The following is a 56,660-nucleotide window of genomic DNA, read 5'->3' as shown; positions in this document are numbered from 1 at the left end:
GCCACCCCGATCCCGAGCGCCACCACGACCGCCACCGACAGGTACCGCATGCGCGCGGCCACCGCGACCGCCACGACCTCCATCACCAGCAGCGGGAGACCGTACGGGTCCAGCCGCACGTACGGGGCGAGGAGCACCCCCGTCAGGCCCGCCGTGAACGCACCGAACGCCCAGCCCGCCGCGGCGACCCGGTCCGCGTCGATCCCGCCGAGCACGGCGAGCCGGCGGTTGTCGACGACCGCCCGCAGCTCGGTGCCGAACCGGGTCCAGCGCGTCACCGCCGCCACCGCGGCCGCGACCGCGCAGGCCACCGCGAGCTGCCCCCACGGGTCGGCCGCGATCAGCGTCGGCGCGTCGTCCCTGGCACCCGTGCCCCACAGCAGGGCCGCCGCCCCGACCAGGAGGACGAAGACGCCGACGGACGCCACCAGCGTCATCGCGGGATCGCCGCCGGACCTGGTCAGAGGTCTGAACACCCCGCGTTCCAGGGCGAGTCCGAGCGCCGGTGCCACGATCACGAGGACCAGCGCCGCGCCCGCCCACAGCGGCCACCCCCAGACCACCACCGCCTGCCGCAGCAGACAGGCGCAGAACATCGCGATCGCCCCGTGCGCGAAGTTCAGGACGCCCGTCGCGCGGTAGGTGACGATCAGGCCGGTCCCGGTGAGCGCGGCAGCCGCGCCCACGGAGAGGCCGGCCAGCGTGAGGTCGTACGTGAGTGAGGACACGCCTCAACTCCCGGCGGGCGGATCGCAGATGGGGCAGGGGCCGAGGTCGCCGTCGGCGACGGCGCGCGCGTCGGCGGGCACGGCCTCGGGCTTGCCCTCGACGAGCGGGCAGTCGGAGCGGTGCCACAGCGTGCCGCCCGGCACCATCAGCAGCGTTCCGCCGGAGGCGAGCGGGCTGAGCGGGGCGAGCGGAAGGGTGCCGTCGGGCGGCGGGTCGACCGCCACGAGCAGCTCGTACAGCTGCTCCACGCGGGACGTCGCGAGCGTGCTCCTGCCGTACGTGAGGAGGACCGCACCGGTGATGATCAGCGCCGAGCCCGGCACCGTGCAGGAGGCCAGGTAGGGGAGTTGGCGCTCGGCGAAGCGCTCGCCCGACATCCCGTACCAGCCGACCACGCACAGCACCGCGCCGGCGGCGAGAGCGGCGAGGCCCGCCCACAGGACGGGATGCACGGTTCGAAGCCGGGCAGTGCGCATCGGTGGCTCCCCACGTCGTCGCGTCGTGTGTCTGCCTGTTGCCGGCGGCGTCTGGTCTTGTTCGCCGATCGATTGCACTATGCCTTCTGGAAGCCGACCCTGAAAGCTCCGGGCGCCAGGCAGCCCGGACCGACACCCGGTGGTGACCAGATGGTTCTCGGGAGCAGGATCAGGACGGGCCGTGGACGGGGCGCGGCGTTCGCGCTCGCCACGGCCCTGGTGATCGGACCCGCCACGGCGGCGTGCAGCGACGACAGCGGTGGCGACGAGAGCGCCCCGCCCACCCCCACCTCGCGGGAACCCTCCGCCGAGCCGCCGAGCCCGACCGCGCCCCCGGACCGGGCGGCGGCCGAGAAGGAGATCAAGGCGAACTGGAAGAAGTTCTTCGACCCGGCCGTCCCGGCGAAGGACAAGGAGGCCGTCCTGGAGAACGGCGCCGAGATGCGGCCCGTCCTCAAGAGCTTCAACGGGGACAAGCGCGGCGGCCAGGTCCAGGCGGAGGTCGACACGGTCACGTTCACCTCGCCGACCGGCGCGGACGTGACGTACTCGCTGGCCCTCAAGGGCGCCACGGTGCTGCCCGGGGCCAAGGGCACCTCGGTGGAGCAGGACGGCGTCTGGAAGGTGTCCGTCAAGACCCTGTGCGCGCTGGTGCAGTTGAGCGGCAATGCGTCGCCGGGCCCGGGCTGCTGAGGCACTGGCGGCGGGGCTCGCGCTGCTGGCCGTCACGGCCTGCGGCTCACGGCTGCCGGAGAGCGCCTTCGACGACCGCGGAGCGTCGCGCACGCCGGCGGCCGCCCGGGAACCGGTCCGCGTCGGGATCATCACCAGCGCGACCAGCCCGGTCGGCGGCGCCACCTTCACCGACACCCGGGACGGCGCACAGGCGTACTTCCGGAACCTGAACCAGAAGGGCGGCATCCAAGGGCGCCGGGTCGAGGTGCTCACCTGCGACGACGGCGGCAGCGGCGTCGGCAACAACGAGTGCGTGCACAAGCTCGTCGACGAACAGCGGGTCGTCGCCCTGGTGGCCACCACGTCCCTGGACTACGCGGGCGCCGCCCGGGTCTCCCGCGCGGGCGTGCCCGACATCGGGGGCCAGCCGATCGGCGCCGCGTACGACACCTACCCGCACCTCTACGGGATCTACGGCAGCCTCGCGCCACGCAGGGGCACGCCCGGCTGGGACGGGAAGCTGTACGGCGGCACCGAGGTCTACCGCTACTTCAAGCGCGAGCAGGGCGCCCGCACCGCCGCCGTCGTCTCCTACAACCAGGCCGCGTCGGCCGGGTACGCCCGGCTCGTGACCCGCGGCCTGAAGGCCGAGGGATACCGGGTGATCAGTGAGCAGGTCGACTTCGCGCTGCCCAATTTCCGTGCCGTCGCCGCGGACATGAAGGACCGGGGCGTGGACCTCGTCCTGGACGCGATCGACGCGCACGGCAACGCCCAGTTGTGCAAGGCCATGGACCAGGTCGGCGCCCGCGTCACCGCCAAGGTCACGAACGTGCAGAACTGGACGTCCACCGTCGCCGCCGACTACAAGGACGCGCCGCACTGCCGGGCCGCCCTGTGGGCCACCGGCGCCAGTCGCAACTACCAGGACACCGGGCACCCGGCCGTCCGTGCCTTCCGCGACGCGACCGCGGGTCTCGGTACGCACGCGCAGTGGCAGCTGGAGGGGTGGGCGGCCGCCCTGTGGTTCACGGACGCCGCCCGCTCCTGCGCCACGGACGTCACCCGGGCGTGCGTGGACCGCTTCATGAACCGCGGCACCCCGTACACGGCGGACGGACTGCTGGTTCCGGTCACGTTCCGGCGGCTCGCCGCGCCGCCCACGCACCGCAGGACGTGCCTGTCGGTCGCGAAATGGACGGACGGCAAGGGGTGGGTCACCCGCAGCGGTGACATGGACAGGACGTGCTTTGACGTCCCCCAACTCTCCTACCAGCCATGACGTAACCCTGATGGACAAACTGGCCAAACGGTTCCCTCGTTCTTCTACCAATCCGGCAACTGTTCTGGAACAAGATGATGATGAAGAACAACCCTCGCCGGGGCATCTCTGTCTAACCATGCGGTAGGCGGATCAGTCGGGACTGTCCGCGAGGAATGGTGGAATACGGGGACGCATGCAGATTTCTTTCCTGATTCACAATGCGTACGGGATCGGAGGGACGATCCGCACCACGTACAACCTCGCCAACACCCTGGCCGAGCAGCACGACGTGGAAGTCGTCTCGGTCTTCCGCCACCGTGACGAGCCGGTCTTCACGCCCAGCTCCCGGGTGCGCGTGCGCCATCTCGTCGACATCCGGAAGGACTCGCCCGGGTACGACGGCGACGACCCGGAGTTCGGGCGGCCCGCCTCGGTCTTCCCGCGGCACGAGGGGCGCCACGAGCAGTACAGCGCCCTCACCGACCGGCGGATCGCCGAGCACCTCGCCTCCGTCGACGCGGACGTCGTCGTCGGCACCCGCCCCGGGCTCAACGTGCACCTGGCCCGGGAGACCCGGCGCGGCCCGCTCCGGGTCGGCCAGGAGCACCTCACGCTCGACACCCACTCGACCGCTCTGCGCCGGGAACTGCGCAGCGTGTACCCCCGTCTCGACGCCCTGACCACGACCACCGAGGCCGACGCCCACGCCTACCGCGACCGGATGCGGCTGCCCGGCGTCCGGATCGAGGCCATGCCCAACCCGGTGCCCGCGCCCGGCATCTCGCCCGCCGACGGCTCCGCGAAGTGGGTCGTCGCCGCCGGCCGGCTCGCCCCGGTCAAGCGGTACGACCTGCTGATCAAGGCCTTCGACAAGGTCCGCGCCGAGCGGCCCGACTGGCGGTTGCGCATCTACGGGGGCGGCAAGCAGAAGGACAAGCTGCGCCGACTGATCGACCAACTCGGGCTGTACAACCACGTGTTCCTCATGGGACCCGCCAACCCCATCGAACCCGAGTGGGCGAAAGGTTCCGTCGCCGCGGTGACCTCGACCTTCGAATCGTTCGGCATGACGATCGTCGAGGCGATGCGGTGCGGTCTGCCCGTCGTCTCCACGGACTGCCCGCACGGCCCCGGCGAGATCATCGACAACGGTGTCGACGGCCGTCTCGTCGAGGTCGGCAACGTCGAGGCGATCTCCGGCGGCCTCCTCGAACTCATCAACAACGACCCGCTGCGCGAGCAGATGGCGGCGCGCGCCCTCGTCGACTCCGAGCGCTTCGACCCGGCGCGGATCGCCGAGCGCTACGAGACGCTCTTCGGCTCGCTGACCGCACGCGGCGGCTCCGGCGGCCTGCTCCACCGGGCGCGCGGCTCCCTGCTCGGCGGCGCCTTCGCCGTCCGGGACGCCGGAAGGACCGTGTTCAAGTCCCCGAGAAAGGGGCGCACCGCATGACGCCGCTGGCCACGCCCGCCCTTCCGTCCGGGTCTGACGACAGGACCGTCCTCATGGCACCTCGCGCAGACTGCATCGCCGACTCCGCCGGCGGCCTCACCTTCGACGTCTCCGACCAGGGGGCGCCGGACCCGGCCCACCTCGTGCTGATGAACCGGAGCAGCGGCGAGGAGGTGCGGCTGCCGCTCACCCCGTCGGGCGACGGGCGGCTGCGGGCCTCACTGCCGATAAGCGTCGGCCTTCCCGAGGGACGCTGGGACGTGTACGCGCAGGTCGCGGGGGACGACCCGGTCCGGCTGATGCCGGGAGTCAACGATCTGCGCTCGCTGGTCGACCGGGCACCCACCGGGTCGCGCGGCTACGTCGCCGTACGGATCCCGTACGTCACCAAGCACGGCAATCTGACGGTGCGCAGCTGGTTCCGGGCGCCGCACGCGGAGGCCGGTGAACTGCTCATCGCCGACGGGGAGTTGACCGTGCGCGGGCGGGTCTACGGGGTGGAGTTCTCGCCGAAGGCCTGTGCGGAGATACGTTCCCGTGCCGCGACGGGGCCGGTCCTGCGGGGCGAACTGACCGCGGACGGCGCCGAGTTCACGCTGCGGATCGGCTACGACGAGCTGTCCGAGGGGCGCTGGGACGTCTGGCTGCGTCCCGAGGGGGAGGACGGGCCGCAGGTGCGGGTCGCCCGGCTGCTCGACGACATCGCCGACAAGAAGGCGATCTTCGCCTACCCGACGGAGCGGGTCGCTGTCGGTGGCCGCGATCTGCAGGCCGAGCCGTACTACACGGTCGACAACGACCTCTCGGTCGTCATGGCTCCCGCAGCGCCGTAAGGGCTTCTGCCGCGTCGGCAGCCGGCGCCGATCCGCCGGCCGCCCCTTTGGCACACTCGGACCATGCTCGAGACCTCTGCCCGCCTGCTGCGGCTGCTCTCCCTGCTCCAGGCCCACCGCGAATGGTCGGGCCCCGAGCTGTCCGACCGCCTCGGGGTCAGCGCGCGGACCGTGCGACGGGACGTGGAGCGGCTCAGGGAGCTCGGATACCCCGTCAACGCCAGTCCGGGGACCGGCGGCGGATACCAGCTGGGCGCGGGGGCCGAGCTGCCGCCGCTGCTGCTCGACGACGACGAGGCCGTCGCCGTGGCGGTCGGGCTGCGGACCGCGGCGGGGCAGGGCATCGCCGGGATCGGCGAGACGTCGGTGCGGGCCCTGGCCAAGCTGGAACAGGTGCTGCCGCACCGGCTGCGGCGCCGGGTCGGCGCGCTCAACGCCTACACCGTGCCCATGCTGCGCGGCGCCGGTCAGCCGGCCGTCGACCCCGGTGTGCTGAGCGAACTCGCCGCCGCCTGCCGGGACCTGGAGCGGGTGCGGTTCGAGTACCGCGACCACGGGGGCGAGGCGAGCCGGCGGACCGTGGAACCGCTGCGGCTCGTGTGCAGCGAGCGGCGCTGGTACCTGGTGGCGTGGGACGTGGAGCGCGACGACTGGCGCACCTTCCGGGCCGACCGCATCACGCCGAAACCGCCGCACGGGCCGCGCTTCCCGCCCCGTACGCCGCCCGCCGAGGACCTCGCCGCCTATGTGTCGCGGGGCGTCTCCACGCGCGCGTACGCCGCCGAGGCGGTGATCCGGCTGTTCGCCCCGCTGGCCGAGGCGCGGCAGACCGTGTCGCCGAGCGCCGGGGTCCTGACGGCCGAGGGCGAGGGCACGTGTCTGCTGCGCACCGGGGCCGTCAGTCTCGACGTGATGGTCGTGCACGTGGCGATGATGGGGTACGAGTTCGAGGTGGTGGAGCCGGTCGAACTCCTCGGCTCCGTCAGGGCCGTTCGGGATCGGCTGAGCCGCGCACTCCTACGGCCGGAGTCTGCCCCGGACGGTCCTCGAACGCCGCGAACTCCGGATGGTGCAGATCGAACGCCGGGGACTCCGAGCGGATCTTCGGCAGCGTCGTGAAGTTGTGCCGGGGCGGCGGGCACGACGTCGCCCACTCCAGCGAGCGGCCGTAGCCCCAGGGGTCGTCCACCTCGACCTTCGCGCCGTACTTGGCCGTCTTCCAGATGTTGTAGAGGAACGGCAGGGTCGAGATGCCGACGAGGAACGCGCCGATGGTCGACAGGCTGTTCAGCGCCGTGAAGCCGTCCGCCGCCAGATAGTCCGCGTACCGGCGCGGCATGCCCTCCGCGCCCAGCCAGTGCTGTACCAGGAACGTGGTGTGGAAGCCGATGAACAGGGTCCAGAAGTGGATCTTCCCGATGCGCTCGTCGAGCAGCTTCCCCGTCAGCTTCGGCCACCAGAAGTAGAAGCCGCCGAACGTCGCGAAGGCGACCGTGCCGAAGACGACGTAGTGGAAGTGCGCCACGACGAAGTACGAGTCCGTGACGTGGAAGTCCATCGGCGGCGACGCGAGGATGACGCCGGTCAGGCCGCCGAACAGGAACGTGACGAGGAAGCCGACCGACCACAGCATCGGTGTCTCGAAGGAGAGCGAGCCCTTGAGCATCGTGCCGGTCCAGTTGAAGAACTTCACCCCGGTCGGCACGGCGATCAGGAAGGACATGAAGGAGAAGAAGGGCAGCAGGACCCCGCCCGTCGCGAACATGTGGTGCGCCCACACGACCACGGACAGTCCGGTGATCGCCATCGTCGCGCCGACCAGCATCGTGTAGCCCCAGATCGGCTTGCGGCTGAAGACCGGGATGATCTCGCTGATGATGCCGAAGAAGGGCAGCGCGATGATGTAGACCTCGGGATGGCCGAAGAACCAGAAGAGGTGCTGCCACAGCAGCGCACCGCCGTACTGGGCCTCGAAGACCACGGACCCGAACCGCCGGTCCGCCTCCAGACAGAGCAGCGCGGCCGCGAGCACCGGGAAGGCGAGCAGCACGAGGATCGACGTGAACAGCGTGTTCCACGTGAAGATCGGCATCCGGAACATCGTCATGCCGGGCGCCCGCATCCCGATGATCGTGGTCAGGAAGTTCACCGAGCCGAGGATCGTGCCGAAGCCGGAGAGCGCGAGACCCATGATCCACATGTCGGCGCCGATGCCGGGGGACCGGGTCAGGCTGTTCAGCGGCGCGTACGCGAACCAGCCGAAGTCGGCCGCCCCGCCCGGCACCACCAGCGAGCCGAGCACGATCAGGCCGCCGAAGAGGAACAGCCAGTACGAGAGCATGTTCAGCCGCGGGAACGCCACGTCGGGCGAGCCGATCTGCAGCGGCATGATCTCGTTGGCGAAGCCGGCGAACGTCGGGGTCGCGAAGAGCAGCAGCATGATCGTGCCGTGCATGGTGAACAGCTGGTTGTACTCCTCGCTGGAGAGGATCTGCAGCCCGGGCCGGGCGAGTTCGGCCCGCATCAGCAGTGCCATGACCCCGCCGACCAGGAAGAAACCGAACGCCGTGATGAGGTAGAGGTGGCCGATCTTCTTGTGGTCCGTGGTGGTCAGCCAGTCCACGATCACCTTGCCCGGCTGCCCCGCCCGCATCGGTTCGGCGGTACCAGGACCGGCCCGCACCCCGGTCGTTCCCATCGCTTGCCCCCTCGCTGCTCACGCGCCCGGGCCTGCTTCGAACTCAGGCCATGATGCTCGCGCGCGTACCCGCCGCGACAGAGGGCGTACCCCTCTTTCTGGCATGGACAGACAATTCCAGGACTCTGCCAACTCGCCGTCGATTCGGCCGGATTCAACCTTCGGCAGGAATTGCGCACGGCCCCACCGGAAATGCTCACGACCCCTCGGACCGGCATTGCCCGGACCTTCCGGAATTCGCCGTACCGGCCCGTGAAGGAGCTCGTGGAGAAGTTCCGGAGAAGTAAGGAACCCCCCGATCGTGTGAGCGAGTTCGACAGAAACAACCGTCGTGATCTTGTGACGAAAGCGTGACCGTACGAGCCCATCGGGGGGCCGTACGGAGGGGCCTGGCGTCACCCGCACACACGGCTTACGGTGGCCGCATGGCACCCATTCCGACCCCGCCCGCAGACCCTCAGGACAGCCCCGACACCTATCTGGGACTCGACGCCGAGAGCGCCGAGCGGCAGGCCCGCGGCCGTGGCTGGTCCACCGTCAGGCGGCTGCCGCCGGGGGCCGTCATCACCATGGAGTACCGCTCCGGCCGGCTGAACTTCGAGGTCACCGACGGAACGGTCACGCGCTGCTGGAAGGGCTGAGCGAAGGCGAAGGCCCCCGGAACCCTTGGGGCTCCGGGGGCCTTCGCCGTGCGGGCTGGTTGTGCGTACCGTGCCCGCTGTCGTGGGGCGGGGCTAGGCCCGCTGGGCGTCCGCCGCGGTCGTCCGGGCCGTCGTGCCGCGGGCTCCGGCGGGGCGCCTGCTGCCCGCCGGGGTGACCGGGGTGCGCTCGCCCCGCGGGGTGTGCGGGCCGGTCGGCAGGAGGGCCGCGGGGCGGTTCCCGGAGCGCGGGGCGCCGGCCGGGACCGGGGTGTGCGGCGTGGACATCGCGGGCGCCGGCATCGGGGAGCCCGGCACGGCCACTCCGGCGCGGCCGGTGCGCAGGCGGTCGCGGAGCGCCAGGATCACGGCCTCGACCCGGGCGACCAGCGGCTCGAACCAGGGCAGCGCCAGCAGGATCAGCAGACCCGCGGCCCAGCCGAGGAGCACGTCGCTCAGCCAGTGCGTACCGAGGTAGACGGTGGTCAGGCCGACGCTGAGGGAGATCACCGCGGAGACCGCGGACAGCCAGCGGCGGGCCCGCGGCGTGGAGGCCAGGTAGGCGAGGATGCCCCAGGTCACCACCGCGTTCGCGGTGTGGCCCGAGGGGAATATGTCGCCGCCCTGCCACATCTCGTTCGAACCGATCACGGTGGCGTAGTGCGGGCCGAGCCGGCCCATGCCGAGCTTGGCGGCGCCCACCGTCAGGTTCAGGAGCAGCAGTGCGGTGCCGAACATCAGCAGCGGCCGCAGCGTGTGCTGCCGCCACGAGCGCCAGCCCAGCCACGCCATCACCATGACGGCGGTGGGTCCGCGCTGGCCGAGCACCACCCAGTAGTCGAGGAACGCGTGGATCTCGGGCCACTGCTGATAGGGCCGGAAGAACATGACCTGCCAGTCGAAGGCCACCAGCCACGTCGTGGCCAGGACCGCGACCACGATGGCGAGGTAGAAGGACAGGGTCAGCCCGAAGAGCACGACGCGGTGCCGGCTCATCCTGGGCATGTCCAGGTTGGCCGGCCGTTCGGGCTCGCGGTCGAGCCGGGCGAAGACCCGCTCGACCCGCCGGGTCAGGTTTCGTTCGGTACGCACCCAATCGACGCTACAGCGGGCGCGCCGCGGACCAGGACGAAACAGTGGCTTTGTGATGACGATGTGATGTGGGATTGATCTCAGGGCGCCATGTATTCCCAGGATTCCAGTAACCCGGAACAGAACTCTCCGCGAATTCGCCGACCGATTCCGACCGCTCGTCCCGGTGCGCTTATGAATGTGTTCACCGCGTGCTGGCACGGAATTCTCCGTCCGCTCATCGAGCCCGACAGGACCGATCACGGCCGCTCAAGATCGGTCACGGTGGCCCTGAGCCGTTCAGCCAGAACGCTCCGTACACCGCGGAGATCGCCGCCAGCCCCCCGAGCACCCATGCCGACCTGCTGGTACGCCACCTGGCCAGCGCCACCGCGATCGGCAGCAGCAGCGGGAACGCGGGCAGCAGCAGCCGCGGCTTCGATCCGAAGTACCCCGAAGCGCACAGGGCAAGCACGACGACGATGCCCGTGTAGACGAGCAGGGGCACCGGCTGTCGCTGCCGCACCCCGCCCACGTACAGCCAGAGCACCAGCGCCACCCCGACGATCAGCCCGATCCCGGCGAGGGCGCCCGGCAGCGACGTGAACTTGTCGGCGACGAAGCGGGCGAAGGAGAGGCCCCCGTCGAACCCGTTGCCCCACTGCTCCTGGACGTCCAGATAGCCGAAGAGCCCGCCGCCCGTCCGGTGCCCGACCCACAGCACGTACGCCGCCGCGCCCAGCGGGGCCAGCAGCACCCCGGCGACGAGCCGCCACGGCGCCCGCCGCTCGCGGGCGATCCACAGCGCCGCCGCCACCCACACCGCGGCGACCACGGCGGCGCCCACCGGCCGGGTCAGGCCGGCCAGCGCGGCGAGCAGTCCCGCGCTCACCCAGCGCCGCCGCACCACCGCGTAGAGTCCCCACGCCGCGAGCGCCGTGAACAGTGCCTCGCTGTACGCCATCGACGCCACGATCCCCACCGGCAGCGCACCCCACAGCACCGCCAGACAGATCCCCGCCCTGCGCCCGTACAGCAGGTCACCGACCGCGAAGATCCCCCACGCCGCGGCCAGGGAGGCGAGCCACGAGACGAGCAGCCCCGCGTCGGCGTACGACAGCGGGGAGACCGCCGCGACGAACCGTTCCAGCCACGGCAGCAGCGGGAAGAAGGCGAGATTCGAGTGCACGTCGCCGTTGGGCAGTGTCACCGACCATCCGTAGCCCTGCTCGGCGACCCGGGTGTACCAGAGCGAGTCCCAGCGGGCGGTCAGCAGGGTGTGCGGGCTCTTGCCCGCGGCCGTGCTCCACAGCACGAGGGCGAGCAGGCCGAGCGCCCGCACCCCCGCGTATCCGAGCAGGGCCGGTGCCGCTCGCCGCAGCGAGGGCCGGTCTTGTAGATCCACGTCCGTCACGGCCCCGATTATCGGCAACCGCCGGTCGGCTTCCGCGCGTCCCCCCGGTGACGCGAGTGGCGCACGCCACATCCATCGGCCCGTTCCATGAGAGCTCCGCCACGTGTCACTGGCCTGAACTCGCGTACTCTGACGGCTCACTCGCCTTTCGCAGCGGGGCCGGGGGACCGCTCCTTCCGGCCGGAGACCGCGGGCCGTCCCCAGCCCCGGATCCGCCGAACGCGAGGACCACTGGGAGGTAGCACATGTCCGGGACGAACACGGCCACCGGACGCCTGCGCCATCGGCTGGCCGCCATCGGACCCCGCACCAATCGCTGGGTCGTCCTCGTCGTCCTGTGCACGAGCCTGCTCCTGGTCGCGCTCGACTCGACCATCCTCTACGTCGCACTGCCCTCGGTCACCGAGGACCTCAGGCCCACCTCGGTCGAACTGCTCTGGATCGGCGACGCCTACCCGCTGGTCTGCGCCTCGCTCCTGATCCTGTTCGGCACGCTCGGCGACCGGGTCGGCCGGCGCCGGATCCTGCTGCTCGGCTACGCCCTGTTCGGCGCGGCCTCCGCGCTCGCCGTGGTCTCCGACACCGCCCAGGTGCTCATCGCGGCCCGCGCGCTGCTCGGCATCGGCGGCGCGATGATCATGCCCGCGACGCTGTCGATCCTGCGGGACGTCTTCCCCGACCGGCACGAGCGGGCCGTCGCCATCGGCGTGTGGACCGCGGTCGCCGCGGTCGGCGCCGCCACCGGACCCGTCCTCGGCGGCTTCCTCGTCGAGCACTTCTGGTGGGGCTCCGTCTTCCTCATCAACATCCCGCTGATGGCCGTCATGCTCCCGCTGTGCCGGGTCCTCGTGCCCGAGTCCAAGGGCCGGGCGGACGGACCCTGGGACCTGTTCGGCGCGCTGCTCGCCGCGCTCGGCGTGCTCGGCGTCGTCTACGGCATCAAGGAACTGGGCATCGAGCGCGACCTGCTCGACGCGGGCGCGGTGCTGCCGTTCCTCGCGGGTCTCGCGGTGCTGACGCTGTTCGTGCGCCGGCAGCGGCGCCGCGAGCACCCCCTCATCGACATGCGGCTGTTCTCGCGGGCCGCCTTCTCCACCTCGGTCGGCTGCATCGTGATCGCGATGCTCGCGCTGGTGGGGCTCGAACTGATCGCCGTGCAGTACCTCCAGCTGGTCCTCGAACTGACTCCCCTGGAGACCGGCCTGCGCATGCTGCCGCTGACCTTCGCGGCGATGATCGCGGGCGTCCTCGGCTCCGCGAACCTGCGCCGCCTCGGCCCGCGCCGGATGGTCAGCTACGGCTTCGCGCTCACCGCCTGCGCGGTGCTGCTGCTCTGCCTGATGGGCGAGCACGACCAGCCGCTGCTGCTCAGCGCCGGCTTCATACTGCTCGGCTTCGGCTTCCAGACCACGCTGTTCGGGGCCTACGAGTCGATGCTCACGGAGGCGCCCGCCGACGACGCCGGAGGCGCGGCCGCCATCGGCGAGACCTCGTACCAGCTGGGCGCGGGCATGGGCATCGCGCTGCTCGGCTCCGTGATGAACGCGGCGTACGCGCCGGGCCTCTCGCACGTGAGCGGGGTGCCCGGCAGGGCGAGCGAGGCCGCGGGGCACTCGCTGGGGGAGGCGTACCAGGTCGCCGCGCAGCTCGGGGGCGCGGCGGGACATGCGCTGCGGGACGCGGCCCGCGGGGCGTTCGTGCACGGGCTGCACGTCACGTTGGTGGTCAGCGCCGGGCTGCTGTTCCTCGGCGCGCTCGCGGCGCTGCGGCTGCCGCGGCGGATGGAGTGCGAGGCGCCTCCGGCGGGGGAGCCGGAGATCGCTGCGCCGCGCCGTTCCTCGTCGAGCTCGTCGACTTCGTCGGCCTCGCGGGCCGAGTCGTCCGTCGTCTGATCGTGGGGGCGGTGTGCGCCCGGCCTGCGGCCGGGCGATGACCACCCTCCCACCCACCCGTTGCGCTGCGACGTGGATCCCGGGTGGGTGCCCCGCTCCGGATCAGCTCTGGTTGAAGAAGCCGTCCGGGTGCGTCTTCGCCTCGCGGCCCGACACGATCTGGGTGTCCGCGGGCGTCAGCAGGAACACCCGGTTGGCGACCCGGTCGATCGAACCGCGCAGACCGAAGATGAGCCCCGCCGCGAAGTCGACGACGCGCTTGGCGTCGGCCGGCTCCATCGACGTGAGGTTCATGATCACCGGGACGCCGTCCCGGAACATCTCCCCGATCCGGCGCGCGTCCCGGAAGCTGTCCGGGGTGACGGTGCCGATCCGGCGGCCCTCCTCCTCGGCCTTGTCCTCGGCCACCTTCACCCGCGGGTCCGTCACCCAGGCGTCACCGGGCTCGGGCCCCTCGGCGTAGTCGTCGTCGTAGTAACGCTCGTCATCGTTGTCGTCGACGAGGCCAAGCCAGGCACTCGCCTTGCGCACCGATCCCATGGACGCCTCCTCTCACAGCGGTTCCTCTGCGTTCCGCATGTCCTGCTCCCCAATGTTCATCCATGATGCGGATCCGGCGCCAAGTGGATAGTCGCCGCGCGGGGTTTTCGTGACGGTACTGGTGCACAGTCAACACCGTGTTGCCCCGGCGTTCCCAAGGGCTGTACGGGGTACGGCTGCTGACAGTGAGTGAAATATGATTCTTCACGGCGTTCGGGTGACCCGCGGTGCGTACGGGTGAACCCGTCCGTCCGTAACAGTTGACGCATCGTCATCCGGCGCACGGGGGAGTCGCCTTGTTCGGAATGGTCCGGCCCTGCAGTCATCGGCTCGGCGAGGGTCTGAAGACCCAGTGGATGGCCCACCTCTGCGGGCTCTGTCTGGCGCTGCGCGGCGACCACGGGCAGTTCGCCCGGGTCGTCACGAACTATGACGGTCTGCTCATCTCGGTTCTGACGGAGGCTCAGGTCGAGCGGACCGGTGCCGCCTCCGGGGCGGGCGCCTGGCGGCGGCAGGCCGGGCCGTGCCCGCTGCGCGGGATGCGGACCGCGTCCGTCGCGCAGGGCGAGGGGGCGCGGCTCGCCGCCGCCGTCTCGCTGGTGCTCGCCGCCGCGAAGGTGCGCGACCACGTCGACGACCGGGACGGGCTGTACGCGCGCCGGCCGATCGCCCTGGCCGCCCGCAAGGTGGCCGCCGGCTGGGGAAGGGCCGGTGCGCGCACGGGAACTGACGTCGGGTTCGACACGGCGGTCCTGCTCGACGCGGTGGAGCGGCAGGGCGGGATCGAGGCGCTCGCCGGGCCCGGCACCTCCGTGCTCACCGTGACCGAGCCGACCGAGACCGCGACCGCCGCCGCGTTCGCGCACACGGCCGTGCTCGCCGGGCGGCCGCACAACGCGGAGCCGCTGGCGGAGGCGGGGCGGCTGTTCGGCCGGCTCGCGCATCTGCTGGACGCCGTGGAGGACCGGGAGGCCGATGCCGCGGCCGGGGCGTGGAACCCGCTGACCGCGACCGGGACCGGCCTCGCCGAGGCGCGCCGGCTCGCCGACGACGCGGTGCACGGGATCCGGCTCGCGCTCCGCGAGGTCGACTTCGTGGACGCCAAGCTGGCGCATCTGCTGCTCGCGCACGAGGTGGGGCGGTCGGTGGACCGGGCGTTCGGGGGTGCGGTGTGTGCGCACTCGGGTGGGCCGGGGCCGGGATCTGGGCACGGGCACGGGCAGGGCGGCTGGGTGCCGACCGGGGCGCCCGGCGGTCCCTACGCGCCGACCGGGTCGGGCGCGTACGGGTCCAACAACCCCTATGGCGGGGGCGGCCCGGGCGGAGCCGGTGGGCCTGGCGGTCCGGGTGGGCCTGGCGGTCCCGGCGGGTTCGGGGGCGGGCCGTCCTTCCAGCCGCCCAAGCCGGGCAAGCGGGGGTTCTTCGCCGGGTGTGCCGTGGCGATCGGGCTCTGCTGTACGTGCAAGGTGTGCTGCGCCGACGAGTACGAGGGGCCCTGGTCGCGGAAGAAGCGCGAGGGGTGCTGCAACGCGGGGGACTGCAACTGCGACTGCTCGTGCTGCGAGGCGTGTTCGTGCTGCGAGTGCTGTTCGTGCTGCGACTGCGGTCTGTGAGGCGCTGGCCCTGTATACGAGGAGCGGCGGGCCCGAACGGGCGGCGAGGGGCCACCTGCGCGGCTTCGGCGAGGCCGTTTCCGGGGTGTAAAACAAACACATGATCCGGTGACCCGGGTCGGAGAGGGCTCGTTGGCCGGGCGCAGATGCACCGTTTCTGCCCCGCCAACTCGCCCTCTGCATAAGGCATTTCAGTGGACCTCGTATCGTCAGTCGCCTCGTCCGTGACGGCCGCCGTCACAGGCGGACCAGCGAAGACCAGAACCATCCGCACCCGGTTGCTGCGCATCCTCGGACTCGCCCTCGCCGTGCTGCTCGCCCTGCTCGGTGTGTTCGCCGCCGGGCAGATCTCCGACTACCGCAACGCCTCCGCCACCGCCGCCGACGCCCGCCTGGAGATCACGCTCCAGGGACTCGTCCACGAGCTGCAGAAGGAGCGCGGGCTCACCACCGGATACGTCGGCGGCGTCCGCCAGTTCGGCGCCCGGCTGCCCGCCCAGCGCAAGGCGACCGACACCGCGCGCGGCGCCCTCGACGACGCGCTCGCCGGGCGCGGCGACGACGCCTCCGCAACCGTGCGCGACTCGCTCGGACGGCTCCGCGGGCTCGCCGGCATCCGCACGGGCGCGGACGACGGCACCGGGCAGGTGCAGGCCACCTTCGACTACTTCACCAGCACCATCACCGTGCTCGACCGGCTCGGGCTCGGCCTCGACGACGTCCGTGACGGGCGGCTGCGCGACGCGTACCAGAGCCTCCAGGTCCTCGGCAACGCCAAGGAGTTCCTGGGCGAGGAGCGGGCCATCGTGCTCGGCTCCGTGCGCGCCGGAGGGCGCTTCCGCGGCGACGGCTACAGCCGTTTCATGGAGATCAGGGCGGGACGGCTCGCCGCGCTCGACGCGTTCCCGCGCACCGCGACCGACGCCCAGGAGCGGCGGCTCGGCGACGCGCTCGACACCCCGGACGCCGAACGCGCCCTGACGTACGAGTCGACCGCCGCACGCGGCGCGGGACGGCTCAGCGCCCGTGACGTGCCGCCCATGGCCTGGTGGGAGACGATGACGTCGACCATCAACGGCCTGCGCGACGTACAGATCTCGATCGGCGCCGACGTCGAGAACCGCGCCGCGGAGCTGGAGGGCGCGGCGCAGCGCGACCTCCTCCTGTTCGCCCTGCTCGCGCTCGCCGTGGTCGGTGCGCTCGGGGCCCTCGCCCACGACTGCGTACGGTCCGTGTCCGCGCCGCTCAGCGGGCTCGCGGAGGAGGCCCGCGAGGTGGCCGGGGCACGGCTGCCGCAGGCCGTCGCCGCGGTGCAGGCCGCCGCGGGCGAGACGCCCGAGCCGCCCGCCCCGCTCGCCCTCGACCCGCGGGCCGGGGCCGAGGTGCGGGACGTGGCCGACGCCTTCGACCGGGTGCAGCGCGCCGCGTTCGACCTCGCCACCGAGCAGGCCGTCCTGCGCAGGAACGCCACCGAGTCCCTGGTCAGTCTCGGCCGCCGCAACCAGAACCTGGTGCGCCGGCAGATCAGCTTCATCAACAAGCTGGAACACGAGGACGCCGACCCGGACACCCTCGCCAACCTCTTCGAGCTCGACCATCTGGCCACCCGCATGCGCCGCAACGCCGAGTCGCTCCTGGTGCTGGCGGGCGAGTCCAGCCCGCGCACCTGGTCGACGCCGCTGTCCGTGACCGACGTGCTGCGCGCCTCGCTCTCCGAGGTCGAGGAGTACCGGCGGGTCACGCTGCGGCGGGTCGAACCCGCGCACGTCAGCGGCTCCGTCGTCGCCGAACTCGCCCACCTGCTGGCCGAGCTGGTGGAGAACGCGCTCAGCTTCTCGTCCCCGGACTCCGACGTGGAGGTGGAGGGGCGGCGCACCAGCGCGGGCTACCTCATCGCCATCGTCGACCACGGGTTCGGGATGGGCACCCAGGCCCTCGCCGAGGCCAACCTGCGGCTCTCCGGCAGCGCCAGCTTCATGGCCGAACCCACCAAGTTCCTCGGCCACTTCGTGGTCGGCGCCCTCGCCCGCAAGTGCGGCATCGAGGTACGGCTCGGTGAGGCGCCGGCCGCCGGAGTCGTGGCCCGGGTGCTGATCCCGTCCGGCCTGCTCACCGAACCGGCCGCGCAGCCGACGCAGCCGACGAAGCCGTCACACCCGTCACAGCCGACGGAGCCGACGGAGCCGAAGGAGCCGACGGGGCCGATGAAGCCGGAGCAGGGAGAGATGGCCGAGGTCGAGCTGCCCGCGCCCCGCAAGGAGCCGGTGCCGACCCGTACCGAACCGGCCAGGGCCGCCGCCGCCCCGTCCGCAGCCCGCACCCGCAACGGGCTCGTCAAGCGCCCCCAGCGCAGCGCCATCTCGGAGGCCGTCAACGAGACCGTCCCGCCCGCACCCGCCGGGCCCGTCGTCGAGCGCAGCCCCGAGGACGTCTCCGGGATGCTGTCCGGCCTGCGCAGCGCCCACATGCGCGGCGCCATCAGCGTGGAGAAGGAACGGGCCGCCGCGACGGCCGCCCGGCAGGAGACCGGCGAAGGGCAGGACGACCAGTGACCACCGTCGACACCCGGGGCGACTCGCAGACCTTCAACTGGCTGCTCGCCAACTTCGTGCGCACCACGGACGGCGTGCGCGACGCCGTCGCCGTCTCGTCGGACGGCCTGCTCATCGCCGTGTCGGACGGGCTCGGGCGGACCGAGGCGGACCATCTGGCCGCCATCGTGTCGGGGCTCTCCAGCCTCGCCCGCAGCGCCTCCAAGCGGTACGGCTTCGACGGCGTGAAGCTCATCATGATCGAGATGGGCCGCGGCTTCCTGCTGGTCTCCGCCATGCGCGACGGCTCCTGCCTCGGCGTGCTCGCCGACAGCAGCGGTGAACTCGGACTGGTGGGCTACGAGATGGCCGTGCTCGCCGAGCGCGCGGGCGATTTGCTGACGCCCACCCTCATCGCCGATCTCCGGGAGACGCTGCCGCGATGAAGGGGCCTTCGTCGGAACCGGAGGACACCGCGGACACCCAGTTCGTGCGTCCGTTCATCATCACCGGCGGGCGCGCGCTGCCCGCACAGTCCGATCTGCGCCTGGAGACGCTCGTCGTCGCCGTGGAGGGCGCACCGGACGCGGGGACCCTCGCGTTCGAGCACCAGCGGATCGTGGCGCTGTGCCAGGAACCCACCACCGTCGCCCACATCGCCGAGGGGATCGGGGTGCCGCTCGGTGTCGCCAAGGTGCTCGTCGCCGATCTCGTCGTGGGCGGCCGGCTGTCGTGTTCGCAACCCGCGGAGCTGCCGCTCCACACGCTCGAAAGGATCAGGGACCATGTCAGGGCGCTCTGAACGGGTCGCCCCGCTCGCGGTGAAGATCGTGATCAGCGGCGGGCTCGGAGTCGGCAAGACCACCTTCATCGGGGCGGTCTCGGAGATCGAACCGCTGGACACGGAGGCCGCGATCACGCAGGTCTCGGTGGGGGTCGACTCGCTCGACGGGGTGGAGGGCAAGACGACCACGACCGTCGCGCTGGACTTCGGGCGGATCACGCTCGATCCGACGCTCGCGCTGTATCTGTTCGGTACGCCCGGGCAGGACCGGTTCTCGTTCCTCTGGGACGACCTGGTGGAGGGGGCGCTCGGCACGGTGGTGCTCGTCGACACGCGGCGCATCGAGGAGTGCTTTCCCGCACTCGACTACTTCGAGGCGCAGGGGGCGCCGTTCGTGCTCGCCGTGAACCGGTTCGACGGGGCGGAGCGGTTCGAACTCGACGAGATCCGGGAGGCGTTGGGGATCGGGGGCGGGGTGCCGGTCGTCGAGTGCGATGCGCGGGCGCGCGGCTCGGTGCGGGACGTTCTGGGCGCGCTCATGGACCAGGTGATCGGGGTGCGGTCCCGGCGCCGGCGGGTCGCCGTGTCGCCGTAGGGGTTCTTGAGCACGGGCGGCCGCGGGCCGGTGGGAACTGCGCGAGAAGCCCCCACCGGCCCGCGGGGAAGTAACCGGGGGCTCAGTCCCGGATCTCGGGCGGCGAGATCCGGGACTTCGTGATCGCCGACGGAGTCGTTCCCCACTTCTTGAGGATCTTGGCGTACGTCCCGTCCGCGATCAGCTTGTTCACCGCTGCCTGGAACGCGGGAGCCAAGGGCGTGCCCTTCTTGAAGGCGAAACCGACGTCCAGGCGGTGGAACTCGTTGAGGAAGCGCAGGCCCTCCTGCTGCGCGACGGCGTAGCGCAGACCGTTGATCGTGCTCATCACCACGTCGGAGCGGCCCTGCTGCAACGACGACCAGACCGCGCTCGACTCGGCGTACGTCTTCACGTCGTACGCCTTCTCGCCCGCCTTCTCGCAGATCCCCTTGTTCTGTTCGAGGGTCGCCTCGAAGGTCGTGCCCGCGCCGGTCGCCACGTTCAGGCCGCACAGCTGCTTCAGGTCGGTGACCTTCTTCAGGTCGCTGTCCTTGCGGACGGCGAAGCCCTGGCCGTCGTTGATGTACGTGACGAAGTCGATGGTCCTGCGGCGTTCGTCGGTCACGCCGAAGTTGCCGGTGCCCAGGTCGTACTTGCCGCTGTCCAGGGCGGGCAGGATCGCCTCGAAGCTCGCGACCTCCTGGTCGAGCTCGATGCCGAGGACCTTGCCGACGGCGTTCGCGAAGTCGATGTCCTGGCCGACGATCGTCTTTCCGTCGGGCAGGTACGTGGAGTTGGGCGGGTTGCCGCCGACGCTCACCGCGATCCTGAGACGGCCGCGCTGGCGCACGTCGGCCGGCAACAGCTTCGCCGCCGCCGGGTCCTTCGTCAGGCCCGACACCACGTCCTGGGCCGGGATCTTGTCGTTCTTCGCGGCGGCGGGCGCCGCGTCGCTCGCGCCGTCGCCGGAGCCGCAGGCGGTCAGCCCCAGGGCGGCGACGGTGATCAGCGCGAACGCGGAAGTCAGGGAAGTGGTGCGCATGGCGGGGAGTTCTGCCCTTCGGGGACGGCGAGCACACGGCAGGCCGGAGCATGGAGAGGGAGCACGGCGAGGGGAGGGTGCAGCAGGGTGAAGGCGCGGGAGGGTACGCGGACGGGCGCGTACCGGGACGCGTGAAGGAGAGCGGCGAGGCTCAGGCAGAGTCAGACGGAAGTCAGACAGGAATCAGGCAGAAAGGGGACGCGCTCAGAGGCGTCGGAAGGGCATCAACAAGACGCGGACCACACTCGACCGAAGTCGATGTGGGAGCGCGTGACCAGCCACTGCTGCGGATGCATGGGAGCAAGTGGAACAGGCATCCGGTTCCGCGTCAACTCACTTGAGACGCCCGGCTCATAGTGTGGACAGCCTTGACAGCGGACGTGAACAGCCCCTTACTCTCGGTGCGGTACCGCTGCTGAGGGGCTCCGGTACCAGGTGTGAAGGCAAGACCGTGCCGCCCGTCCGGCACCCGGAGCCTTCCCATGTCCTCAGACACCCTGTCCAAGGCCGCCGCGCCGGCGCCGCCCGCGGCCGCCGACGTGCCGCGCATCGTCCCGCAGCGCCGCACCGGCCAGTGGATCGCCGCCGCCGTCGTCCTCGCCCTGCTCGGCCTCGCCGTGAACTCGGTGCTGCGCAACGACGCCTTCCAGTGGGACGTCGTCGCCGAGTACTTCACCACGTCGTCCGTACTGCGCGGGCTCGGCCTCACGCTGTGGCTGACCGCCCTCGTCATGGCGCTCGGCTTCGCCCTCGGCACGCTGCTCGCCGTCATGCGGCTGTCCGCCAACCCCGTTCTCCAAGCCGTGAGTTGGGGCTACGTGTGGCTGTTCCGGTCGATGCCGATCCTGGTGCAGCTGCTGTTCTGGTTCAACATCGGCGCCCTGTACCCGCAGATCCTCGGCGTGAAGACCGTCGACCTGTTCGGGCCCGTCACCGTCGCCATCATCGGGCTCACCCTGCACGAGGCCGCGTACGCCGCCGAGGTCGTGCGCGGCGGCATCCTCTCCGTCGACCGCGGCCAGATCGAGGCCGCCCAGGCGCTCGGGCTCGGCCGCCACCGGCGCTGGCGGAAGATCGTCCTGCCGCAGGCCATGCGCGCGATCGTGCCGCCGGCCGGCAACATGCTGATCGGCACCCTCAAGGGCACCTCCATCGTCAGCGTGATCGCCGTGCAGGACCTGCTGTACTCCGTGCAGCTCGTGTACCACCGCACGTACCAGGTCATCCCGCTGTTGCTCGTCGCCACGATCTGGTACGTCGTCGTCACCTCGCTGCTCAGCGTCGGCCAGCACTACGTCGAGCGCCACTACGCGCGGGGGACCGGCCGATGAGCGGCGTGCGGCAGTCCCTCGTCATCGTCGGCGCCGGGCCGCGGGGGACCGGCGTCCTGGAGCGGATCGCCGCCAACAGCCCCGACGGGTCCGGTGAGTTGGCGCTCGACGTGCATCTCGTCGATCCGTTCCCGCCCGGCGGCGGGCGGATCTGGCGGCAGGAGCAGTCACCCCTGCTGTGGATGAACTCGCAGGCCCAGGACGTCACCATGTTCACCGACGACACCGTGCAGCTCGACGGCCCCGTGCTGCCCGGGCCCGCCCTGCACGAATGGGCCGGCATCGACGGGCGCGTCTTCGCCGACCGGCGCAGCCAGGGCGACTACCTGCGCTGGGTGTACGAGAAGGCCGTCGCCGGCCTGCCCGCCGGGGTCGTCGTCCACCACCACGCACGGCGCGCGCTGCGCCTGTCCGGGTCGCGCGGCGGACGCCAACAGGTGTGGCTGGAGGGCCGGCCGCGGCCCCTGCTCGCCGACGCCGTCGTGCTCACCCAGGGCCACCTCGACGCCGAACTCGACGACGAACAAGAGGAGTTGGCCGCGTACGCCGAGCGGCACGGGCTCGTCCACCTCCCGCCGGACTTCACCGCCGACAGCGACCTGAGCGCGCTCGCCCCCGGCCAGGACGTGCTCGTCCGCGGCTTCGGACTCGCCTTCGTCGACCTGATGGTGCTGCTCACGGAAGGGCGCGGCGGGCGCTACGAAGGCGACCGGTACCTCCCCTCGGGACGCGAACCCGTCCTGCACGTGGGATCGCGCCGGGGTGTCCCGTACCGCTCCAAGATCGGCTACGACTGGGACGCCGCGGCGGGGGAGCGGCCGCCGCTGCCGCGCTTCCTCGGACCCGCGCAGATCGACGAACTCCTCGCCAGGGACGACGGGTTCGACTTCCACCGCGACGTGTGGCCGCTCATCGACAAGGAGCTCGGCTTCGCCCACTACCACCGGCTGTTCACCGCGCACCCGGAGCGGACCCGCGTCGCCTGGGACGTCTTCGAGGCGAAGTACGCCGCCGCGGCCCCGCTCGGCGCCGAACTGCGGGCGCTCGTCGCCGCCGCCGTCCCCGACCCCGCCGACCGGCTCGACCTGACCGCCCTCGACCACCCCCTGGACGGCGTGCGGCACGCCTCGTACGAGGAACTCCAGGAAGGGCTGCGCGGCCACATCACCGCCGACCTGGAGCGCCGCCACGACCCGGAGCACAGCCCCGACCTCGCCGTCTTCCTCGGTCTGCTCTCCGTGTACGGGCAGGTCGTGCGGCTCGGCGACATCGGCGCCTGGTGGCACGGCTTCTTCAGCTACCTCGCCTCCGGGCCGCCCGGACCCCGGCTGCGCCAACTGCTCGCCCTGTCCCGGGCGGGCGTGGTCAGGTTCGTCGGCGCCGACCTGCGGATCACCGCCGAGGACGGCGTCTTCCGGGCCACCGCCGCCACGGTCCCCGGCCTGCGCATCGACGCCCGCGCGCTCGTCGAGGCCCGGCTCCCGCAGCCCACCCTCGCCCGCACCCGGGACCGGCTGCTGCGCGAACTCCACGACGAGGGCGCCGCCTCGACCCCGGCCGGACTCCTCGCCGTCGACCCCGCCGACGGCCGGATCCTGTACCGCGACGGCAGCGCCCACCCGCGCCGCTTCGCCCTGGGCCCGCACACCGACGCGCGCGGCGCCGGTGCCTTCACCCGGCCCCGTACGAACAGCCCGTCGTTCCGGCAGAACGACGCCACCGCCCGCGCGGTCCTCACCCTCCTGCGCGACCTGTCCTGTCGCGCCACCGCCGCCTGAGCGTTCCCCGCCCGCACCTTCCCGAGGACCCCCATGTCTCTGACCACCGATCCACCCCGCGGCAAGACCGCCGAGGCGCCACCCGCCGACGACTACGCGCAGCTCAAGGTCGTCCCCGTACGCCATCCCTGGCGCTGGGCCGCGATCGTCGCGACCGCCGTGCTCGTCGCCCAGCTCGCCCACGGCCTGGCCACCAACTCCGGCTGGGAATGGGACGTGTTCGCGGAGTTCTTCACCGCGGACGTCGTCCTCAAGGCCGTCTGGACGACGCTCCAGCTCACCTTCTACGGCACCGCCCTCGGCTTCGCGCTCGGCATCGTCCTCGCCTTCATGCGGCTGTCGCAGAGCCGGTTCCTGCGGACCGTGGCGTTCGGCTACATCTGGGCGTTCCGCTCGATCCCGCTGATCGTGCAGCTGCTGTTCTGGTTCAACCTCGCCTACCTGTACAAGGAGCTGCAGTTCGGGATCCCCTTCGGGCCCGGGTTCTTCTCCTTCGACACGATGGGCCTGGTCGGTGCGATGAGCGCCGCCGTCCTCGGACTCGCCCTGCACCAGGCCGCGTACGCCGCCGAGATCGTCCGCGCCGGCGTACTCGCCGTCGACAGCGGCCAGTTGGAGGCGGCGGCCGCCCTCGGCATCCCGCGCCTGCGGCAGATCCGGCGCATCGTCCTGCCGCAGGCGATGCGCTCGATCCTGCCGAACGCCGCCAACGAGGTCATCTCCCTCTTCAAGGGCACCTCGATCGTCTCCGTCATGGCGATCGGCGAGCTCTTCTACCAGGTGCAGGTCATCTACGGCCGCAACGGCCGCGTGGTGCCCCTGCTGATGGTCGCCACCGCCTGGTACATCCTCCTGACCAGCGCGCTCTCCGTACTCCAGCACTACGTCGAGCGCCACTTCGCGAAAGGTGCCACCCGATGAGCGCGTCCGCCATGGTGGAAGTGAAGTCCGTCCGCAAGAGCTTCGGACCGCTGGAGGTGCTGCGGGGCATCGACCTCGACGTGCAGGCGGGCGAGGTGACCGTCGTCCTCGGCCCGTCCGGCTCCGGCAAGTCGACGCTGCTGCGCACCATCAACCACCTGGAGAAGGTCGACAGCGGCTGGATCAGCGTCGACGGATCCCTGGTCGGCTACCGCCGTTCCGGGGACAAGCTGTACGAGCTGCGCGAGCGCGAGGTGCTCAGGCAGCGCACCCAGATCGGCTTCGTCTTCCAGAACTTCAACCTCTTCCCGCACCTGACGGTCCTGGAGAACGTCACCGAGGCGCCGCTCTCCGCACTCAAGCGGCCCCGTGACCAGGTGGCGGCGACCGCCCGCCGCCTCCTGGACCGGGTCGGGCTCGCCGACAAGGCCGACGCCTACCCCAAGCAGCTCTCCGGCGGCCAGCAGCAGCGCGTCGCCATCGCCCGGGCCCTCGCCCTGGAACCCAAGCTGCTGCTGTTCGACGAGCCGACCTCCGCGCTCGACCCCGAACTGGTCGGCGAGGTCCTCGACGTCATCAAGGACCTGGCCCACCAGGGCACCACGATGATCGTCGTCACGCACGAGATCGGCTTCGCCCGCGAGGTCGCCGACACCGTCGTGTTCATGGACGAGGGCCGCATCGTCGAACGCGGCACCCCCGCCGAGGTCCTGGACGCACCGCGCGAGGAACGCACCAGAGCGTTCCTGTCCAAGGTCCTCTGACGCTCTCACCACCTCTCAGCCCTCACCCCGCACGCCTCACCACCTGCCACCCACGCACTCCAGGAGTACGCCCATGCTGTCCCGCCGCACCCTCGCCGCCTCCGTCGCCGCGCTCGCCGTGGCCCCGCTGCTCGCCGCCTGCGGAGGTGACAGCGACGCCGCCACGACCACCGGCAGGGCGGGCGGCACGAAGAAGGTCGGCCACATCAACATCGGCCCCGACCAGAACCGCGTCCGCGGCCAGAAGGTCGACGAGATCGCGGCCCTGCTGCCGGCCTCCGTCCGCAAGCGCGGCACGCTGCGCCTCGGCGGCAGCGCGGACGCCTCGCCACCGCTCGGCTTCTTCGCGACCGACGACAAGACCAGGATCGGCTCCGAACTCGACATCGCCACCCTGGTCGCCGACACCCTCGGCCTCAAGATCCAGCAGGAGCTGGTGAGTTGGGAGAACCTCTTCGTCGGCCTCGACAGCGGCAAGTTCGACGCGGTGTTCTCCAACGTGACGGTGACCGAGGAGCGCAAGGAGAAGTACGACTTCGCCACCTACCGCCTCGACGACATCGCCTTCGAGGCGAAGAAGGGCGCCGACTGGCGGGTCAAGGGGCCGAAGGACGTCGCGGGCCGGACCATCGCCGTCTCCTCCGGCACCAACCAGGAGAAGATCCTCGTCGACTGGAGCAAGCAGGACGAGAAGGCCGGTCTGAAGCCCGTCACCATCAAGTACTTCCAGAAGGACACGGACTACTACCTCGCCCTCCAGTCCGGGCGCATCGACGCCTACCTCGGCCCGAACCCGTCCGCCGCCTACCACGTCGCGGCCGCCGGACAGTCGCAGATCATCGGCACCATCTCGGGCGGCGGGGACGACGTGCAGGGCAAGATCGCGGCCACCACCAAGAAGGACAGCGGCCTCGTCGACGCGTACGCCGCCGCCCTGAACCACGTCATCGAGGACGGGTCGTACGGGCGGGTCCTGAAGCGCTGGGGCCTGTCGAGCGAGGCCGTGCCGAAGTCCGAGATCAACCCCGAGGGCCTGCCGAAGCCCTGACCGTCCGCCCGCGGCGCGGGACGTCAGTCCCGTGCCCGATCCGCCGAAAGGTTCTCCACCCATGACCAGCCAACCCGGCCGGGGCCTGCTGCACCTCGCCGCGGCCGTCGACCTCGCCGGCACCCACGCCGCCGAGCCCTACCTCCGGCTCGTCCGCCTCGCGGAGCACGGGGCGCTCGACTTCGTCACGCTGCACGACACCTTCGCCGCGGCGGGCCCCGACAGCCTCTCCGTGCTGTCCAGGATCGCCCCGGCCACCTCCCGCATCGGCCTGGTGCCGACCGTCACCACCACCCACACCGAGCCCTTCCACGTGCAGGCCGCCGTCGCCACCCTCGACTGGGTGAGCCGGGGGCGGGCCGGCTGGCGGCCCGACGTCTCGCCCGGCGCCGACGAAGCCGCCCTGGTCGGCCGCCGGCAGCCGCCCGCACCGGCCGACCTGTGGCACGAGGCCGGTGAAGTCGCCGACGTGGCACGGAAGTTGTGGGACAGCTGGGAGGACGACGCCGAGATCAGGGACGTCGCCACCGGCCGGTTCGTCGACCGCGACAAGCTGCACCACGTCGACTTCGAGGGACGCACGTTCTCGGTGCGCGGCCCCTCCATCGTGCCGCGGCCGCCGCAGGGCAACCCCGTCGTCGTGGTGGACGCCACCCGGCCCTACGCCTATGACGTCGCGGCCCGGCACGCCGACGTCGCCCTCGTCGGCATCGCGGACCCCGGCCAACTGGCCACCGTCCGAAGCGGGTTGCGGCGCCGCGCCGCCGAGCACGGCCGCGACCCCGACGAGCTCCGGGTGCTCGCCGCCCTCCGGATCGACCTCGGCGGCGGCGAGCGGACCGCCCGCCCCGGCCACGGCGGCGGGCCGCTGCCCACGGAGGAGGGGCCGCTGTACCGCGGCGGGCCCGTCGACCTCGCCGACCTGATCACCGACTGGCACCGCCGGGGCGCCGCCGACGGCTTCCACCTGACCCCGCTCGACCCGCGCCGCGACCTGGAGCGCCTGGTCAACGGGACCGTGCCGCTGCTCCAGCACCGCGCCCTGTTCCGCACGTTCTACCCGGGCAGCACCCTCAGGGAGCACCTGGGCCTTGCCCGGCCCGCCAACCAGTTCGCGGCCCTCGCGCAGGAGTCGTCATGACCTCAACCCACCGCAACCACAAGGCCGTTCACCTGGCCGCCCACTTCCCGGGCGTCAACAACACCACCGTCTGGGCCGACCCCCGGTCCGGCTCGCAGATCGACTTCGCGTCCTTCGAGCACCTCGCCCGCACCGCGGAACGCGGCCTCTTCGACTTCTTCTTCCTCGCCGAAGGGCTCCGCCTGCGCGAGCACAAGGGACGCGTCCACGACCTGGACGTCGTCGGCCGCCCGGAGTCCCTCACCGTCCTCAACGCCCTGGCCGCCGTCACCGAGAAGCTGGGGCTCGCCGCCACCGTCAACGCCACCTTCAACGAGCCCTACGAGACCGCCCGCCGCTTCGCCTCCCTCGACCACCTCAGCGGCGGCCGGGCCGCCTGGAACGTGGTGACCTCGTCCGACGCCTTCACCGGCGAGAACTTCCGGCGCGGCGGCTATCTCGACCGTGCCGACCGCTACACCCGGGCCGCCGAATTCGTCGACGTGGCACGCCGGTTGTGGGACGCAGGGACCGGGCGTCCGGTCCGCCACCACGGGCGGCACTTCTCCATCGAGGGCGACGCCGGGGTGCCGACCCCGCCCCAGGGCCACCCCGTCGTCATCCAGGCCGGGGACTCCGCCGAGGGCCGCGAGTTCGCCGCGTCCGCCGCCGACGTCATCTTCACCCGGCACGGCACCCTGGAGGCCGGACGCGCCTTCTACGCCGACGTGAAGGGACGGCTCGCCGCGCACGGGCGGGAGCCGGACGACCTGCTGATCATGCCGGGCGTGACGTTCGTGCTCGGCGACACCGACGCCGAGGCGCAGGAGAAGGCCGCCGGGATCCGCCGGCAGCAGGTCTCCCCGCAGAACGCGATCCTCACCCTGGAGCAGGTGTGGGGCGCGGACCTGTCCTCCTACGACCCCGACGGGCCGCTCCCCGACATCGACCCGGTGCCCGACACCGGCCTCTCCCAGGGCCGCACCCACCGGGGCGACGTGTTCGCGCTGGCCGAGAAGTGGCGGGAGCTGTCCCGGGCCAAGGGCCTGTCGATCCGGCAGACGGTCATCGAGACGACCAGCCGCCAGTCGTTCATCGGCACGGCCCGCACGGTCGCCGCCGAGATGGACGCGTTCGTGCAGGGCGACGCCGCCGACGGCTTCATCCTCGTACCGCACCTGACCCCCGGGGGCCTCGACGACTTCGTCGACCAGGTCGTGCCGCTGCTCCAGGAGCGGGGCGTGTTCCGCACGGAATACGAAGGCGACACCCTCCGCTCCCATCTGGGCCTCCGTACGCCGGAAAGGACGCTCACCGCATGACCGACGCCGCAGACCTCTGGAAGCAGTGGCACGAGGACCGGACCGCCGCCGTCTCCGCCCCGCACGGGGTGCTCTCGCTGACCGGCACCCACTGGCTCGACGACCATCCGGAGGGCCGACTTCCGGCCATCCCCGGGCAGTGGCGCGCCGACGGCGACGCGGTGGTGCACACCCTGGACGGCCAGGACACCCGGCTCGAAGCCGACGCGGGCCTCACGATCGGCGCGCGCCGGCTCGTCGTCATCCGGCGCGAAGGACTCTGGGCCGTGCGCGACTTCGACCCCGCCGCGCCCGCCCGCACCGCGTTCCTGGCGTCCGCCGGCATCGACGCCACCCCGTACGACCCGCGCTGGGCGGTCGAGGGCCGCTTCACGCCGTACGCCGACGCGCGCGAGGTCCGGGTCGAGAACGCCGACGGGAAGGAGCGCGGTCTCGGGCTCGCCGGGGAGCTGACCTTCCCGCTCGGCGGACAGCGGCACACCCTCGCGGTGGCGCGGCTGGGCGACGGCCGGCTGTGGGCCGTCTTCGCCGACGCGACCAGCGGCGACACCAGTTACCGGTTCCGCTTCCTGTACCCGGACGCGCCGGACGAGGACGGCCGCACCACCGTCGACCTGAACCACGCGGTCCTGCCCAACTGCGCCTTCGCCGACCACTTCATCTGCCCCTTCCCGCCCCCGGGCAACACGCTCCCCGTGGGCGTCGAGGCGGGGGAGCGGAACCTCGCGGCGCCCTCATCCGTCTGACGGACGGAGCACGGACAGCGACGGCCCCGGCGGCGTGGCACTGCGTACGGAACGTACGAGTGAAGCCGTCGGGGCACGCCGTCGTGTATGCGGAGAACCGGCGGAAGTCTGAAAGGCACCCTTGTGCCGAGTAGTTGAGACCCCGAATACTCCCGAGCAGCGCTTGTCAGGGCCACGGCGTGTCCGGAATCCGGACCACGGCCGGTGTCCTGGCTGCGCCTCACGGGCCCCGACCCCACGCGGGCCCCCGACTTCCCTCGGGAGGAACGACCAGTGAGGATCAAGCGCACCACCCCCCGCAGTGGCATAGCGAGACGGACCCGGCTGATCGCCGCGGGTTCCGGCTTCCTTGCCGCGGCCGCGTTCGCCGTCCCCTCCGCCCATGCGGCCGAGGCACCCCAGGCCTTCAGCGCCGCCGAACTCACGCAGACCAGTGACGCGGTGCGCGGCGCCGACGTCGCCGGGACCGCATGGGCCGTCGACGCCAAGACCAAGCAGGTCGTCGTCACCGTCGACAGCACGGTCTCGCAGGCCGAGATCAACCAGATCAAGAAGGAGGCCGGCGACACCGCGGGCGCCCTCAAGATCGAACGCACGGCCGGCACGTTCAAGAAGCTGATCTCCGGCGGCGACGCCATCTATGCGAGTAGCTGGCGCTGCTCGCTCGGCTTCAACGTGCAGGACAGCAGCGGGAACTACTACTTCCTGACCGCCGGTCACTGCACCGACGGCGCGGGCACCTGGTGGTCCAACTCCGGGCACTCCACGACGCTCGGCTCCACCGCGGGATCCAGCTTCCCCGGCAACGACTACGGCATCGTGCGCTACACCAACAGCTCGGTGACCAAGTCCGGCACCGTGGGCAGCGTGGACATCACGAAGGCGGCCACGCCGTCCGTCGGCACCACCGTCACCCGGCGCGGCTCCACCACCGGCATCCACAGCGGCCGGGTCACCGCCCTCAACGCCACCGTGAACTACGGCGGCGGCGACATCGTCTCCGGCCTCATCCAGACCACGGTCTGCGCCGAGCCCGGCGACTCCGGCGGCCCGCTGTACGGCGGCAGCACCGCCTACGGCCTCACCTCCGGCGGCAGCGGCAACTGCTCCTCCGGCGGCACGACCTTCTTCCAGCCGGTCACCGAGGCGCTCAGCGCGTACGGGGTGCACGTCTACTGACCCCGGATTCCCTGAACCACCGAGCACGTTCCGTACGTCTTTGAACCGCAGCCAGCAGTAGGAGTCCCGTCCGGTCGTTCGTACCGGGCGGGACTCTCCCTTTGTGCCCCTTACAGAGTTACCGTCGAAGTACGCGCCTGTTGCGCCCACTTCGGACCCTGGGGGGCCGTGAGATGGTCGAGGAACTGGTGGCGGCGGGAGTGGCCGTCGTCTGCGCCGGAGCGGTCTACGGAATGGCGGCCGCCCGCGTCGTCAAACAGTACGAGCGCGGGGTGGTGTTCCGGCTCGGCCGGCTCAACTCGTCCGTCCGCGGGCCGGGGCTCACCATGATCGTGCCGGGGGTCGACCGGCTCCGCAAGGTGAACATGCAGATCGTGACGATGCCGGTGCCCGCGCAGGAGGGGATCACGCGGGACAACGTCACGGTGCGGGTGGACGCGGTCGTCTACTTCAAGGTGGTCGATCCGGCGAACGCGGTGATCCAGGTCGAGGACTACCGGTTCGCGGTCTCGCAGATGGCGCAGACGTCGCTGCGCTCCATCATCGGCAAGAGCGATCTCGACGACCTGCTGTCCAACCGGGAGAAGCTCAATCAGGGTCTGGAGCTGATGATCGACAGTCCGGCCGTGGGCTGGGGCGTGCAGATCGACCGGGTGGAGATCAAGGACGTCTCCCTGCCGGAGACGATGAAGCGGTCGATGGCGCGGCAGGCGGAGGCGGACCGGGAGCGGCGGGCGCGGGTGATCAACGCGGACGCGGAGCTGCAGGCGTCGAAGAAGCTGGCCGAGGCGGCCGGGGTGATGTCGGAGCAGCCGGCCGCGCTGCAACTGCGGCTGCTGCAGACCGTGGTGGCGGTCGCCGCCGAGAAGAACTCGACGCTGGTGCTGCCGTTCCCCGTGGAGCTGCTGCGCTTCCTGGAGCGGACCACGCCGGGGGAGGCGGGGCGCGCCGCGCAGGCGGTGGTGCACCAGCTCTCCGAGCTGGGGCCGGAGGCGCCGGCGGCGGCACCGGAGCCGGGGTCGACCAACGGGTCCGCGCCGTAGGAAGTTCCCTCGTACGCCGGGTGCGGGACCTTCCGTGGTTGTGCGCGCACCGCGGCGGAGCCGCTGATCGACACGGCCCCGCGCCCCTGGCAGGGCGCTTCTTTCCGGCGGCGATATTGAGACAGGACTAGTCCTCACCCCCCGCTGTCCCGCCTGCGCTCTGGGTGTTTGCAATGGGGATCGACGTGCGGCGGCGCCGGGGTACTCAAGGGGGTTGGGGCGTACGGGAGTTGGCGTACGCGCGTCCTGAAGTCGACCTTGTGTGCCCCCTGTGACGGTCGGGATAGTGGGCGCGTCAGCCTCACGGAACGGGTTCACCCCCCACATCGGGCCCGTTCCCCACCCCCCACAGGAGGACGTGAGTTGAAGCACCGACGCATACCCAAGCGGCGTGTCGCCGTGGCCGGAGCGGGAATCGCCGCACTGGTCGCCGCGGGCATCACCTTCCAGACTGCGAACGCCAGCACCGACGCCCCCGACGTGGCCGTGAAGACGCTGTCCGTCGCGAAGGCCGGAAACCTCGCCTCGTCCCTGCACGCGGACCTGGGCGCCGACGCGGCGGGCAGCTACTACGACGCCAAGGCCAGGAACCTCGTCGTCAACGTGCTGAACGAGGACGCCGCGAAGGCGGTCGAGGCGGCCGGCGCCAGGGCCAGAGTCGTCCAGAACTCGCTCGCCGCGCTGAAGAGCGCCCGGACGACGCTGAAGAGCGACGCCACCATCCCCGGTACCTCCTGGGCCACCGACCCCGCCACCAACAAGGTGGTCGTCACCGCCGACCGCACGGTCGACGGGGCCTCCTGGGACAAGCTGAGCAAGGTCGTCGACGGGCTCGGCGCCAAGGCCGAACTCAAGCGCACCCAGGGCGAGTTCAAGACCTTCGTCGCGGGCGGCGACGCCATCACCGGCGGCGGCGGCCGGTGCTCCCTCGGCTTCAACGTGGTCAAGGACGGCCAGCCGTACTTCATCACGGCGGGCCACTGCACCGAGGCGATCACCACCTGGTCGGACTCCAGCGGCCAGGAGATCGGCACGAACGAGCAGTCCAGCTTCCCGGACAACGACTTCGGTCTCGTGAAGTACACCGCGGACGTCGACCACCCCAGCGAGGTGAACCTCTACAACGGGTCCGCGCAGGCGATCACCCAGGCCGGTGACGCGACCGTCGGCATGCAGGTCACCCGCTCCGGCTCCACCACCCAGGTGCACGACGGCACGGTGACGGGACTCGACGCCACCGTGAACTACGGCAACGGCGACATCGTCAACGGCCTCATCCAGACCGACGTCTGCGCCGAGCCCGGTGACAGCGGCGGTTCCCTGTTCTCCGGCGACACGGCGATCGGCCTCACCTCCGGCGGCAGCGGCGACTGCACCTCCGGCGGGGAGACGTTCTTCCAGCCGGTGACCGAGGCGCTCTCCGCCACGGGGGCGCAAATCGGCTGACCCGCACTTCTGCCCCGCCTCGGATTACCTGGGGCGGGGCTTTTTCGGCAATGCTTGTGAAAACGTTCACAAGCGCGCAAGGGTCCTAAGTCCTCACGCGTCACCACAGGTCAGATACGCCCCTGCAAGGAATCGGCCAGCCGGAGAAGTGCTTTGGGCCTGAGGGTAGAGGTCTTTTTCCGCCCCGTGAGCGGAGCGGAAAGGTGTGGAATTGGAACATCAGCGAAAAGGGTGCAAAAAAGAGGAGCCTGCCGTGGAGACCCAGGGAATGGTCGACGAACTGGTCGAGGGGGCGCTCGCCGCGCTCGGGCGGTTCAAGACGTACGACCAGGAGCAGGTGGACCACATCGTCAAGAAGGCGTCGCTCGCGGCGCTCGCCCACCACGGGGACCTGGCGAAGGCCGCCGTCGAGGAGACCGGGCGCGGACTGTTCGAGGACAAGGCGGTCAAGAACCTCTTCGCGTGCGAGCACGTCGTCAACTCGATGCGCGGCCTGAAGACCGCGGGCGTCGTCTCCCGCGACGAGATCAACGGCATCACCGAGATCGCCGAGCCGGTCGGCGTCATCTGCGCGATGACCCCCGTCACCAACCCCACCTCGACGACGGTCTTCAAGGCGCTGATCGCCCTGAAGACCCGCAACCCGATCGTCTTCGCCTTCCACCCCAGCGCGCAGCGCTGCTCCGCCGAGGCCGCCCGCATCGTGCGCGACGCCGCGATCGAGGCCGGGGCCCCCGAGCACTGCGTGCAGTGGATCGAGCAGCCCTCGATGGAGGCGACCGGTCTCCTCATGAACCACGAGGGCGTCTCCACGATCCTCGCCACCGGCGGGAACGCCATGGTCAAGGCCGCCTACTCGTGCGGCAAGCCCGCGCTCGGCGTGGGCGCGGGCAACGTCCCCGCGTACGTCGCCAAGGACGCCAAGCTGGGCCGCGCCATCCACGACATCGTGCTGTCCAAGGCCTTCGACAACGGCATGATCTGCGCCTCCGAACAGGCCGTGATCCTCGACCGGGAGATCTACGAGGAGGGCGTCGCCGAGTTCCAGCGGCTCGGCGCGCACGTCCTGACCGCCGCCGAGAAGACCAAGGTCGAGGAGTTCGTCTTCGGCACCACCGCGTACGGCACCGACTGCGCGGGCGCCAAGCTGAACGCCGCCGTCGTCGGCAGGCCGGCCGCGTGGATCGCCGAGCAGGCCGGCTTCGAGGTCCCCGCCGGCACCTCGATCCTCGTCGCGGAGTGCGCCGAGGTCGGCCCCGCCGAGCCGCTCACCCGCGAGAAGCTGTCCCCGGTGCTCGCCGCCCTGAAGGCGGACGACACCGAGCACGGACTGCAACTCGCCGCGCAGATGGTCGAGTTCAACGGACTCGGGCACTCCGCCGCCATCCACACCGAGGACGAGGCGCTCGCCGAGGAGTTCGGCCGCCGGGTCAAGGCGGTCCGCGTCATCGTCAACTCGCCCTCCACCTTCGGCGGTATCGGCGACGTCTACAACGCCTTCCTCCCCTCGCTGACCCTGGGCTGCGGCTCCTACGGACACAACTCGGTGTCCAACAACGTCTCGGCGGTCAACCTCGTCAACATCAAGCGGATCGGGCGGCGCAACACCAACATGCAGTGGTACAAGATCCCGCCGAAGATCTACTTCGAGCGCAACGCCGTGAAGTACCTCGGCGAGATGGACGGCGTCAGCCGCGTCACCGTCGTCACGGACCGGACGATGGGCGACATCGGCTTCGTGCGGCGGATCACCGACATCCTCGACTCCCGCCGGGAGCCGGTCACCGTGCAGGTCATCGACAACGTCGAGCCGAACCCGGAGCTGGCCACCGTGCAGGCGGGCGCGGCGGCGATGCGGGAGTTCCGGCCGGACACGATCATCGCGCTCGGCGGCGGCTCGCCGATGGACGCCGCGAAGATCATGTGGCTGATGTACGAGCACCCGGAGATCGAGTTCGCGGACACGAAGGAGAAGTTCTTCGACATCCGCAAGCGGGCCTACACGTTCCCGCAGCTGGGCGAGAAGGCGAAGCTCGTGGCGATCCCGACCACGTCGGGCACGGGCTCGGAGGTCACCCCCTTCGCGGTCATCTCGGACCCGGCCGCCGCCCAGAAGTACCCCCTCGCCGACTACGCGCTCACCCCGAACGTCGCGATCGTCGACCCGATGCTCCCGATGAACCTGCCGCCGACCGTCACGGCGGACTCCGGCTTCGACGCGCTGACCCACGCCACCGAGGCGTACGTCTCCGTCTACGCGAACGACTTCACCGACGGCCAGTGCCTCCAGGCCATCAAGCTCGTCTTCGAGAACCTGGAGGCGTGCGTGACGCAGGGCGCGAAGAACCCCGAGGCGCGCGAGAAGATGCACAACGCGTCGACGATCGCGGGCATGGCCTTCGCCAACGCCTTCCTCGGCCTCGTCCACGCGATGGCGCACACGCTCGGCAACACCTTCCACGTCGCGCACGGCCGCACGAACGCGCTGCTGCTGCCGCACGTCATCCGGCACAACGGCACCGTCTCGTACAAGGCCACCCCGTGGCCGAAGGCCGAGACGTACCGGGCGCCCGAGCGGCTCCAGGACATCGCGAAGATGCTGGGCCTGCCGGCGGCCACCCCCGAGGAGGGCGTGGAGTCGTACGCGAAGGCGGTCGAGGAACTGCGCGAGCGGTGCGGCATCCCGGCCTCCTTCCAGGCCGAGGGCGTCGACGAGACGGCCTTCATGGAGGCCCTGCCGCAGCAGGCGATGAACGCCTACGCCGACCAGTGCGCGCCCGCCAACCCGCGGATGCCGATGATCGACGACATGCAGCGGCTGATGCGGCAGGCGTACTACGGCGACGCCGCCGGGACTCCCGCCGCGTAGCGGGTCACCGCTTCGGCCAGTGCCAGAGCGGCTCGTCCAGCAGCCCCTCGCGCCCCGCCACCGTCGTCCGGCCGGACTCCTTGACCAGTTCGATGGAGTTCGGGTCGGCGCGGTGGCGGGGCGCGCCGCGTGCGAGGGCGTCCGCGAGCGGGCGGGCGTGGGTGACCACGACGACCTGGGACTCCTCGGCCGCGGCGAGGATCAAGTGGGCGAGCGGGTCGAGGAGTTCGGGGTGCAGGCTGGTCTCGGGCTCGTTGAGGACCATCAGGGACGGCGGCCGCGGGGTGAGCAGGGCGGCCGTCCAGAGCAGGTAGCGCAGGGTGCCGTCGGAGAGTTCGGCCGGGCCGAGCGGACGCCTGAGGCCGCGCTGGGTGAGCCGGATCTCGAACCGGCCGCCGCTGTCGGCGACGCGGACCCGGCTGCCGGGGAAGGCGTCCGCCACGGCCTCGTCCAGCGCCTCGTGGTCGCCGGTCTCCCGGATCGTCTGCAGCGCGGCCGCCAGATCGGCGCCGTCGGGGGAGAGGACGGGGGTGCGGGTGCCGATCCGGGTGGCCCGGGCCGGGGCCCCGGCGTCGGTGCGCACGTGGTCGTAGAACCGCCAGGAGCGGATGAGTTCGCGCAGCCGCAGCAGATCAGGGGCGAGCCCGGGGTCGGCGAACTCGCTGAGCATGCTGTCGTACGGGCGCAGGCCCTGGGCGCGGTGCCAGCCGCCGTCGGCGGTGCGGGTGCGCACGGCGGGGCCCGCCCGGTCGCAGAGCAGGGCGGCCGGGCGCAGCACCGGGCCCGCCCAGGTGGCCTCGCGCTTGATCTCCGGGTCGAGCTGGAAGAGGGAGCCGCCGCCGTCCGGGCCGGCGCCGCTCGACCCGGGGAGGCCGAAGTCGACCGCGTAGCCGAACTCGTCGCCCGCGAAGCCGAGTCGGAGGCCGACCGGGCCGGTGTCGCGCTCGCCCGCCCACAGCACGGACGGCAGGCCGCCCTCCTGCGCGAGCGCCGCGACGGCGCCGCCGCGGGCCGCGGCGGCGAGCAGCCGCAGCGAGCGGTAGAGGCTGGACTTGCCCGTGCCGTTCGCGCCGGTGATCACGTTCAGGCGGTCCAGCGGGACGATCAGCCGGCGCAGGGAGCGGTAGTTCTCGACGGCGAGGGTGGTGATCACGACTCGGCGGGCTCCGGCGGCGCGAGGAAGCGGCCCATCGGCAGCACCGGGCGGCCCCACGTCGACGCCATCACCTGGCCGGCCAGCAGATAGAGCGCCCCGGCCGTCGCGCCGAGACCGAACCAGCCGGCGACCCGGTTCCAGCCGACCAGGCCCGTGAAGCCGTTGCAGGTCATCGCGACGAAGACGACCAGGACGCAGCTGAAGGTCAGCAGCAGGACCAGGTGGATGCGCCAGCTCGCCAGCCACAGGACGAAGACGACGAACACCCAGGGCAGCGTGAACAGCCCCATCGCGTCGCCGCGCAGCGACGGGTCGAGGGAGGGGAGCACCCACAGCAGCATGAGCGCCTTCGCCATCCAGAACAGGCCGAAGCCGCCGAACACCGTGGCGTGCCAGGTGTCGCCCCGCTGGGCCTGGAAGAGGCCCGCGAGGAGCTGGGCGAGGCCGCCGATGAAGAAGCCGACCACGGGGACGTCCGCTGCCGCCAGCCTCTCCGGGAACACGCCCGCGTCGATGCCCGTGGCGATCATCGTGACGACGATGAAGCCCGTGAGGCCGAGGGGGCCCAGCTGGGCCTGGGCCGTCGGTTCCATGCGCTTGACCGAGACGGCCTGGGCGGCCGGGCCCGAGCGGTGGGGGAGGTTCAACGGGACGCCCTCTCGTCTGCCGTGTGTCTGCCGTGTGCGTGTGCGGGTGGTCGTCGGGTGCTCGCGCCGTTCCCCGCGCCCCTAGAGGGGTGCTTCGGCCGCGTTGCGCTTCTTCTCGCGCAGGCTCGACACCAGCAGCGTCACCGCCACGCCCACCACCGCCCACGCCGACAGCACCAGCAGGGACCGGGTGACGTCGTTGCCCTTGAAGTAGGCGATGGAGCGGGCCACCCAGGTGCCGGCGCCCGGCGGGAGCCAGGGGCCGATCGCCTGCCAGAACGGGGGCAGCATCGGGAGCGGGAAGGCGCCGCCGGCGCTCGGGTTGCCCGCGACGACGATCAGCAGCACGGCCAGGCCGATGCCGACGATGCCGGTGAGTTCCTCCAGGGCCAGGGTGATCGCGCCGACCGCGAAGGTGACCAGGGCGCCGAGGCCGGTCAGCGCCCAGAAGGAGCCGGGCAGGGCGCCCAGGATCGAGTCGCCGATGATGAGCGCGCCGCCGAGGCCGCCCGCGATCGAGACGAGGGCCATGGTGCCGAGCCGGATCGCCGCGCGCTGCGGGCTCGCGGGCTTGGACCCGGCGCTGATCGACATGATCGAGGCGCACAGGTAGCCGCCGACGCACCAGCCGACCACGAGGTAGAAGGACGAGAGGCCGTCGAAGTCCTGGGACGAGGCCGGGGCCACGTCGACGGTCCTCACCGTGCGCTTCTGGACGCCGTCGACCTCGGTGGCGATGGTCTCCAGGGCGGTCGCGAGGACGGTGCCGCCGCCGGACGCGACGAGCAGGGTGTCCTTGGTGCCGCGCGGGTCGACGACCAGGGCGCCGTCGATGTCCCGGTTCAGGATCTGCTGCCGCGCCGTGCGCTCGTCGGCGACCGTGCGCGCGTCGACCGGGGAGCTGGGCAGTCCGTTCAGCTGCTGGGTGGTCTGCTGCGCCAGCGCGGGCACCGGCGCGACCACGCCGAACGGCACGTCCTTCGGCTTCGGGTTGTGCAGCGCGCCCACGTACGAGGCGATGAACAGCAACTGGAGCGCGAGCACCCCGATGACGAGCAGGGCGGCGCGCGGCGTGACGGCGTTGTTGAACTCGTCGGCGAACTTCATGACCCCACGGTCCGGTGGGGCCCGCCTTCGTGCAGGTGGGGTGAGCCGAACGGGTGTCGCACAGAAAATCGCCCATGCGTTCGAACATAAGTCGCCACCTCGGGGTTCCTGGGGTTAGAGTTATCGAACGAGCGTGCGATTGATCTCGGACGGATGGAACAAAGGGGGCGGTGCAGTGGAGGTGCGTCATGACGGGTTTTGCGCACCTCCATGTCGCTTCCGGCTACTCGGCCCGCTACGGCGCCGCCCATCCCGAGCACCTGGTGCGGCGGGCCGCCGAGCGCGGTCTGCCGGCGCTCGCGCTCACCGACCGGGACACGGTCACCGGGGCCGTCCGGTTCGCGCGGGCCTGTGCCGAGCGGGGGGTCAGGCCGGTCTTCGGCGTCGACCTCGCCGTGGAGGCGCTGGCCCCGCCGCCGCCCGCACAGCGTCGCCGCACCCCGGCGCGCGGCGGGGCGCACGTGGCCGAGCCGCCGCTGCGGTTCGTGCTGCTGGCGCAGGACCGGGCCGGATGGGCTCGGCTGTGCCGCATCACGTCGGCCGCCCATGCCCGGGAGGCCTCTTCGGGCGGGGCGCCGGTGGTGCCGTGGGAGGCGCTGCGGGAGTTCGGCGGGCCCGGTCTGACGGTGCTGCTCGGCCCGCTCTCGGAACCGGTGCGGGCGCTGGCCGCCGGGCGGGAGGACGTCGCGATGAAGCTGCTGGCTCCCTGGCTGGAGGTCTTCGGCGGGGGAGTGCGGCTGGAAGTCGTCGCGCAGAAACGTTTTAGCACCGGTCCCGGCTCCCTGCGGCTGGCCGCCCGCACCCTGGCCCTGGCCGACCGCACCGGCACCACCGCGGTGCTCTCCAACGCCGTCCGCTACGCCGATCCGGAGCAGCACCGCCTCGCCGACGTACTGGACGCCGCACGGCTGCTGCGGCCCATCGACCGGCGCCGGCTGGACAGCGGTCAGCGCTGGCTCAAGGACACGGCGGGGATGGCGCGCGTCGCGGACATGATCGCCGAGTGCGCGGGGGCGGGACCCCGGCGGGCCCGGCAGCTGCTGGCGGACACCGCCGCCACGGCCGCCGCCTGCACCGTCGACCCGCGGGCCGACCTCGGCCTGGGCGTGCACCACCTGCCGGAGCCGGAACTGTTCGGTGCCGCCCCCGGTCCGCGGGGTGCGGCGCTGCTGCTGCGCCGGCAGTCCGAGGACGGCCTGGCGCGGCGCGGCCTCGACCGGGACGCGGCGGCCGTGGCCCGCCTCGACGAAGAGCTCGCCGTGATCTCCGAGCTCGGGTACGACGCGTACTTCCTCGCCGTCGGCCAGGTCGTGGCCGACATCCGCGCGAAGGGCATCCGGGTCGCCGCCCGCGGCTCGGGCGCCGGCTCGCTGGTCTGCCACGCGCTGGACATCGCCACCGCCAACCCGCTCGAACACCGGCTGCTGTTCGAACGCTTCCTGAGCGTGCGCCGCGGCACGCTGCCGGACATCGACATCGACGTGGAGTCGGCCCGGCGCCTGGAGTGCTACGACGTGATCTTCGAACGGTTCGGGAAGGAGCGGGTGGCGGTCACCGCGATGCCGGAGACCTATCGCGCGCGCCGGGCCCTGCGGGACACCGGTCTCGCCCTGGGCATCGCGCCCGCGGAGGTCGACCGGATCGCGAAGAGCTTTCCGCACCTGCGGGCCTGCGACATCACCGGCGCCCTCGCCGAACTGCCCGAACTGCGCCGACTGGCCGCCGAGGCGGGCCGGTTCGGACCGCTGTGGGAGCTCGCCGAAGGACTCGACTCCCTGGTCCACGGCATGGCCATGCACCCCTGCGGCGTGGTCATCAGCGACGCCGGACTGCTGGACCGGCTGCCCGTGCAGCCGACCCCGCAGGGCGACTACCCCATGGCCATGGCCGCGAAGGAGGAGATCGAGGCGCTGGGCAACATCAAGCTGGACGTCCTGGGCGTCCGGATGCAGTCCGCGATGGCCCACGCCGTCACGGAGATCGAACGGGCCACCGACCGGCGCATCGACCTGGACGACCAGCGGCAGGTGCCGCTCGACGACGTCTTCGCGTTCAAGCTCATCCAGGAGAGCCGGACACTCGGGCTGTTCCAGCTGGAGTCGCCGGGCCAGCAGGACCTCCTGTCGCGCCTGCAGCCCCGTGATCCGCAGGACGTCATCGCGGACATCAGCCTGTTCCGGCCGGGCCCGGTCGCCGGCGGGATGCCCGAGCGGTACATCGCCGCCCGGCACGGCGGCACGCCCGCGTACGCCCACCCGGACCTGGAGCCGGTGCTCGCCGACACCTACGGCGTGACCATCTGGCACGAGCAGATCATCGAGACGCTGTCGACGCTGACCGGGTGCGACCGCGCGATGGGCGAGATCGCCCGCCGGGCGCTCGGCGACAAGGACCGGCTGCCCCGGATCAGGGACTGGTTCCACCGCACGGCGCGGCAGCGCGGGTACGGCGCCGAGGTGCGGGACGAGATCTGGGGGACCGTCGAGGCGTTCGGCGCCTACGGGTTCTGCCGCGCGCATGCGGTCGCCTTCGCCGTGCCCGCCCTGCAGAGCGCCTGGCTGAAGGCGCACTATCCGGCGTTCCTGCTGGCGGGGCTGCTCGAACACGACCCCGGCATGTGGCCCAAGCGGGTCCTGGTCGCGGACGCGCGCCGGGGCGGGGTGCCGATCCTGCCGGTCGACGTCAACCGGTCCCGGGTGCGGTACGTCGTGGAACGCGCCGCCGAGTCCGGGCAGTGGGGCGTCCGGCTGGCGCTGTCCGAGGTCCGTGGGATCAGCGAGGCGGAGGCCGCCCGGATCGAGGAGGGGCAGCCGTACGGCTCGCTGTCGGACTTCTGGCAGCGGGCCCACCCCGGCAGGCCGGTCGCCGAACGCCTCGCGGAGATCGGCGCGCTGGGCTCCCTGCACGACGGCCGGCTCACCCGGCGCGACCTGCTGCTGCAACTCGCCGAGCTGCACCGGGCCTCGCGCACCCGGTCCGCGGGGGAGGGGCAGCTCCCGCTGTCCGCGGGCCCGGTCGGCGGTCAGGAGCCCAGCGGTCTGCCGGAGATGACCTCGCGCGAGACCATGAGCGCCGAGCTGAACACCATCGGGATCGACGTCTCCCGGCATCTGATGGAGCATCACCACCGGCTGCTGCGCGAGGTCGGCGCGACCGACGCCGCGCACCTCGCGGGGCTGCGCGCGGGACAGCAGGTCCTCGTCGCCGGGGTCCGGGCCTCCACCCAGACCCCGCCGATCGCCAGCGGCAAGCGGGTCATCTTCGTCACGCTGGAGGACGGGTCCGGCATGGTCGACCTGGCCTTCTTCGAGGACTCCCACCCGGCCTGCGCGCACACCGTCTTCCACAGCGGACTGCTCCTGGTGCGCGGCACGGTGCAGGTGCGCGGCACGCGCCGCACCGTCGTCGGCACCATGGCCTGGGACCTGGACGAGATCGCCGCCACGCGCCGGGACGACGGCCCCGAGGCGGCACTCGCGCTGCTCGGCGCCGACCACCCGCACCCGACCCCGGCCCAGCCGCGCCGCGTGCTGGCCAACGGCACCACGGGCGCCCGGCTGCACCCGTACGCCGATCTCCAGCCGGCGGGCAGCCGCTCGGCCGACCTCAAGAAGTTCGGCCACACCAGCCCGGGGAGCGCCGGATGACCACACGACCGCGGCACATCGCCCACCTGCACCTGCATGCGCGGCTGACCGGGGAGCAGTACGGCCAAGTAATCGAACTGATGTCTGGTATAACTCCGCACATCCAGGCCGTACCGCCCGACGCCCTGCAGTTGGATCTGACGTCGGCGCTCCGCTACTTCGACCAGTCGCCCTACGAGGTGGTCCAGATGGCGATGATGCGGCTCTCGGCGCTCTACGGCATCCGCAGCAGCGCCGGTCTCGCCGCCAACCGGATGCTCGCCGCCATGGCCGCCGACGTGTCCGCACCGGGAGCCACCACCTGGGTCCGCGCCGGCGAGGCCGCCCAGTGGCTCCGTTCCCGCCCGGTCACCGCGCTGCCCGGCGTCGGCCGGGCCACGGCCACGACGCTCGGCAGGTTCGGCCTGCACACCGTCGGACAGCTCGCGGACCTGCCCCCGGCCACCCTGCAGCGCCTGCTCGGCACCGCCCAGGCCCGGCTGCTGGCCGACCGCGCCCGCGGCCACGACCCCCGCCCGGTCGTCCCCGCGGAACCCGCCGAGCGGCTGAGCGCCGACCTCGTCCTGGACCGCGACTGCCTCGACCCGGACCAGCAGCACCGCGCCGTCCTCGGCCTCGCCGACCGGCTCGGCCAGCGGCTGCGCGGCAGCGGCCAGGTCGCCCGGCGGCTCACCCTCACGGTCGGCTACGCCGACCGCTCCTCCACCACGCGTACGCGCCCGCTGCCCGAACACACCAGCCACTCACCGGCGTTGGCCGCCACGACCCTCGCCCTGCTGGCCGGCCTCGGGCTCCAGCGGGCCCGGGTGCGCACCTTCACCGTCCGGGCCGACGACCTCCGGCCGGCCGACTCGGCGCACCGTCAGCTCTCGCTGGATCCCGGCGACGCCCGGGCCCGAGCCGTCGAAGCGGCTGCCGACCGGGCCCGCCGGCGCTTCGGGACGGACGCGGTGCGCCCGGCCGCGCTCGCGGAGCCGCCGGCGCGGTGAGGACGGCCAGACAGGCGACGACGAGCGCGATGCCGAACCAGCCGACGACGGGCAGCCGCTCCCCGACGACCAGCACGGCGAGGACGGCCGCCACGGCGGGTTCCAGCAGGGACAGCGTGGTCGCGGTGCTGGCCGGGACGTGGGCGAGGCCCCAGCCGAACAGCACGTAGCCGAGGAACATCGGGACGAGCGCCATGTACGCGCCGACGGCCGCGTTCGACCAGGAGGCCACGAGCGGGGCGCCGGTGACCAGCAGGACGGGGACGAGCAGCAGCCCGCCGAGGCCGAAGACCGCACCCATCGCCGCCCGGGACGGGATGCCGCGGGTGATCAGCCGGTGGGCCGCCCACGCGTACAGGGCGTAGGTGATGGCGGCGACCAGCCCGAGCACCACGCCGAGCAGGGTGGCGCCCACGGACCGGCCGGCCGCACCGCCGGAGGCGTGCGCGGCCTCGGCGACGCACAGCAGGACGGTGCCCGCCAGGCCCAGGGCGGCGCCGACGCGCCAGCGGCGGGTCAGCCGGCGCCGGTCCGCGATCCGCTCGATCACGGCCGAGGCCAGCGGGGCGGTGCCGATCGACACGACGGTGCCGACGGCGACCCCGGCCAGCCGCATCGAGCTGTAGAACGCCAGCGGGTAGAGCGCCACCGAGATCCCGCCGAGCAGCACCGTGCCGCGCTCCGTGCGCAGCCGGGGAGCGAGGCGGGCGATCCGGGACGCGGAGACCAGGGCCTGGAGCAGCCCGCCCACCCCCATGGCGACGGCCCCGACGGCGAGCGGCCCCACCGCGGGGGCCAGCGTCGCCGCCGTGCCGGTCGTGCCCCACAGCACGGACGCCGCGAGCACGCACAGGGCGCCACGCCCCGCGGACCCGTTCACAGGCGGTCCAGCAGCGCGACGGCCAGCGAACGGGCGTGCCGCAGCCGGGTGTCGCCGCCCTCCAGGCCGGCCCGGGCCATCGCGCCCTCCAGCAGGAACGCCAGGTGCTCCGCCGTCCCGCGGACGTCGTCGGGGCGGCCGGGCAGCAGCTCCTCCAGGTGTCCCGCGATGAGGAGTTCGACCTCCTCCTTGTGGCTGCGCACCACGGCCCGGCCCTCGTCCCCGGCCGGCAGCTCGGCCGCCGCGTTGAGCAGGCCGCACCCGCGGAACCCGTTCTCGTAGGCGAACGCGGCGTGGTCGGCGTAGGCGTCGAAGACCGCCAGGACCCCGTCGCGCGGACCCCGGGCCCGCTCCAGGCGCGACCGGTACAGGCCGAGCCACTCCTCGTGCCGGGCGTCCAGGTAGGCCCGGACGAGCTCGGCCTTGGAGGCGAAGTTGTTGTACAGGCTCATCTTCGCCACGCCGGCCTCGTCGGTGATCGCGTCGATGCCGGTGGCGGCCACGCCGTCGGCGTAGAAGCGGCGGGCCGCGGCCGCGAGCAGCCGCTCCCGTGCGGGCCGTCGGCGCGCGGGCCCGGCCGGACTCACACCCGTCTCTGTCATCGGACATCCCCGGAACTAGGTAGGTCGGTCTACCTAATATAGCGTTCCCGGAGACCGGGGCCGCCGGGCCGCACGGCTCAGGCGTTGGCCCACGGCGGGGAGATCCGGGTCCCGTCCGCCAGCTCCGCCTCCAGGCCCACCGACGTCGTCACCCACATCGTCGCCGGGGCGTCCGTCGGGTTCTCGACCCCGAGCTTCGTGCCCGCGTTCACGATCGCCGTGTCGCCGGGGGCGAGGGTGTGGGCGGCGCCGTCGAGGGTGAGGCGCAGGGAGCCGGTGAGCAGGTGGAGGACCTCCTCCCGCGTGACCGTGTGGGCCGGGCCCTTCGTGCCCGCCGGGATCTCGCCCCGCCAGGCCGCCAGCTCCTTGCTGCCGGTGCCGGGCGTGGCGTACGAGACGAAGCGGACGCCGTGCATCTCGTGGACGACGGCTTCGGATGCGCGAACTACGGGCATTTGGCTGCTCCTTCGTGTGCGGCGAGGGGTGATGGGCCGGGCGGCGCCGCGGCTCTCAGATGGTCAAGCTCCTTGACCATATAGTCAGGCTGCTTGACCAGTTCGTCAAGGGTGTTTCAATGACTGCGTGCAGAACTCCGATGCCATGGCCCTGACCGCCGCCCTGCTCGCCGCCGCGGGCGAGCTCACGCAGCGCATCCACGAGGGCGTGCTGGCCAGGGGGTTCGAGGGGGTGCGGCCCGCGCACGGGTTCGCCTTCATGCGGTTGTCCATGGGGGACGCGACGGCCACCGACCTCGCCGTCCACCTCGGCGTGACCAAGCAGGCCGCCAGTCAGCTCGTCGACGAGCTGGTGCGCAAGGGGTACGTGGAGCGCCGGCCCCACCCGGTCGACGCGCGGGCCCGGCTCGTCGTGCTCACGGAGCGCGGCCGGGCCTGCACCCGGGCCGCCGAGGACGCGGCCGCCGACGCGGTGCGGCCGTGGGTGGAGCGGCTGGGGGAGCGCGGGGCCAGGGCGCTGGTCGAGCAGCTGACCGTCGTCGCGCCCGGCGGGCCCATACGTCCCGTCTGGTGACATCCCGTCAGGCGTTTCCCCGACAACCCCGCTCGGAAGTTTTTACCGACGCGTAACTTCACGTCTCATCTACCCGCGCGTAACTTGACGTGAGCACAGCGAATTCGCCGAACGTGCAACTTCCGTGCAACTCCCTTGAGCCGCAAGGAGATTCACGATGCTGCCCAGATCCAGGTGGAGGCGCGTGCTGCGCTCGGCGACCGTCGCCGTCGCCCTCTTCGCCGCCGGTACCTTCGCCCCGACCACCGCCGCGCACGCGGCGATCGCGTCGGCCACGTCCAGTGGCTGGAACGACTACTCCTGCAAGCCGTCCGCCGCGCACCCGCGGCCCGTCGTCCTGGTCCACGGCACGTTCGGCAACTCCGTCGACAACTGGCTCGTCCTCGCGCCCTACCTGGTGAAGCGCGGCTACTGCGTCTTCTCCCTGGACTACGGGCAGTTGCCCGGAGTGCCCCTCTTCAACGGCCTCGGCCCCATCGCCAAGTCCGCCGAGCAGCTCGACGCCTTCGTCGGCAAGGTGCGCGGGGCCACCGGCGCCGCCAAGGTCGACCTCGTCGGGCACTCGCAGGGCGGCATGATGCCGCGCTACTACCTCAAGTTCCTCGGCGGCGCCGCCGAGGTGAACGCGCTCGTCGGCATCGCGCCCGACAACCACGGCACCACGCTCTCCGGACTCACCGGCCTGCTGCCGTACTTCCCCGGCGCCAAGGACCTGCTCACCCTCGCCACCCCGTCCCTCGCCGACCAGATCGCCGGATCGGACTTCGTCACCCGGCTGAACGCGGGCGGGGACACCGTGCCGGGCGTCCACTACACCGTCATCGCCACGAAGTACGACGAGGTCGTCACCCCGTACCGGACCCAGTTCCTGGACGGACCCGACGTGCGCAACGTCGTCGTGCAGGACCTGTGCCCCGTCGACCTGTCCGAGCACGTGACCATCGGGACCGTCGACCTCGTCGCGTACCACGAGGTGGCGAACGCCCTCGACCCCGCGCACGCCACCCCGACCGACTGCTTCAACTGACCTGCATCCAACAAAAGTTGAGGGCCGCCGTCTCCCGAAGGGCAGGGAGACGGCGGCCCCGTCCGTGGCGGTGCGCCGGATCAGCGACCGTGCCGGCCACCCGTCACCGCGCGCCGCCGCACCGAGGCGAACAGGCCCGCCGCACCGATCGCCAGGGCCGCCGCGCCGCCCACCGCGATGTACGGAGTGGTGGAGTCGCCGCCGGTCTCCGCGAGGTTCTCCGAAGCGCCGTTCACCGCGGGGGAGTTGGGCGCGGCCGAACCGGCCGCCGCCGGCGCCGCCGACTCGTGGGTGTCGTGCGTCGCGGTCCCGTCACCCATGTCCATCCCGCCGTGGTCGATCGTCGACTTGTCGGCGCCGTCGGCGATCTGCTCGTCGGACGGGGCCGAGGCCTCGGGGGCGGCGGCGCCCGACCCACCCGTCCCGCCCGATCCGCCCGACGCGCCGCCGTACGTCACGTCCGAGCAGGAGTAGAACGCCTCCGGGCTGTCCGAGCGCTGCCAGATGCCGTAGATCAGCTGGCGGCCCGTGCGCTGCGGCAGCGTGCCGGAGAACGTGTAGAAGCCGCCCTCGGCCGCCGGGTCCGTCTTCGTCGCGACCGGGTTCGCCAGGTCCAGGTCGGACCACTTCAGCGGCTTCGACGGGTCGTAGCCCTGCTTCGTCATGTAGAGGTTGAAGGTGCCCTTGTGCGGGGCCGTCACCTTGTACTTGAAGGTGTACGAGCCCGCGGAGACGCTCGTCGCGGGCCAGTCGTCGCGGGCCAGGTCCATGCCCTTGAACTCGTCCGCGTTCGCCGAGCACAGCTTGCCGTCCGGGATGTTCTCCTGGTGCTTGCCGGCCGCCTCGCCGTCCCGGATGCCGTTCCAGTCGTACAGCGCCTGCGTGCCGCCCGCCGCGACCGCCGCCTTGCACGCCGCCGACGTCGGGTTCTCGGCGCCCTCGGCGTAGCAGGCCGCGACCCGGCTGACCGGATCGCCGAGCGTGCCGTGCGCCGCCGCGGGAGTGGTGGCGAGGGCGGCCAGGGCGAGGGAGCCCCCGGCGGTGGTGGCGAGGGCGGTGAGCCGGCGACGGCGTGCGGGCATGGGGGTACTCCTTGGACGTACGAACGGGGGGTTGTGCCAAGGAAGTTAGCCCGGGAAACGGCGCCCGTGGGGCGCACCGAGGGGTCTGAGTCGATCTTTATGGCGCACTTAAGGCCGGGCTCAGACTCTGATCAGAGAAGGCGCCCGGCACCTCCGCCGGAAGGTGCCGCGCCCCTCAGTCGAGATCCTCCGCCGGGAAGTACCGCTGGTACGCCATCCCCGAGTCGGTGCCGCGCAGCACCCAGAAGGCCTCGGGGATCCGCCACTGCCCGTTCTTGTCGCCGTAGGCCGCGAACACCACGTCCAGGTGCCCGTCGCCATCGGTGTCCAGCAGCGGTCCTGTGACGGCGAGCGGGTCGCGGGACCGGCCGCCGTCCGGGACGCCGGGACTGTCCAGGGTGACCGTCTTCATGTCACCGGCGAGCCCGCCGAGCACGTCGGGCATCAGCCAGATCGCGCCGCCGCTGTCGGCGCCGCCGCCCGATGAGCCGACGAAGTCGGGCCTGCCGTCACCGGTCACGTCGCCCAGCGCCGTACCGTCGACGCCCCCGTACGCCGGCGCGTTCTCGGAGCCCGGTGCCGGGGCGTCCCGCAGCCCGTCCTCCGTACCGGTCTGCGGACCCGCGCGGGTACTGAGCCAGTAGCCGACGCCCGTCCCCGCCCGCCGCACGGACAGGCCCGCCGCGTACAGGTCGTCGATGCCGTCGCCGTTCAGGTCCCCGGCCTCCCCGGCCAGACCGTCGATCTCGTCGGTGTGCCCGAGGCGTTCGGTGAGCTTCAGCCCCCGTGGACCGCCGCGCAGATAGTGCCGTGCGTCGATCCGCTGGTAGCCGCCGTCGCTCTCCATGCCCGGGTCGGTCCAGCGGAACCACAGGGCCAGGTCGGTCGCCCCGTCGCCGTCGAAGTCGCCGCTCAGGACGTGCACGGGGACCGTCTCCCTGCGGTGGCCGTCGGTCAGCGTCTGGGTGCGGGCGGGTACGGCGCCGCGCCGGACCGGACCGAACCACACCGTTCCCTCGGGGCCCCGGTCCTCGCCGGGGAAGAACAGGTCGGTGTGCCCGTCGCCGTCGAAGTCGCCGACGGCCGCCGGGCTCTTCGGCGCTCCGGTGAGCCGCCGCAGCCCGCTCACCCCGCGCGGCCCGCCCCACAGCACGGAGGGGCCGCCGGACTCCGGCGCGTGGATCAGGTCGGTGAAGCCGTCGTCGTCCAGATCGACGCGCAGCAGCCGGCTCTGCCCGTACTGGGCCCGCTGCCGGGACGTCGTCGGGGGCGACGGCAGCCGGGCCACCGTGCGCCGCCGCGGATCGAGACCGTGCCGCGAGCCGTACACCACCGCCACGCTGCGGTCCGCCAGTACTGCCGCGAAGTCGTCGTAGCCGTCCCCGTTCAGGTCCCCCGGCCTGGGATCGGGGGAGGCGCTGCCGGCCGCCGGGCGCAGCGGAGCGGACTGCCGGCCGCCCGCCGCGGTGCAGCCCGCCGCCGGCAGCACGGTGACCAGCACGGCCACGGCCGCCCTGACGAGCCGCCCCCGCCCGCGCGGGCCCGCCCCGGTCATGCCACCCACCGGTACCTGCGCTCGGGCCGCCCGGTTCCGCCGTACCGCAGGGACACCCGCGCCCGCCCCGTCTCCGTGAAGAACTCCAGGTAGCGGCGGGCGCTCACCCGGGACAGGGTGCCCGCCCGCTCGGCGCACTCCGTCGCCGACAGGCCCTCCGGGTGGCCGCGCAGCGTGCGCTCCACCAGGTCCGCGGTGTGCGCGGCGAGGCCCTTCGGGAGTTCGCGGGAGCCGGGCGGGCGGGCGCCGAAGATCTGGTCCACGTCCTCCTGGCGGGCCTCGTCGAGACCGTCGAGCCGCGCCCGCACCGCCGCCACGTGCCTCAACTGCTCATGCAACGCCGCCCGGTTGAACGGTTTGATGAGGTAGTGCACGGCCCCCGCCCGCAACGCGGCCCGGATGACCTCGGCGTCCCGCGCCGCCGTGATGAACAGCGCGTCCACCGGGGTCCGGGACGGATCGCGCTCCTCGGCCGCCCGCAGTTCCCTGAGCACCTCGATGCCGTCCATGTCCGGCAAGTACACGTCCAGGAGCACCAGATCGGGGCGGAGCGACTCAGCGGCCCGGAGCGCCTCCGTGCCGCTGTGCGCCACGCCCGCCACCGCGAATCCGTCCATCGCGGACACATAGCGTCCGTGCAGCTTGGCGACCATGAAGTCGTCGTCCACGACCAGCACCTTCGTCACGGGCGCAGGGTAGGCGCGCGACCACAAGGACCACAACGTTCCTTGCTTGCGGAAGAGAGACAGGTCGTTCACGCGTGGGCAACATGTGGGCCACCTCACACGAACCCGTACTCGAACCAGTAGGTGGTGGCACTCGTGCGCCTGCGCACACTCCTCGCCCCGGTCGGGGCCGCGCTGCTCGTCCTGGTGGGGCCGCCGCTGCTCACCACGGGCAGCGGCGCCGACACCGGTACGCAGATCCCCGGCCTGCGCCTCATGGTCCCCAACACGCCGGGCGGCGGCTACGACATCACGGCACGCACCGCCGCCAAGAACGCCGAGGACGCCGGACTCACCCACAACATCGAGGTGTTCAACCTGCCGGGCGCGGGCGGCACCGTCGGACTGACCCGGCTCGTCGGCGAGCACGGCAACGGCAAACTCGCCATGTCCATGGGCCTCGGCGTCGTCGGCGCCGCACGCTCCAACCACTCCCCGAAGACCCTCGCCGACACCACCCCCATCGCCCGGCTCACCGAGGAGCCGGACGTCGTCGTGGTCGCCAAGGACTCCCCGTACCGGGACATCGGACAGCTCGTCGCCGCCTGGAAGAAGAACCCCGGCAAGCTCCCCGTCGGCGGCGGCTCCTCGCCCGGCGGACCCGACCACCTCGCCCCGATGCTGATGGCGCGCGCCGCCGGGATCGCGCCCAAGCAGGTCAACTACGTCCCCTTCGACGGCGGCGGCGAACTCCTCGCCTCCATCCTCGGCAACAAGGTGGCCTTCGGCGTCTCCGGCGTCGGCGAGTACCTCGACCAGATCAGAAGCGGCGAACTGCGCCTCCTCGCCGTCACCGGACCCGAACGGGTCGCGGGCCTCGACGGCCCCACGCTCCAGGAGTCCGGCTACGACGTCGACTTCACCAACTGGCGCGGCATCGTCGCCCCACCCGGCCTCAGCGACACCCAGCGCGCCAAACTCACCGGCCTCGTACGGAAGTTGCACGCCTCCGACGAATGGAAGAAGTCGCTGGAGAAGAACGGCTGGGACGACGCGTTCCTCACCGGCGACGACTTCGGGACCTTCCTCGAAGCCCAGGACAAGCGGGTCGTGTCCGTACTGAAGGAGCTGGGACTGTGACCGCCACCGACCTCCGCGAGGACCGGGAGACCCGCCGCTCCTGGCTGCGCGAACACTCCGAACTCGGCGTCTGCGTCCTGCTGCTGGCGCTCGGCGCCCTCGTCCTCACCGACGCGCTCACCATGGACGTCGACATCGCCCAGCGCGGCCCCGTCGGACCGAGGACCGTACCGGTCGTCGTCGGCGCCGGACTGCTCGTCGTCGCCGTGCTGCTCGCCGTCGACGTGCTGCGCGGCGGCCGCGGCGAGGCCGAGGGCGGCGAGGACGTCGACCTGTCCGAACCCGCCGACTGGCGCACCGTCCTGCTGCTCGCCGGGGTGTTCCTCGCCACCGCCGTCCTCATCGAACCGCTCGGCTTCCCGATCGCCGGCGCCCTGCTGTTCTGGGGCGCGGCCCACGCCCTCGGCAGCAGGAACGTCCACCGCGACCCCCTGATCGCGGCAGCCCTCTCCCTGGCCACCTTCGTCGTCTTCAACAACCTGCTCGGCGTACCCCTGCCGGGCGGCCCCCTGATGGGAGTGCTGTGACGCCATGAATGCCCTCAACTCCCTTCTGGACGGCTTCGGTACGGCCCTCACCCCCATCAACCTCCTGTGGGCGGCGATCGGCGTGCTGCTCGGCACCGCCATCGGCGTCCTGCCCGGCATCGGCCCCGCCATGGCCGTCGCCCTGCTCCTCCCGGTGACGTACGGACTCGAACCCACCGGCGCGTTCATCATGTTCGCGGGCATCTACTACGGCGCCATGTTCGGCGGCTCGACGACCTCCATCCTGCTCAACACCCCGGGGGAGAGCGCCGCGGTCGTCGCCGCCATGGAGGGCAACCCCATGGCCAAGGCGGGACGCGGCGCGCAGGCCCTCGCGGCCGCCGCCATCGGGCACTTCGCCGGCGGCATGATCGGCACGATCCTGCTCGTCGCCCTCGCGCCCAAGGTCGCCTCGCTCGCCGTCGACATCGGCGCGCCCGACTACTTCGCCATCATGGTCCTCGCGTTCATCGCCGTGACGTCCGTCCTCGGCTCGTCCCGCGTCCGCGGACTCGCCTCCCTGCTCATCGGCCTCACCATCGGCCTGGTCGGCCTCGACCAGATGACCGGCCAACAGCGGCTCACCTTCGGGTCGTTGCAGCTCGCCGACGGCATCGACGTCGTCATCGTCGCCGTCGGACTCTTCGCGATCGGCGAGGCACTGTGGGTCGCCGCGCACCTGCGGCGCACCAGCGGCGAGGCGATCCCCGTCGGCCGCCCCTGGCTCGGCCGGTCCGACGTGCGGCGCACCTGGAAGTCCTGGCTGCGCGGCCCCCTCATCGGCTTCCCGTTCGGCGCGATCCCCGCGGGCGGCGCCGAGATCCCCACCTTCCTCTCCTACGTCACCGAGAAGCGCCTGTCCAAGCACCAGGACGAGTGGGGCAAGGGCGCCATCGAAGGCGTGGCGGGACCCGAGTCCGCGTCCTCCGCTTCGGCGGCGGGCACCCTCGTCTCCATGCTCACCCTCGGCCTCCCCACGACCGCCGTCGCCGCCGTCATGCTGGCCGCCTTCCAGCAGTACGGCATCCAGCCCGGCCCCCTCCTCTTCGAACGCGAACCGGACCTGGTCTGGGGCCTGATCGCGTCCCTGTTCGTCGGCATGGTGCTGCTGCTGGCCCTCAACCTGCCGCTCGCCCCGGTCTGGGCGAAGCTGCTGCGCATCCCCCGCCCCTACCTCTACGCCGGCATCCTGTTCTTCGCGGCGGTCGGCGCCTACGCCGTCGGCGGCGAGGCGATCGACCTCGTCATCCTGCTGATCATCGGCCTCATCGGCTTCGGCATGCGCCGCTACGGACTGCCCGTGCTGCCCGCCGTCATCGGCGTCATCCTCGGCCCGAACGCCGAACAGCAGCTGCGCCGCGCCCTGCAGATCAGCGACGGCAGCGTCAGCGGACTCGTCGACACGCCCTTCTCCGTCACGGTCTACGCGATCGTGCTCGTCATCGTGGCGTGGCCGCTGGTCAAGAAGGCGGTGGTGCGCGCACGGCGACGTGACGTAGACATGGCGGCATGAGCACCGAGCATCCCGTCCGCGTCGCCACCGCCGCCGACGTGCCGGCCGTCAAGGCCGTCACCGACGCGGCGTACCACCCCTACATCGCCAGGATCGGCGTCGTCCCCCAGCCGATGGAGGCCGACCACGCCGCGAACGTGGCGGCCGGCCTGGTGCACGTCACGGGGGAACCGGAGGTCGTCGGCCTCGTCGTGGTCGAGGCACGCCCCGACCACCTCTTCCTCGACAGCATCGCGGTCCACCCCGACGCCCACGGCCAGGGGGTGGGCCGCACCCTGCTCGCCTTCGTCGACGACCACGCACGCAGCCTGGGCCTGCCCGAGATCCGGCTCTACACCAACGCGCTGATGTGGGAGAACCAGAAGATCTACCCCCGGTACGGGTACGAGGTCGTGGAGCGCCGCGTCGACGGTCCCTACGACCGCATCCACTACCGCAAGCACGTCCGGCCGTAGGCGCCCGGCATGCACGACACCCTCACCGAGCACGCCCGCTGCCTCTACGGCGACGAGTACCGGCCCGTGCCGGACTGCGGCCGGGAACACCGCGAGCACCTCTTCGTCGAGGAACTGACCTTCGCCGACGCCGACGACATCCTCGGCATGCTGCGCGCACTCAGCCCGCACCTGGTCGACGGCAACCTGCCCGTATGGATCCGGAACCTGGCCTACCGACTGGTGCTGCTGCAACGCCCCGACGAGCCCGGCCTGCTGCGCGAGGCCGCACAGAGCCTGTGGCTGCACGGGCCGGACTGGGACGGTGTCGCGGCGGAACTGGAGCGGCGGGCCGACGTCCTCGACGCCGGCTGACCGCGGTCCGTACCGCCGCCGGACTCACCCGGGTCTCATCGGACCGGCCCCGCTACTCGTCCGGCCACCACGTCTTGCGCACGTCCTTGCGCACTTCGGGCCGCTCGCGCTTGCGCTCGGCGGCATCGTCCTGCAACCGGCGCGTGATGACGCTCGCTCCGGTCGGCTTGTGCATGGTCACTCGGCGCATGATGCCTCCTGTACCTACACGGATCCCAACGTGGTGCCGTTGTAGACCTGTTCCCGGAGGGTCGCTCATCGAAGCGCATTTGTCAGTGGCGGTTGTCACGATGTGGGGGTGACGGATTCCCCGAGCGCCGCCGACCGGGACGCGGCGGCCGCTCGACATCGGCTGCGTGACCGGCGGATCGTCGCTCCTCGCGGCCGGGCGGGGACACCAGGTGACCGGAGTGATCACATCTGGCTCACTGGGCGTGACGCCGCGTCATCGACCCGCCGCCCCTGTCACGCCAGCAGCGCGGTGAAGTCCCCGCCCTTCGCCAGCAGTTCCAGCTCGTCCAGGGCCCGCGTCGCCGCCAGCGCGGCGGCCGGGTCCCGGTCGGCGAGCCCGCTCTCGGCGAACTCGTCCTCGTCTAGCCGGATCACCTGCCCGCCGTCCGCCGACACCCACAGGTCCAGGTCGAGGTCCTCGGCCAGGAGATCCCCTTCGGCGTCGCGGACCACCGGACGCGTGATGTCGCAGTACCAGCCCTTCAGCGTGCCGTCGCCCGAGCGGACCTCCTTGATCGCGTACCAGCGGTCGCGCCAGTAGTGCTCGGTGAACGTGTCGCCGGGGCGGAACTGGACGAAGCCGAAGTCGCGGACGCCCTCGGCCGCCCAGGCGGCCCGGACGGTGACCCGCGTGCCGTCGTCGTGCAGCAGCTCCGCCGGGTAACTGATCTTCGTGCGGCCCGCCTTGACCAGGCGGACCTGGAGGGCGGTGTCAGGCGTCGAGGGTGCGGACATGGCGGATCTCCGTCGCGTCGAGGGTGTAACCGAACCACTGGTTGATCGCGAGCATCGGCGCGTTGTCCACGTCGTTGCCCGTGTACGCCACGGTGACCCCGGCGGCGCGGGCCCGGTGCAGCGAGTCGTTCTTGGCGAGCTTGGCCAGGCCGCGGCCGCGGAAGGCGCGGGCCGTGCCCGTCATCCCCGAGCTGTAGCGGCCCTCGCCGTCCGTCTCCGCGAAGGAGAACGCGGCGGGCCGGCCGTCCACCACGGCCACCGACGTCAGCGCGTGGTCGAGCAGCGGATGCCGCCAGGTGTCCGCCAGCCAGTGGTCGTAGTCGTCGAGTGCGAGCGCGATGTCGCCCGGCTCGTCGGCCGCCACCTCCGCGTCCAGGGCGAAGACCGGGCGCGGGTCGGCCGCGAAGTCGGCGAGCGTGCGCAACTCGACGCCGGGCGGCGGCAGTCGGCGGGGCGGCAGCGCGGCCCCGGTCAGGTCGAGGCGCAGGAAGCGGGCGGAGCGGCTGCGGCGGTAGCCGTGCGCGGCCGCCCACGCCAGGTTCCGCGGGCCCTCCAGGGCCCAGCAGTACACCTGCGTCGCCCCGTGCTGCGCCAGGTGCTCCTCGGCCGTGCGCAGCAGCAGCGTGCCCGCTCCGCGGTCCTCGTGGGCCGGGTGCACGTACACGTTCGCGTAGCCCTGGCCCGGCTTCGGGCTGTCGTGCGCGATGCCGACCTGGGCCGTGCCGATCGGCTCGCCGTCCGCCACCGCCACCAACTGCCGGTAGTGGGCGTCCGGGTGGGCGTGCGCCGCGTCGTACGCGACGGAGGCCGGGGTGGCGAGCATCGCCGGCAGACAGGTGCGGCGGATCCGGGCGAAGGCACCCGCGTCCTCCGGGTCGCCGGGGCGCAGCGGGCGGACGATCACGGTCATGTGGTGGCACGCTACGCGCCGATCACGACCGGGTGCCTCCCATTTTCCGGGGCTGCGGGAGAATCGGGCCGTGACCTTGAAGATCCGCATTGACGACAGTGGCGCGCCGTACGAGCAGGTGCGGGCCCAGATCTCCGAGCTGGCCAGGACCGGGGCGCTGCCCGTCGGCTACAAGCTGCCCACGGTGCGGGGCCTGGCCGAGGAGCTGGGGCTCGCCGCGAACACGGTGGCCAAGGCGTACCGGGCCCTGGAGACGGACGGGGTGATCGAGACGCGAGGGCGCAACGGGACGTTCGTCGCGGCGGCGGGGGACGCGGCGGAGCGGGAGGCGTCGGTGGCGGCGCAGGGTTTTGCCGAGCGGGTGCGGAGGCTCGGGTTGTCGGAGGAGCAGGCGCTGGCCGCGGTGCGGGACGCTCTGCGCGCGGCGTACACGTAGGCTCCGCGCCGCTGCGGGTGTCCCTCTCGTCGCCGACTGCGGGCCGGTGGGGCTTCTCGCGCAGTTCCCCGCGCCCCTGAGATGCGCACTGCGTGCGGCATCTCCCCACCGGGGAAGGCTGCGCGCCAGCGCACGCCTTCAGGGGCGCGGGGAACTGCGCGCCCAGCCCCCACCGA

Annotated in this window: 50 protein-coding genes and 3 pseudogenes (1 of these 53 running past the window's edge); 34 read left to right on the top strand and 19 right to left on the bottom strand. The window is 72.1% G+C overall.

Annotation, left to right across the window (positions count from 1 at the left end; genetic code table 11):
• Both RBJ77_RS09960 and RBJ77_RS09955 read right to left on the bottom strand, forming a co-directional pair.
• Positions 1 to 728: pseudogene (locus RBJ77_RS09960) on the bottom strand (ABC transporter) (its annotated part extends 759 nt beyond the left edge of the window); the annotation flags it as partial.
• A gap of 3 nt (positions 729 to 731) precedes the next feature.
• Positions 732 to 1,205, bottom strand: a complete 474-nt coding sequence (locus tag RBJ77_RS09955) for a hypothetical protein (protein ID WP_372344623.1) — start codon at positions 1,203 to 1,205, stop codon at positions 732 to 734.
• Positions 1,206 to 1,355: 150 nt separating this feature from the next.
• Between RBJ77_RS09955 and RBJ77_RS09950 the strand changes: the two genes are divergently transcribed.
• From RBJ77_RS09950 to RBJ77_RS09930, 5 genes are all read left to right on the top strand, one after another.
• Positions 1,356 to 1,898, top strand: coding sequence for a hypothetical protein (locus RBJ77_RS09950; RefSeq protein ID WP_372344622.1), 543 nt, complete (start codon positions 1,356 to 1,358; stop codon positions 1,896 to 1,898).
• Positions 1,873 to 3,162: an ABC transporter substrate-binding protein gene (locus RBJ77_RS09945; RefSeq protein WP_372344621.1), complete on the top strand. Its 1,290-nt coding sequence runs from the start codon at positions 1,873 to 1,875 to the stop codon at positions 3,160 to 3,162. Before RBJ77_RS09950 ends, RBJ77_RS09945 begins: the two co-directional genes overlap by 26 nt.
• A gap of 175 nt (positions 3,163 to 3,337) precedes the next feature.
• On the top strand, positions 3,338 to 4,597 hold the full coding sequence (locus tag RBJ77_RS09940; RefSeq protein ID WP_372344620.1) for a glycosyltransferase family 4 protein: 1,260 nt from the start codon (positions 3,338 to 3,340) through the stop codon (positions 4,595 to 4,597).
• Positions 4,598 to 4,650: 53 nt separating this feature from the next.
• Entirely contained in the window at positions 4,651 to 5,430 is a 780-nt protein-coding gene (locus RBJ77_RS09935) for a hypothetical protein (RefSeq protein WP_372344619.1), read from the top strand.
• A gap of 63 nt (positions 5,431 to 5,493) precedes the next feature.
• Positions 5,494 to 6,549: a helix-turn-helix transcriptional regulator gene (locus RBJ77_RS09930; protein WP_372344618.1), complete on the top strand. Its 1,056-nt coding sequence runs from the start codon at positions 5,494 to 5,496 to the stop codon at positions 6,547 to 6,549.
• Here the strand turns inward: RBJ77_RS09930 and ctaD are convergent.
• A pseudogene (gene ctaD, locus RBJ77_RS09925) lies at positions 6,461 to 8,128 on the bottom strand (cytochrome c oxidase subunit I); the annotation flags it as partial. The gene RBJ77_RS09930 and the pseudogene ctaD sit on opposite strands and share 89 nt — an antisense overlap.
• 425 nt (positions 8,129 to 8,553) lie before the next feature.
• On the opposite strand from ctaD, the gene RBJ77_RS09920 reads away from it, so the two are divergent.
• Positions 8,554 to 8,769, top strand: a complete 216-nt coding sequence (locus tag RBJ77_RS09920) for an I78 family peptidase inhibitor (protein ID WP_372344617.1) — start codon at positions 8,554 to 8,556, stop codon at positions 8,767 to 8,769.
• A 93-nt stretch (positions 8,770 to 8,862) separates the two neighbouring features.
• Here the strand turns inward: RBJ77_RS09920 and RBJ77_RS09915 are convergent, their stop codons facing one another.
• On the bottom strand, positions 8,863 to 9,858 hold the full coding sequence (locus RBJ77_RS09915; RefSeq protein WP_372344616.1) for a phosphatase PAP2 family protein: 996 nt from the start codon (positions 9,856 to 9,858) through the stop codon (positions 8,863 to 8,865).
• 259 nt (positions 9,859 to 10,117) lie between these two features.
• Positions 10,118 to 11,251 (bottom strand): hypothetical protein, encoded by a 1,134-nt coding sequence (locus RBJ77_RS09910; protein ID WP_372344615.1) that lies wholly within the window; start codon positions 11,249 to 11,251, stop codon positions 10,118 to 10,120.
• A 245-nt stretch (positions 11,252 to 11,496) separates the two neighbouring features.
• Here RBJ77_RS09910 and RBJ77_RS09905 point away from each other — a divergent pair, with 245 nt between their 5' ends.
• Complete coding sequence (locus RBJ77_RS09905) at positions 11,497 to 13,143, top strand: MFS transporter (RefSeq protein WP_372344614.1); 1,647 nt, start codon at positions 11,497 to 11,499, stop codon at positions 13,141 to 13,143.
• Between the two features lie 102 nt (positions 13,144 to 13,245).
• On the opposite strand, the gene RBJ77_RS09900 is transcribed toward RBJ77_RS09905, so the two are convergent.
• Positions 13,246 to 13,683 carry a cell division protein SepF gene (locus tag RBJ77_RS09900; RefSeq protein ID WP_255971359.1) on the bottom strand — a complete coding sequence of 146 codons (438 nt, stop codon included), beginning with the start codon at positions 13,681 to 13,683 and terminating at the stop codon, positions 13,246 to 13,248.
• Between the two features lie 296 nt (positions 13,684 to 13,979).
• Between RBJ77_RS09900 and RBJ77_RS09895 the strand changes: the two genes are divergently transcribed.
• From RBJ77_RS09895 to RBJ77_RS09875, 5 genes are all read left to right on the top strand, one after another.
• Entirely contained in the window at positions 13,980 to 15,296 is a 1,317-nt protein-coding gene (locus RBJ77_RS09895; RefSeq protein WP_372344613.1) for a DUF5685 family protein, read from the top strand.
• Positions 15,297 to 15,520: 224 nt separating this feature from the next.
• Positions 15,521 to 17,848 carry a nitrate- and nitrite sensing domain-containing protein gene (locus RBJ77_RS09890; protein ID WP_372344612.1) on the top strand — a complete coding sequence of 776 codons (2,328 nt, stop codon included), beginning with the start codon at positions 15,521 to 15,523 and terminating at the stop codon, positions 17,846 to 17,848.
• Positions 17,845 to 18,273: a roadblock/LC7 domain-containing protein gene (locus RBJ77_RS09885; protein WP_255971363.1), complete on the top strand. Its 429-nt coding sequence runs from the start codon at positions 17,845 to 17,847 to the stop codon at positions 18,271 to 18,273. Before RBJ77_RS09890 ends, RBJ77_RS09885 begins: the two co-directional genes overlap by 4 nt.
• Complete coding sequence (locus tag RBJ77_RS09880; RefSeq protein ID WP_372344611.1) at positions 18,270 to 18,629, top strand: DUF742 domain-containing protein; 360 nt, start codon at positions 18,270 to 18,272, stop codon at positions 18,627 to 18,629. Before RBJ77_RS09885 ends, RBJ77_RS09880 begins: the two co-directional genes overlap by 4 nt.
• Positions 18,613 to 19,206, top strand: coding sequence for an ATP/GTP-binding protein (locus RBJ77_RS09875; protein ID WP_372344610.1), 594 nt, complete (start codon positions 18,613 to 18,615; stop codon positions 19,204 to 19,206). Before RBJ77_RS09880 ends, RBJ77_RS09875 begins: the two co-directional genes overlap by 17 nt.
• A gap of 82 nt (positions 19,207 to 19,288) precedes the next feature.
• On the opposite strand, the gene RBJ77_RS09870 is transcribed toward RBJ77_RS09875, so the two are convergent.
• Positions 19,289 to 20,230, bottom strand: coding sequence for an ABC transporter substrate-binding protein (locus tag RBJ77_RS09870; RefSeq protein ID WP_372344609.1), 942 nt, complete (start codon positions 20,228 to 20,230; stop codon positions 19,289 to 19,291).
• Positions 20,231 to 20,712: 482 nt separating this feature from the next.
• Between RBJ77_RS09870 and RBJ77_RS09865 the strand changes: the two genes are divergently transcribed.
• The 12 genes from RBJ77_RS09865 to adhE all read left to right on the top strand — a co-directional run bounded on the left by RBJ77_RS09865 (position 20,713) and on the right by adhE (position 35,797).
• Positions 20,713 to 21,561, top strand: coding sequence for an amino acid ABC transporter permease (locus RBJ77_RS09865; protein WP_255971371.1), 849 nt, complete (start codon positions 20,713 to 20,715; stop codon positions 21,559 to 21,561).
• Complete coding sequence (locus RBJ77_RS09860) at positions 21,558 to 23,339, top strand: FAD/NAD(P)-binding protein (protein ID WP_372344608.1); 1,782 nt, start codon at positions 21,558 to 21,560, stop codon at positions 23,337 to 23,339. Before RBJ77_RS09865 ends, RBJ77_RS09860 begins: the two co-directional genes overlap by 4 nt.
• Positions 23,340 to 23,372: 33 nt before the next feature.
• Entirely contained in the window at positions 23,373 to 24,260 is an 888-nt protein-coding gene (locus RBJ77_RS09855; RefSeq protein ID WP_372344607.1) for an amino acid ABC transporter permease, read from the top strand.
• Entirely contained in the window at positions 24,257 to 25,024 is a 768-nt protein-coding gene (locus RBJ77_RS09850) for an amino acid ABC transporter ATP-binding protein (RefSeq protein WP_305127655.1), read from the top strand. Before RBJ77_RS09855 ends, RBJ77_RS09850 begins: the two co-directional genes overlap by 4 nt.
• 73 nt (positions 25,025 to 25,097) lie before the next feature.
• Complete coding sequence (locus RBJ77_RS09845; protein ID WP_372344606.1) at positions 25,098 to 26,072, top strand: ABC transporter substrate-binding protein; 975 nt, start codon at positions 25,098 to 25,100, stop codon at positions 26,070 to 26,072.
• A gap of 61 nt (positions 26,073 to 26,133) precedes the next feature.
• Positions 26,134 to 27,213: an LLM class flavin-dependent oxidoreductase gene (locus RBJ77_RS09840; protein WP_372344605.1), complete on the top strand. Its 1,080-nt coding sequence runs from the start codon at positions 26,134 to 26,136 to the stop codon at positions 27,211 to 27,213.
• Positions 27,210 to 28,514 carry an LLM class flavin-dependent oxidoreductase gene (locus RBJ77_RS09835; protein ID WP_372344604.1) on the top strand — a complete coding sequence of 435 codons (1,305 nt, stop codon included), beginning with the start codon at positions 27,210 to 27,212 and terminating at the stop codon, positions 28,512 to 28,514. The genes RBJ77_RS09840 and RBJ77_RS09835 overlap by 4 nt, the downstream gene beginning before the upstream one ends.
• Complete coding sequence (locus RBJ77_RS09830) at positions 28,511 to 29,260, top strand: DUF1684 domain-containing protein (RefSeq protein ID WP_372344603.1); 750 nt, start codon at positions 28,511 to 28,513, stop codon at positions 29,258 to 29,260. The genes RBJ77_RS09835 and RBJ77_RS09830 overlap by 4 nt, the downstream gene beginning before the upstream one ends.
• 273 nt (positions 29,261 to 29,533) lie before the next feature.
• Entirely contained in the window at positions 29,534 to 30,439 is a 906-nt protein-coding gene (locus tag RBJ77_RS09825; protein WP_372344602.1) for a S1 family peptidase, read from the top strand.
• Positions 30,440 to 30,612: 173 nt separating this feature from the next.
• Positions 30,613 to 31,482, top strand: coding sequence for a slipin family protein (locus tag RBJ77_RS09820; RefSeq protein ID WP_372344601.1), 870 nt, complete (start codon positions 30,613 to 30,615; stop codon positions 31,480 to 31,482).
• Between the two features lie 363 nt (positions 31,483 to 31,845).
• Positions 31,846 to 32,928, top strand: a complete 1,083-nt coding sequence (locus tag RBJ77_RS09815) for a S1 family peptidase (RefSeq protein WP_372344600.1) — start codon at positions 31,846 to 31,848, stop codon at positions 32,926 to 32,928.
• 268 nt (positions 32,929 to 33,196) lie between these two features.
• Entirely contained in the window at positions 33,197 to 35,797 is a 2,601-nt protein-coding gene (gene adhE, locus RBJ77_RS09810; RefSeq protein WP_372344624.1) for a bifunctional acetaldehyde-CoA/alcohol dehydrogenase, read from the top strand.
• A gap of 4 nt (positions 35,798 to 35,801) precedes the next feature.
• Here adhE and RBJ77_RS09805 read toward each other — a convergent pair whose 3' ends face one another.
• The 3 genes from RBJ77_RS09805 to RBJ77_RS09795 form a co-directional block, all read right to left on the bottom strand.
• Positions 35,802 to 36,950: an AAA family ATPase gene (locus tag RBJ77_RS09805; protein WP_372344599.1), complete on the bottom strand. Its 1,149-nt coding sequence runs from the start codon at positions 36,948 to 36,950 to the stop codon at positions 35,802 to 35,804.
• The gene (locus tag RBJ77_RS09800; protein ID WP_372344598.1) at positions 36,947 to 37,600 is read right to left on the bottom strand and encodes an acetate uptake transporter; all 654 of its coding nucleotides are present in this window, start codon (positions 37,598 to 37,600) and stop codon (positions 36,947 to 36,949) included. Before RBJ77_RS09800 ends, RBJ77_RS09805 begins: the two co-directional genes overlap by 4 nt.
• An 81-nt stretch (positions 37,601 to 37,681) precedes the next feature.
• On the bottom strand, positions 37,682 to 38,707 hold the full coding sequence (locus RBJ77_RS09795) for a DUF3533 domain-containing protein (protein ID WP_372344597.1): 1,026 nt from the start codon (positions 38,705 to 38,707) through the stop codon (positions 37,682 to 37,684).
• 188 nt (positions 38,708 to 38,895) lie between these two features.
• Here RBJ77_RS09795 and RBJ77_RS09790 point away from each other — a divergent pair, with 188 nt between their 5' ends.
• Both RBJ77_RS09790 and RBJ77_RS09785 read left to right on the top strand, forming a co-directional pair.
• Positions 38,896 to 42,354: a DNA polymerase III subunit alpha gene (locus tag RBJ77_RS09790; protein WP_372344596.1), complete on the top strand. Its 3,459-nt coding sequence runs from the start codon at positions 38,896 to 38,898 to the stop codon at positions 42,352 to 42,354.
• On the top strand, positions 42,351 to 43,343 hold the full coding sequence (locus RBJ77_RS09785; RefSeq protein ID WP_372344595.1) for an ImpB/MucB/SamB family protein: 993 nt from the start codon (positions 42,351 to 42,353) through the stop codon (positions 43,341 to 43,343). The genes RBJ77_RS09790 and RBJ77_RS09785 overlap by 4 nt, the downstream gene beginning before the upstream one ends.
• On the opposite strand, the pseudogene RBJ77_RS09780 reads toward RBJ77_RS09785, so the two are convergent.
• The 3 genes and pseudogenes from RBJ77_RS09780 to RBJ77_RS09770 form a co-directional block, all read right to left on the bottom strand.
• Positions 43,285 to 44,223, bottom strand: a pseudogene (locus tag RBJ77_RS09780) (DMT family transporter); the annotation flags it as partial. The gene RBJ77_RS09785 and the pseudogene RBJ77_RS09780 sit on opposite strands and share 59 nt — an antisense overlap.
• Positions 44,220 to 44,825, bottom strand: coding sequence for a TetR/AcrR family transcriptional regulator (locus tag RBJ77_RS09775; RefSeq protein WP_372344594.1), 606 nt, complete (start codon positions 44,823 to 44,825; stop codon positions 44,220 to 44,222). The gene RBJ77_RS09775 and the pseudogene RBJ77_RS09780, both read right to left, overlap by 4 nt.
• A 77-nt stretch (positions 44,826 to 44,902) precedes the next feature.
• Positions 44,903 to 45,280 (bottom strand): cupin domain-containing protein, encoded by a 378-nt coding sequence (locus RBJ77_RS09770; protein WP_372344593.1) that lies wholly within the window; start codon positions 45,278 to 45,280, stop codon positions 44,903 to 44,905.
• A gap of 127 nt (positions 45,281 to 45,407) precedes the next feature.
• Here RBJ77_RS09770 and RBJ77_RS09765 point away from each other — a divergent pair, with 127 nt between their 5' ends.
• On the top strand, positions 45,408 to 45,854 hold the full coding sequence (locus RBJ77_RS09765; protein ID WP_372344592.1) for a MarR family winged helix-turn-helix transcriptional regulator: 447 nt from the start codon (positions 45,408 to 45,410) through the stop codon (positions 45,852 to 45,854).
• A gap of 157 nt (positions 45,855 to 46,011) precedes the next feature.
• Entirely contained in the window at positions 46,012 to 46,881 is an 870-nt protein-coding gene (locus RBJ77_RS09760) for an esterase/lipase family protein (RefSeq protein WP_372344591.1), read from the top strand.
• An 80-nt stretch (positions 46,882 to 46,961) separates the two neighbouring features.
• Here RBJ77_RS09760 and RBJ77_RS09755 read toward each other — a convergent pair whose 3' ends face one another.
• From RBJ77_RS09755 to RBJ77_RS09745, 3 genes are all read right to left on the bottom strand, one after another.
• Entirely contained in the window at positions 46,962 to 47,963 is a 1,002-nt protein-coding gene (locus RBJ77_RS09755) for a lytic polysaccharide monooxygenase (protein ID WP_372344590.1), read from the bottom strand.
• 175 nt (positions 47,964 to 48,138) lie between these two features.
• Positions 48,139 to 49,518, bottom strand: coding sequence for an FG-GAP repeat domain-containing protein (locus RBJ77_RS09750; RefSeq protein WP_372344589.1), 1,380 nt, complete (start codon positions 49,516 to 49,518; stop codon positions 48,139 to 48,141).
• Complete coding sequence (locus RBJ77_RS09745) at positions 49,515 to 50,204, bottom strand: response regulator (protein ID WP_372344588.1); 690 nt, start codon at positions 50,202 to 50,204, stop codon at positions 49,515 to 49,517. Before RBJ77_RS09745 ends, RBJ77_RS09750 begins: the two co-directional genes overlap by 4 nt.
• Positions 50,205 to 50,339: 135 nt before the next feature.
• Between RBJ77_RS09745 and RBJ77_RS09740 the strand changes: the two genes are divergently transcribed.
• From RBJ77_RS09740 to RBJ77_RS09720, 5 genes are read left to right on the top strand one after another with little or no spacing between them, the layout of a single operon-like run.
• Complete coding sequence (locus RBJ77_RS09740) at positions 50,340 to 51,323, top strand: Bug family tripartite tricarboxylate transporter substrate binding protein (RefSeq protein ID WP_372344587.1); 984 nt, start codon at positions 50,340 to 50,342, stop codon at positions 51,321 to 51,323.
• Positions 51,320 to 51,850, top strand: a complete 531-nt coding sequence (locus RBJ77_RS09735) for a tripartite tricarboxylate transporter TctB family protein (RefSeq protein ID WP_372344586.1) — start codon at positions 51,320 to 51,322, stop codon at positions 51,848 to 51,850. The genes RBJ77_RS09740 and RBJ77_RS09735 overlap by 4 nt, the downstream gene beginning before the upstream one ends.
• A gap of 4 nt (positions 51,851 to 51,854) precedes the next feature.
• Positions 51,855 to 53,363, top strand: coding sequence for a tripartite tricarboxylate transporter permease (locus RBJ77_RS09730; RefSeq protein WP_372344585.1), 1,509 nt, complete (start codon positions 51,855 to 51,857; stop codon positions 53,361 to 53,363).
• On the top strand, positions 53,360 to 53,818 hold the full coding sequence (locus tag RBJ77_RS09725) for a GNAT family N-acetyltransferase (protein WP_372344584.1): 459 nt from the start codon (positions 53,360 to 53,362) through the stop codon (positions 53,816 to 53,818). The genes RBJ77_RS09730 and RBJ77_RS09725 overlap by 4 nt, the downstream gene beginning before the upstream one ends.
• A gap of 9 nt (positions 53,819 to 53,827) precedes the next feature.
• Positions 53,828 to 54,172, top strand: coding sequence for a hypothetical protein (locus RBJ77_RS09720; RefSeq protein WP_372344583.1), 345 nt, complete (start codon positions 53,828 to 53,830; stop codon positions 54,170 to 54,172).
• A 52-nt stretch (positions 54,173 to 54,224) separates the two neighbouring features.
• Here the strand turns inward: RBJ77_RS09720 and RBJ77_RS09715 are convergent, their stop codons facing one another.
• The 3 genes from RBJ77_RS09715 to RBJ77_RS09705 form a co-directional block, all read right to left on the bottom strand.
• Entirely contained in the window at positions 54,225 to 54,362 is a 138-nt protein-coding gene (locus tag RBJ77_RS09715) for a hypothetical protein (protein WP_255971420.1), read from the bottom strand.
• A 275-nt stretch (positions 54,363 to 54,637) separates the two neighbouring features.
• Positions 54,638 to 55,138, bottom strand: a complete 501-nt coding sequence (locus RBJ77_RS09710) for a DUF402 domain-containing protein (protein WP_372344582.1) — start codon at positions 55,136 to 55,138, stop codon at positions 54,638 to 54,640.
• Complete coding sequence (locus tag RBJ77_RS09705; RefSeq protein WP_372344581.1) at positions 55,116 to 56,048, bottom strand: GNAT family N-acetyltransferase; 933 nt, start codon at positions 56,046 to 56,048, stop codon at positions 55,116 to 55,118. The genes RBJ77_RS09710 and RBJ77_RS09705 overlap by 23 nt, the downstream gene beginning before the upstream one ends.
• A gap of 70 nt (positions 56,049 to 56,118) precedes the next feature.
• Between RBJ77_RS09705 and RBJ77_RS09700 the strand changes: the two genes are divergently transcribed.
• Positions 56,119 to 56,484: a GntR family transcriptional regulator gene (locus RBJ77_RS09700; protein ID WP_372344580.1), complete on the top strand. Its 366-nt coding sequence runs from the start codon at positions 56,119 to 56,121 to the stop codon at positions 56,482 to 56,484.
• Positions 56,485 to 56,660: the final 176 nt, after the last annotated feature.

It is taken from the genome of Streptomyces sp. KL116D (genome assembly GCF_030766975.1).
GTDB lineage: Bacteria > Actinomycetota > Actinomycetes > Streptomycetales > Streptomycetaceae > Streptomyces > Streptomyces longispororuber_A.
The sequence above is the reverse complement of the archived record's forward strand: the minus strand, read 5'-3'. Positions and strand labels throughout refer to the sequence as shown.

Coding starts and splice junctions, on each gene's coding strand:
- RBJ77_RS09955 (WP_372344623.1), bottom strand. CDS start 1,205: ATGCGCACTGCCCGGCTTCGAACCGTGCATCCCGTCCTGTGGGCGGGC.
- RBJ77_RS09950 (WP_372344622.1), top strand. CDS start 1,356: ATGGTTCTCGGGAGCAGGATCAGGACGGGCCGTGGACGGGGCGCGGCG.
- RBJ77_RS09945 (WP_372344621.1), top strand. CDS start 1,873: ATGCGTCGCCGGGCCCGGGCTGCTGAGGCACTGGCGGCGGGGCTCGCG.
- RBJ77_RS09940 (WP_372344620.1), top strand. CDS start 3,338: ATGCAGATTTCTTTCCTGATTCACAATGCGTACGGGATCGGAGGGACG.
- RBJ77_RS09935 (WP_372344619.1), top strand. CDS start 4,651: ATGGCACCTCGCGCAGACTGCATCGCCGACTCCGCCGGCGGCCTCACC.
- RBJ77_RS09930 (WP_372344618.1), top strand. CDS start 5,494: ATGCTCGAGACCTCTGCCCGCCTGCTGCGGCTGCTCTCCCTGCTCCAG.
- RBJ77_RS09920 (WP_372344617.1), top strand. CDS start 8,554: ATGGCACCCATTCCGACCCCGCCCGCAGACCCTCAGGACAGCCCCGAC.
- RBJ77_RS09905 (WP_372344614.1), top strand. CDS start 11,497: ATGTCCGGGACGAACACGGCCACCGGACGCCTGCGCCATCGGCTGGCC.
- RBJ77_RS09900 (WP_255971359.1), bottom strand. CDS start 13,683: ATGGGATCGGTGCGCAAGGCGAGTGCCTGGCTTGGCCTCGTCGACGAC.
- RBJ77_RS09880 (WP_372344611.1), top strand. CDS start 18,270: ATGAAGGGGCCTTCGTCGGAACCGGAGGACACCGCGGACACCCAGTTC.
- RBJ77_RS09875 (WP_372344610.1), top strand. CDS start 18,613: ATGTCAGGGCGCTCTGAACGGGTCGCCCCGCTCGCGGTGAAGATCGTG.
- RBJ77_RS09870 (WP_372344609.1), bottom strand. CDS start 20,230: ATGCGCACCACTTCCCTGACTTCCGCGTTCGCGCTGATCACCGTCGCC.
- RBJ77_RS09865 (WP_255971371.1), top strand. CDS start 20,713: ATGTCCTCAGACACCCTGTCCAAGGCCGCCGCGCCGGCGCCGCCCGCG.
- RBJ77_RS09860 (WP_372344608.1), top strand. CDS start 21,558: ATGAGCGGCGTGCGGCAGTCCCTCGTCATCGTCGGCGCCGGGCCGCGG.
- RBJ77_RS09855 (WP_372344607.1), top strand. CDS start 23,373: ATGTCTCTGACCACCGATCCACCCCGCGGCAAGACCGCCGAGGCGCCA.
- RBJ77_RS09850 (WP_305127655.1), top strand. CDS start 24,257: ATGAGCGCGTCCGCCATGGTGGAAGTGAAGTCCGTCCGCAAGAGCTTC.
- RBJ77_RS09845 (WP_372344606.1), top strand. CDS start 25,098: ATGCTGTCCCGCCGCACCCTCGCCGCCTCCGTCGCCGCGCTCGCCGTG.
- RBJ77_RS09840 (WP_372344605.1), top strand. CDS start 26,134: ATGACCAGCCAACCCGGCCGGGGCCTGCTGCACCTCGCCGCGGCCGTC.
- RBJ77_RS09835 (WP_372344604.1), top strand. CDS start 27,210: ATGACCTCAACCCACCGCAACCACAAGGCCGTTCACCTGGCCGCCCAC.
- RBJ77_RS09830 (WP_372344603.1), top strand. CDS start 28,511: ATGACCGACGCCGCAGACCTCTGGAAGCAGTGGCACGAGGACCGGACC.
- RBJ77_RS09820 (WP_372344601.1), top strand. CDS start 30,613: ATGGTCGAGGAACTGGTGGCGGCGGGAGTGGCCGTCGTCTGCGCCGGA.
- adhE (WP_372344624.1), top strand. CDS start 33,197: ATGGTCGACGAACTGGTCGAGGGGGCGCTCGCCGCGCTCGGGCGGTTC.
- RBJ77_RS09795 (WP_372344597.1), bottom strand. CDS start 38,707: ATGAAGTTCGCCGACGAGTTCAACAACGCCGTCACGCCGCGCGCCGCC.
- RBJ77_RS09790 (WP_372344596.1), top strand. CDS start 38,896: ATGACGGGTTTTGCGCACCTCCATGTCGCTTCCGGCTACTCGGCCCGC.
- RBJ77_RS09785 (WP_372344595.1), top strand. CDS start 42,351: ATGACCACACGACCGCGGCACATCGCCCACCTGCACCTGCATGCGCGG.
- RBJ77_RS09775 (WP_372344594.1), bottom strand. CDS start 44,825: ATGACAGAGACGGGTGTGAGTCCGGCCGGGCCCGCGCGCCGACGGCCC.
- RBJ77_RS09770 (WP_372344593.1), bottom strand. CDS start 45,280: ATGCCCGTAGTTCGCGCATCCGAAGCCGTCGTCCACGAGATGCACGGC.
- RBJ77_RS09760 (WP_372344591.1), top strand. CDS start 46,012: ATGCTGCCCAGATCCAGGTGGAGGCGCGTGCTGCGCTCGGCGACCGTC.
- RBJ77_RS09755 (WP_372344590.1), bottom strand. CDS start 47,963: ATGCCCGCACGCCGTCGCCGGCTCACCGCCCTCGCCACCACCGCCGGG.
- RBJ77_RS09750 (WP_372344589.1), bottom strand. CDS start 49,518: ATGACCGGGGCGGGCCCGCGCGGGCGGGGGCGGCTCGTCAGGGCGGCC.
- RBJ77_RS09730 (WP_372344585.1), top strand. CDS start 51,855: ATGAATGCCCTCAACTCCCTTCTGGACGGCTTCGGTACGGCCCTCACC.
- RBJ77_RS09725 (WP_372344584.1), top strand. CDS start 53,360: ATGAGCACCGAGCATCCCGTCCGCGTCGCCACCGCCGCCGACGTGCCG.
- RBJ77_RS09720 (WP_372344583.1), top strand. CDS start 53,828: ATGCACGACACCCTCACCGAGCACGCCCGCTGCCTCTACGGCGACGAG.
- RBJ77_RS09715 (WP_255971420.1), bottom strand. CDS start 54,362: ATGCGCCGAGTGACCATGCACAAGCCGACCGGAGCGAGCGTCATCACG.
- RBJ77_RS09710 (WP_372344582.1), bottom strand. CDS start 55,138: ATGTCCGCACCCTCGACGCCTGACACCGCCCTCCAGGTCCGCCTGGTC.
- RBJ77_RS09705 (WP_372344581.1), bottom strand. CDS start 56,048: ATGACCGTGATCGTCCGCCCGCTGCGCCCCGGCGACCCGGAGGACGCG.